The sequence below is a fragment of the Aquimarina sp. EL_43 genome, assembly GCF_943422735.1.
Classification (GTDB): domain Bacteria; phylum Bacteroidota; class Bacteroidia; order Flavobacteriales; family Flavobacteriaceae; genus Aquimarina; species Aquimarina megaterium.
Window position 1 is genome coordinate 5,997,832 of sequence record NZ_CALSBR010000001.1, and the last position, 57,671, is coordinate 6,055,502.

Below are 57,671 nucleotides of genomic sequence, written 5' to 3' on the forward strand. Positions count from 1 at the left end.
CTAATGGATCATTATACACTTCAATAAAACTATTAATGTAATCTATATTACCATCAATAGCTGCTGTCCATGCCACATTATAATCATCCCAGGTTTGTAAATTTCCTGTTTTATAATATTCGATCAATAATCCCAAAGCATCTCCCTGAGCTTCATTTTCTGCTACACTTTTTGCTTTCTCTAACCATTTGATAATTTCGTCGATTGCAGATCCATATAATCCTCCTGACTTATATACTCGTTCTTTTAACTTTCCATTTTCTTTTACCAACTGAGAGTTTAAACCAAAGGACAAAGGTTTCTCTTCATTTGGAGATTTCATTTTACCATAAAACGAAGTAACATCGTTATTGGTAACGCCAGGCCCATAAAAATTAACTGCAGATAGTGCTACATTATCAACTCCTTTTGCTTGATTTACTTTTTTAGCATCTTGATCATTAAAAATCACTTCATATACCTCCTTAGATACTTCTGTACCTGTAGCTGCAAGCAGAGAGCTAAAATAATCCTGGTTAAATTCTGGCTTGATCTTATCATTACTGTAATGGTGATGAATCCCATTAGAGAACCAAACTCGTTTTAGATACGTTTCAAAAGCTTTCCAATTTGCATCACTCTTATTACCTTCATAAGAAGTGTAGACTTTTTCTAATGCTTTTCGAATAGTAAGATTATGACGGTAATTCTGATCCCACATAATATCTCTTCCACTTAACCCAGCCTGAGTAAGATAATATACTAATTTTTGTTCTTTCAAAGTAAGATTATCCCAGCCTGGTATTTGGTATCTTAAAATTTTAAGATCTGCAAATTGCTCTACAACATAATCAAACTTTTCCTCTGTTACCTCCTGCTTTTGTTCCTGTTGGTCAATTTGATCCTTAACACTTGGATCCTTTTTACAAGCAATCATTAAACTAGTGATCGCTATAAAAAATAATATTCTGTCGAGTTTCATTTATTTTATTTTATTGTTTTGACAAATGTAACAAAATAAAAGGATGTTAAAATTGTTTATATTAGCTGACCAAACAATCTAAACTAACTAACATGAAAATAGTAAAATATTTATTTTTTCTATTATTATTAGTAATAATTGGCGGAGCTGTTTATGTTGCTACCATAGACGGTGAGTTTCAAGTAGAAGAAAGTAGAGTAATCGATGCTCCTGATGAATTGTTATTTACTACAATCAATGAGTATAGAACCTGGGATAAATGGGGGCCTTGGATGGATGAATCTGATGATTTCATCATGGAATATCCAGAAAAAACAAGTGGTGAAGGAGCTTCTTATAGCTGGAAAAGTGAAACAGAAGGAGATGGTAAAATGGAGACCATAAAAACTTCTCCGTTTACCAGCATAGATCAAAAAATTACCTTTATCACTCCTATGGGTGAAAGCATAAGCGATGTGTACTGGAAATTTGAAAAAATTGAAGATAAAAAGACTAAAGTAACCTGGGGTATGAAAGGTGAACAATCTTTTATGGAAAAAGCATTCTGGGCTACTCAAGATAGTAGTATATCGAAAATGCTAAAACCTATGTATGCTCGCGGACTCGAAAAACTCGATGCATTTACTGATGAAAAGATGAAAAAATATACGGTTCATGTAGATGGAATTACAGAACATGGGGGCGGTTTCTATATGTACAGTGCTACTGCTTCTTCAATAGCTGTAATTCCTGAAAAAATGAAGGAAATGATCCCTGCAGTAGATACGTATATGAAACAAAACAATCTTCCACGAACAGGAATGCCATTTACACTATATAACGAGTATAACGAAGAACAGGGAACTGCAATTTTCTCTACTGCAATACCAACCAGAGATAAAGTAGTTACTCCAAAAGAAAGCGCTATTCTTTGTGATTTTTTACCAAGACAGAAAGTGGTTAAAACCACACTTAAAGGAGATTACAACAATCTAAAAGAAGCATGGGAGGCTGGTTATAAGTATATTGCAGAAAATAACTTAGAGCCAAATACAGAATCTGCAGCTTTTGAGGTATATCGGGTAGAACCAACGTTACAACCAAATCCTGCTGAGTGGGTTACCGAAATTTATATTCCAATAAAATAACACCTTATAAACTGCATTTTATGATTTGATAGAATGCAGTTTAATACATTAAACACATAGAGCAATTTAGTTGATCCTATATCATTGGAAGCTTTATACAAACATACATCAATGCTACCCTGGGCTTAAAAAAACAATAGATAAAACAGATGAAACAAATACTCTTGGTATTTATCGGAGGTGGCACAGGTAGCATCGCACGTTATCTTATAAGTAAATACCTTAATAGTTCTTCTACAGGAATCCCATATGGCACCTTTACAGCTAATATTTTAGGTAGTCTCTTTATTGGGATTATTCTCGGGCTAGCTCTTAAAAACAATGTAATATCGCAAAACACAGTTACCCTTTTGGCAACCGGTTTTTGCGGGGGATTTACTACCTTTTCTACATTTGCTTATGAAAATCATGTATTACTAAAATCGGGAGATTTTATCAATTTCATGATCTATGCTATTGGATCATTTGTAGCTGGAGTTCTTTTCATATTTTTAGGGATGTTTATAGTAAAATAATACTATAAAAATATACCAGAGATTAATTCAAATAAAGGCTTATGAAAAAAATTGAAGCAATTATACGCAAATCAAAATTCGAAGCTGTAAAAGAAGCTCTACATAAAATTGAAGTAAATTTCTTTACTTATTGGGATGTAACTGGTGTCGGTAATGAAAAGAAAGGTCGTATATATAGGGGGACCTCCTATAATACATCTGATATTCCCCGCAGTTATTTATCTATAGTGGTCTGTGATGAATTTGAAGAAAAAACAATTCGCACACTAATTGATTCTGCCAAAACCGGAGAAGTCGGTGACGGAAAAATATTTGTATCAAATATCCAGGATGCTTACCGAATTAGAACCGAAGAAAAAGGCAATCAGGCATTACATTAAGTGTTTAGCATATTAATCACCTCCAATACCTTTCATCTAAATATATACATATCGTTTTTTTGATCACCTTCTACTTTCTAATCTATTTATTAAAGTTTTTTAGACCAAAACAAGCACATATTGTAAGAAAAGCTTAAAAATGCGCTTTCAAATTCTCAAAATACATCAAAATAAAAGTTATACCCTAATTTTAATAGGGTATAAATTATAAAATAAATAAAAATATACAATCATACCCTATTTTTTATATGGTCAAATTTGTTTTTATATAGTTTTATCGTTCCAATTAAAAACTAATTATAACGGTAATCAATGTTTATTATGAAAACAAAAACCACCACATTTTTAAAAAAAGTAGTTCTTTTTACTTTAATCTTGTTAAGTTCCAAAGTTATTAGCCAGGAAGAAAAACCAAAATCAACACTAGATAAGTTATTATCTAAAATAAACTTATCAGGATCTATCGACGGATACTACAGGTACAATTTTGGAGCGCCTAATGACAACTCGGCAGCTCCAAAAACATCATTTGCAAACGATAATGGCTTTGCACTAGGTATGGCTAATACCGTCTTGGAATATGAAGGCGAAAAAGTTGGGTTCGTAGCTGATCTTGTCTTTGGACCCAGAGGCGAAGATGCTGTATTTAATTCTGATGATTCTGCTCAAATCATTAACCAATTATTTGTCTACTGGAATGTAACCAAAAGCATTAAACTAACCTTCGGTAATTTCAATACTTTTATAGGGTATGAAGTGATTTCACCAACTGGAAATTTCAATTACTCTACTTCATATATGTTCTCATACGGCCCTTTCTCACATACTGGTTTGAAAGCAGATATTGCAATAAGTAAAAGATGGTCTGCTATGCTTGCTGTAATGAACCCTAGTGATTATACAGACAATAACCCTTTTGACACCTATATCGCTGGAGCACAAATAGGATATACCCTGGATAATGGTAGTGCTTTTCTAAATTTTAGATATGGTAATGAAGGAGAACCAGGAGAAGTAGGTCCTACTTTTCAGGTAGATCTTACTACAGGATGGGATCTTACACAAGATTTTTATCTTGGCGTAAACACAACCTACGTATCTACAGAACCACAAGAAAACGGAGATACTTCTGGGTTTTACGGACTAGCACTATATCCTCAATACAAAACATCTGAAAAATTCGCTATAGGAATAAGAGGAGAATATTTCTCGGTTTATAATGGCGGATTAACAGATGTAATTGGACTAGACACACAAGGTGACGGAGATGTTATTACAGCTACCCTTACAGGAAATTATACGATCGGAGAGTTAACGCTTAAACCAGAATTAAGAATCGATACTACTTCTGAAGATTTCTTTTTAGATAATGATAGAGAAGCTACAAAAAGTCTTTCTTCTTTTGTACTAGGAGCAGTATACAAGTTCTAATATATTCATTTTATAAAGTAAAAGCGTTCTGAGTGATCAGAACGCTTTTTTTATTCACGATCTGAACACTTTTGTTATTAAAGACACTTACAACTTTATCCTTTCGGGTTCAAATTCTTTTACATAGTTTTACACCCCTAATCAAAAACAATTACAACAATTATAATTAACTATGAAAGTAAAGATTATCACAGAATTTTTAAAAAAAGCAACTCTCCTTACTTTATTTCTTTTGAGCTTTAATGCCATTAGTCAAGAAGAAAAACCAAAATCAACACTAGATAAGTTATTATCTAAAATAAGCTTATCAGGATCTATTGACGGATACTACAGATACAATTTTGCAGCCCCTAATGACAACTCGGTAGCTCCAAAAACTTTTTTTGTAGATGAAAGCGGTTTTGCATTAGGTATGGCTAACGCTATTTTGGGATATGAAGGCGAAAAAGTTGGGTTTGTAGCTGATCTTGTCTTTGGTCCCAGGGGCGAAGATGCTGTATTTAATTCTGATGATTCTGCTCAAATGATTAACCAGTTATTTGTCTACTGGAATGTAACCGAAAGCGTTAAGCTTACCTTTGGTAATTTTAATACTTTTATAGGATATGAAATGATTTCACCAACAGAAAATTTTAATTATTCTACTTCATATATGTTTACCTATGGCCCTTTATCTCATACTGGTTTGAAAGCAGATATTGCGATAAGTAAAAAATGGTCTGCTATGCTTGCTGTAATGAATCCTAGTGATTATACCGAAAACAACCCTTTTGACACTTACATCGCTGGAGCACAAATAGGGTATACCCTGGATAATGGTAGTGCTTTTCTTAACTTTAGATATGGTAACGAAGGAGAACCAGGAGAAGTAGGTCCTACTTTTCAGGTAGATCTTACTACAGGATGGGATCTTACACAAGATTTTTATCTCGGCGTAAACACAACCTACGTATCTACAGAACCACAAGAAAACGGAGATGCCTCTGGGTTTTACGGAGTAGCATTATATCCTCAATACAAAACATCTGAAAAATTCGCTATAGGAATAAGAGGAGAATATTTCTCGGTTTATAATGGCGGATTAACAGATGTAATTGGACTAGACACACAAGGTGATGGAGATGTTATTACAGCTACCCTTACAGGAAATTATACGATTGGAGAGTTAACGCTTAAACCAGAATTAAGAATCGATACTACTTCTGAAGATTTCTTTTTAGATAATGATAGAGAAGCTACAAAAAGTCTTTCTTCCTTTGTACTAGGAGCAGTATACAAATTTTAATATATCTATTTTATAAAGTAAAAGCGTTCTGAGTGATCAGAACGCTTTTTTTATTTATTCTCTGGATATTTCTTATATGCCTTAACACCAACAGGAATTTTCACATCGAGATGATTTGCTTCTGGAGGTATTGGACAAGAATACCTATCGTTATACGCACAATATGGATTATACGAAGTATTAAAATCAATAATAATATAGTCTCCTTCAGGGATTTTTAGATCTATAAAACGTCCTCCTGCATAACTTGATTCTCCATTAGTTAAGTCTGTAAAAGGGAGAAATAAATAATTTTCAAATTCTGGCTGAGTTTTTAATCCTTGATTTTGATACACTTGTAATACATACGATTTTTTCTGTAGTTTAAAATGAACCTCTCCATATTTGACATATATAGGCTCTCTCCCTGTTGTGGTTTTCATCACAAAAGGTGTTTCATATGGTGTACGAACAAATTTTGCTCGGATACAAAAAGAAGTATCAATTTCAAAAAAATCAACCGTTTTAAAACGTTCTAAATCTTTTGGGGTTAATGGTGAAGTTTCTTCAGAAGCAAAATCTTTGTTAAGTTCTTCTTGAAAAGACAATATTCTTTCTATTGCTATAGAATCCTGAGCAACTAAATTTCCAATAAAAAACACAAATAAAATTGATATCCTAAACACTTCCCCTTTGTTTTTTTTGCAAAAGTACAATTTACAATTAGTTAACTAATTAATTTTAATAAAATTATGCTTAAATAATAGATAAAAAACTACTTTTATCTATTAATTGGAAGTCTAATACAAATCACAAATACATTGCTAAAACTTTTACTTCATTATTTCAACTCTTTTTCTGGGCTATCAAAAGAGGTGTGGTGGTTAGCTCTGATCACTCTAATCAATAGAGCTGGGGCAATGGTCATTCCCTTTTTATCACTATACTTAACCGATGACTTAAATTTTTCGTTACAGCAAGTAGGTTGGATTATGACCAGTTATGGATTAGGTTCTTTTTTAGGTGCCTGGTTAGGAGGCAAACTAAGTGATCAAATTGGTTACTATAAGGTTATACTTATTTCTTTGTTATTAACGGGTGTCTCATTTATAACTATTCAATATTTTACTAGTTTCTGGAGTATTTGCGTCGGTTTCTTTGTACTAATTGCAATTGCAGATATGGCTAGACCTGCTTTTTTTGTAGCATTAAGTGCCTATAGCAAACCAGAAAACAAAACCAGATCATTAACTTTTATTCGACTTGCAATTAACCTAGGCTTCTCTGCCGGCCCTGCAATTGGTGGACTAATCATAGCATCTATAGGATATTATGGTTTATTTTGGGTAGACGGGATTACTTGTATTATAGCCGGATTAGTGATGATACAAACGTTACATCCCAAAAAAGCAAAAATACAAGACAAAGAAGTTGTTGTCGAAAATCCGGTAAGCGCTCATAAGGATGGTGTTTATGTCTTGTTTTTAATCGCATTGGCTTTATTTGGATTTATATTTGTTCAGTATTTTTCTACAATTCCATTATATTATAAAGAAATACACCAACTATCAGAACAAAAAATCGGATTATTACTTGCTTTAAATGGTGCTTTGATATTTTTCTTTGAAATGCCATTAATAGCATATCTGGAAAAGACAAAATTATCTAAAATAGGGAATGTTATTGGCGGATTTGTCCTAACAGGCATAAGCTTTCTACTGTTATTAGTTACTCCGTGGGCAGGAGTTTTGGTTATCGGAATGATTATCGCCACACTTGGGGAGATGGTCGCATTTCCATTTGGAAATGCTTTTGCTCTAGACAGATCAAAAAAAGGAAGACAGGGAGCCTACATGGGTTTGTATAGCATGTCTTTTTCTTTAGCTCATATTTTTGGTCATAATTCTGGGATGCAATTCATAAATAATTTTGGATTTGAAAACACCTGGGTTTTTATGGCCCTGATTGCTACTTTAGGAACATTTTTATTATATATCGTAAAACGAAAACTTAATCAGGAAAAAGTACCTGGTTAACCTATTTTTTATAAAACCTATACCAATGAAAAATTTCTTTTTTACCTTTTGTATTATACTAATTTATAGTTGTACCCAAGTACAGCAAGAGAAACAACCTGATACTGTAAAAACAGAAGCAATAGAAGAGAAAAAGAGCTTTCCTAAATTAGAGCCTAATCGATATAATGTTGCTTTCCTTATTATGGATGGTACCTATAATACGGAATTTACGGCACCGTTTGATATTTTTCAACACACTCAATATCGTAAAAACATAAAACAAATGAATGTTTTTACTGTTGCAAATACGGACTACCCAATAACTACATTTGAAGGTGTAAAAATTATACCTGATTATAATTATGTAAAAGATTCTTTGCCTCAAATAGATATTTTGGTAGTTCCTAGTGCCGAGCATCATTTAGACACCGACTTAGATGATAAAGTGATGATTGATTTTGTAAAACAAGTTGATAAAACTGCCTTATTTATGACCTCGCATTGTGATGGAGCATTTGTTCTTGCTAAAGCCGGAGTTCTTGATAATGTAGTATCTACTACTTTTCCTAGTGATATTGATCAAATGCGAAGTACATTTCCTAATCTGGATATTAGAAAAGAAGTTTTATTTGTGCATGACAAAAAGTACATAACTTCTGCCGGAGGCGCCAAAAGTTTTGAAGCTGCGTTATATTTATGTGAACACTTATATGGTGAAGAAATTGCAAGGTCACTTGCAAAAGGATTAGTCATTGATTGGAACCTGAAAAAGGTACCTCATCTGGTAATCAATAAATAAAAATAATAAAAGCGACCTTATTCAGATCGCTTTCAGTATTTAGGGTAAATTACGTACTCTCTTTAGCTTCAAGATTCGGGGTCTTTAGACTAATGTCCTCACACTTAATTTATCCCTGATGTATTCCAAACTAATATTTTAAATCCGTATCGTCATACAGTTTAAAATGTTAATTCTGGACGACACATCAAGTATTTTTTACTATTGTAAATATAATGTAAAAAAATCATATACACCAAAAAAATGACGATAAAAAACATATAAATTCGATGAAATACACAAAATTTTATGATTTCAATTTATTTTGAAAAGAAGTATTTAGAATTTCCGAGGTATTTTTTTATTAATTTATTATACTTTTCAGACATTTTTAAGGCCAATGTCCCTTCTATGGTGTACAATGCGTTTAGATCTTTATATCCGTTTTTCAACATTTGCTCTAAATAAAACAAAGCTGTTTCATTATCTTGATCCTGGGCGCTTAATGAAATCACTTTTCGATACGATTCAAAATCTTTTTTATCGACTAGTGTACTTAATATATTAAGGAATAAATTTTCCTCCAGATTTTCTTCTTCTTTAAGAAGTTGGTTTTTATAACTATCAACCAGATACTTCACATACCCTTTCATTCTATAGGCCATATAACGAGCAAGTTTTTCTTTCCCCAAAATCAAGGTATCTAATTCTGACATTTGATACTTCCACCATCCTAGATTTTCAAATTCTTTTACTTCAATATCTTCTTCCATAGAAAGTAAATATACTTCTCTAAGAAAATTTTCCTTGTTCAGGTATTTTGTTTCCAGTCGTTTCTGTTGCTTATACTCTTTGGTTTTTCTAATTTCTTTCTGTTTTTCTTTTAGATCGTTAGTATTAAAAAAGGTTCCATATTTGAGTCGTATACCTTTTACTTCATCAAACGCATTTAAAAACTTACCTTGATCCAGATACAATTCTACTTCTTTCATTTCTTTCTGAAATAAGTTCTTAACCCAAATAGAATCTTTAGGCATCCTTCCTTTATTCATTGCTTGTAATGTAAAATCAGAAAGTGCTTTTTTAATCTGTTTATTGAGCAATAATCCAGAATCTTTTTCATAAACATAAACATCGGCAGGAACTGCTCTGCTTTTTAAGTACTTTTTAATATTGAAAAAATCCTGGTACTTATGATTATCAATACTTACAATACCCCGATAAGAAAAGCTCTTTTTGATCCTTATCCTCGAATCATAGAAATATGTATCCTCTATTGCAATTACTCCAAACACCTCATTAGGGTATAAAGCAGCTAGTAAACTCGCTAGTTTTGCATCTTCTTGTACTCCTGCGATATAAATTCTTCCTTTTTGAATCGGAAAAAGAGAAAAAACATGACTCATAAAATCTGATACATATTCTACTTTCTTTTGTGCTTCTTGCTCTTCTAGGAAATTACTAATCGCAACAATATACCCATGTTCTTCGGCTGCTTCTCTATATAAGTGTGCAGTTTTCCCTGTATTTCCCGAACTATCAAATCCCAGTAATAGGGGCCAACTTTTATTTAAATTAAAAGATTTGGGTAAATAAATACTAAAATGATTACCTGTCGAAGGAATAATCAAAGAATCTATAACAACTCCCTTTTTGAGTGTAAGTGTATTTTGCCCATAACTTATTAAACTTAGGCAAAGTATAACAAAAAAGAGGTACTTTTTGGTAAACAATATTGACACAACGCAATGATTTTATAACTAAATGACACAAAAAATATACCACTTAATAGCGTTTTTATCTACATATTTTACAATTTTCTTTCTCTTTGGTCTCTCCTACTAATTTTCCTTTGTCATCAAGTTTATAATCACAACAATCCATATACCCTTGTATGATCATTTTTCGGGCACGTTGTATTTGTGATTTAACGGTCGATAAGGGGATCCCTAATTGCTCTGCAATTTGTTTTTGCTTAAAACCTTTTACATCAGAAAGAAGTAATGGTTTTCGGTATTTTTCTGGCAGCCTGTTTATTAACTCTGGGAGACAATCTTTTTCAGAATGGTCAGTAGTCTCTTCATATATTTGTTCTTTTACAAAATCTGTAGTCTGTTTATTTTCTTTTAAATAATCATATACTGTATTTCTTGCAATTGTAAACAACCAGGATTTGATTTTAGAATGGTCTCTAAGTTTATTTTTATTACTGTGTACTTTTATAAAGGTCTCTTGTATCAAATCATCTACAATTTGATCATTTTTCACTTTACTTTTTATAAATAGTCTAATGTCTTCATGATAGGTTTTCCAAAGATTCGAAGTTTCCATAAATCAAAACAGAAATACCCCTATTTCTACTAAAAACAGAAATAGGGAAGTTATTGTTAACAGCTACATCCGGTACATTCGCATCCTATACAGGAGCAGTTAGAACATTGCCCCTCTACGCAACTTGAACATGTACAGGTACATTCTTTATTTTTCATAACGCTATTGTTTTACTATGATTATATACCTATAGGACTAAAACAGATACAAAAAGATGCATAATTATCTCATAAATTTAATGAAATCTGATTTAGCATCATAAAAAAACGTCTGAAAGCATTCAGACGTTTTTCATCTTTTCCCTGTACTCTCTTTAGTTCCCCAAACTAATGTCCTCACACAAGATAAAGATTGCTCTTTATATACATATAATCAAATCTCATGCCATAAATTAGGCATCTAGTTCTCCAAATTCGACATGACTGGTAATTGGATTATTTTCTATAAGATTAGACAGTATAATATGTGTTTTAACTTCTCCATAAGTGATCAACCTATCTATAAATTCTTGTAAATGTATTTGATCTCTTAACACTACTTCCATAACTATATTTTCGTTACCTGTGATTCGATAACAATTCATGACTTCCTTAAATTCTGATACCTTTATCAAAAACGGTTTTAATCTTCCCATAAATGCTCGTAGTGTAATTATTGCTTTTAATTGATACCCTGTTTTGGTATATGAGACATCGGCAATATACCCTTTTAAAATCCCATAATCTTCCATCTTTTTTATCCTTTCGGCAACTGCAGGAGAACTCAAACCTACTTTTCGTCCTATTTCTGTATTAGATAGTCGTGCATTTTGTTGTAAACACTTCAAAATATCCCAGTTTATAGCATCTATTTTCATTACAATATTTTTCAGTTTTTTAGTGATTATATAAAATATGTATAAGCTCTCTTTTTCTATCGATATCTAAACTTTTATACTATATATTATATACATCTACATCTACTAATTATTAATTCGGGTATAAAAATTTCACTTTTAAGCAAAAAGCAATAAAAGTCCTTAATTACTAATGTAAATTAATCATTTAACTTTAAATAATAAAGAAAAAATACTAAAAATAACATTATTTTTGATATAACAAATTGATATGAGATTACAGCCCCGAAATAAAAGGTTATACAAGAAGGCTCTCGAGATATTTACACTCTCTCGAAGTATTTCAAATTATCTTGTTCATGATTTAGCTCCATTACAAAATAATGGGAGTGAGCATCCTCATATTTATTTTACTGGTGACATCGTAAGACAATCAGATGCACTGGCTCCCAAAATAATTAAAGCCGAAAATCAAACCTTTCAGGATGAGCGTATAAAACACGCTACTTCTCTGATACATATTACCAATAGGCTTTACAAAAATTGTGAACGTCTTGAACAATCTGAAAGTAACGGAAAAGAATTCTTAATTCTATTGCGCAAAGAGCTTAGAAAATTTAAACATCTGCAACGTTCCTGGATGATGAGTTTATAAAGTTTCCTCTTTATAGATTTTACTTTTTTCATTTTACAATATTATCTAATCCTTCTGGCAATACTCTTTTTGTAGCGTTTTAATTCGTCTTTCACTTTAGGACTTAATAAAAATAGCCCGATCATGTTGGGTACCATCATTGCAAAAATCATGGCGTCACTAAAATCTGTGACTGCATTTAGTGTAGCTGCAGCACCTACTACTGTAAAACAGCAAAAAATAGATTTATACAAGTATTCTGTACGTTTGCTTCTTCCAAAAAGATAGCTCCAGGCCTGGTATCCATAATATGACCATGAAATCATAGAAGAGAAAGCAAAAAGTAATACTGCAATCGTAAGGAGATACGGAAACCATGAAACACCACTCTCTAATGCAGATGCAGTAAGAAGAACTCCTTGTTCAAAATCAATTTCGGTACTTGTATCTACCTGCCCAGTTATAATTAACACCAAAGCAGTCATTGTACACACAACTACAGTATCGATAAAAGGCTCGAGCAATGCCACTAGTCCTTCGCTTGCAGGGAAACGTGTTTTTACCGCACTATGTGCTATTGAAGCACTACCAACTCCTGCTTCATTACTAAAAGCTCCTCGTCTAAACCCCTGAACCAATACTCCTACAAAGCCTCCCATCACTCCTTCAGGATGAAAAGCACCATCCCAAATTGCACTAAATGCAGCTGGAATAGCCGAACTATACAACACTAAAACTGTTAAGACTGCTGCAATATAAATCAATACCATAAAGGGTACAATCTTATCGGTTACACTTGCTATTTTTTTGATTCCGCCAATGATAACAACACCTACCAATATCGCCATGATAACTCCAAACACCCAACCTTGTCCATGCAACATTGAGTTATCCGAAATTATCACATGGTCAAACAATTTAAAGGCCTGATTTACCTGAAACATGTTACCACCACCAAACGATCCTCCTATACACATAATAGCAAAAATTATAGATAGTACCTTACCAAATTTGGCGTAGCCTTTTTCTCCTAAGCCTTTAGTTAAATAATACATAGGACCTCCAAAAATTTTCCCTTCACTATCTACCTCCCGGTATTTAACTCCCAGGGTACATTCTACGAATTTTGAAGACATCCCTAACACCCCAATAATAATCATCCAGAGTGTTGCCCCGGCACCACCAATAGACAAGGCAATTGCAACACCAGCAATATTACCCAGCCCAACTGTAGCCGAAACAGCTGTAGTTAATGCCTGAAAATGGCTAACTTCTCCTTTTACATCATCATCCTTATTTTTTTCTTCCATCGAAATGCTTTCAGTAGATAATTCATCTGTCTCTTCCTGATTCAAATTCTCTAAAGCATCGTATTTTCCTCGAACTACTTGTATTGCGGTATAAAAACTTCTTACATTAATAAATTTAAAATATAATGTAAAATATCCAGCTCCTAATAGCAATACTACAACTACCCAAGGAATCCCTACAGTGTCTGTGATAGGGATTTCGGCTAGAATTGCATCGACAAACCAACTGGTAGCATCACCAAAAACACGATTGATATTTTCATCTAAATTTTGTTCTGAAATAATACAAGGAAATAACATGGTAAAATTTTTAAAGCAAATTGCTCTAAAAACTGAAACCATAAAAGGTTAAGTAGTATTCAAAATTTACGACCAGAATGGTTAAGCATACGGTTACGTATCATCTTTTAGTGAAGTATACTGAAGAAAACTATTAGCTTTAGCAAAAGCAATCAATTGTTCTTTACCTCCCGCCCCACTTATGCTAAGCATCTTTTTTATTTGATGAATATGAGTCTGGAACCCATCTGTACTAATGTGCATTTCCTGAGCAATCTCGGTATAAGATTTATAGTTTCCATAATAGGCCAGATACCCTAAAACTTCTTTTTGTCTATCAGAAAGTTCTATTTTTGAAGTTGCTTTTATCGTTTTCAGGTTAGTTTTTAATGTCTTGATCGTATCTAAATGGCTCTCATTTGCTATTTGTAATTGTTCATTTTCTTTTTCAAGTTTTGCTTTTTGAATTTTTAGTTTTTGAGCCAGACTTTGCTGTTGTTCTTTTTCTGAAAGAAATTTCCAACTATACAAAAGAATAGAAAACAGAAGAATAAAAAGAAATTTGAACGAAATAGCCGTAATACTCCCCAATACTCCCCAGAATTGCTGATCGATAAATTGCAATACTCTATCCTGAGGTATCATACGATGAGAAACAGCAATTACAATTAGTACAAATAATGCAAAAGTAGGCAAATACATAAACCTCATTTGCCTTCCTACAAAAGCTTTATTAAGCTCATACAGCAACGAAATAGCTACCAAAATAGAAATAGGAATATCGATCAACCAAATAAAATTATTACTAATCTCGGGATTGCCATAGGAAGACGCGATAAAAACAAAAGTGATCATTCCTAAAACACCACAAAAGAGCCCGATAAATTCTCGAACACTAAAGCGTTGTACCAATCGCACTACAATACCTGGTTTTTGAGGATGTTCTATTGATGGAAGGGATAATAAAATAAACAACGAGTTTGCTAAAGAAACCAGTACACCAAAATAAATCAGAATTTTATTAGTCGAAGGCCATTGCAACCCTTCAACCATAATTAAGTTAACCAATGCCCCTATGCCCCAAACAAATATTGCCAGTCCAAACCATTTAATCCCATGAATAGCTTTTTTATCGGCTCCACGAAGTTTTTCTTTGCTAAAAATACGCTGAATCACTATTGCCGAAATAAGGCACACAATTGCAGTTACTGTATATTCTATGGTACTAAACACGGATTAGATATTTACTCATGTCTAAAGATATTGAAATTTTGATCATTATTAATCTTTCTTAGATAAACCCTAAATAAATCTGGTTTTAAATTGATTTAATTATATGCTATAAACAAGTAAACCTCACAAGTCTTATAGACTTGTGAGGTTTCATTAAAAAATTCTATTCTATGCTTCGCTCTTACGAGATAAGCAACTTTACATATTTCGTCTATACTGCCCTCCTACTTCAAATAATGCTGATGTAATCTGGCCTAAAGAACATTTTTTACACACCTCCATCAAAGCTTCAAAAATATTCTGGTTACTGATTGCTTTTTGTTGTAGATTTTTTAGTAGTTCTGTTGTAGAATCAGCATTTCCTTTATGCAATTCGTTTAGCATTCTGATCTGATATTGCTTCTCTTCTTCTGTTGCACGAATTACCTCTCCTGGTGTTACCGTTGGCGACCCTTTAGAGCTTAAAAATGTATTCACTCCAATAATCGGAAACTTTCCATTATGTTTCAATGTTTCATAATACAGGCTTTCTTCTTGTATTTTACTACGTTGATACATGGTTTCCATCGCCCCGAGCACTCCTCCTCGTTCTGTAATTCTGTCAAACTCTTCTAATACCGCTTCTTCAACAAGATCTGTTAGTTCTTCTATAATAAAAGATCCTTGAATTGGGTTCTCGTTTTTAGCAAGCCCCAGTTCTTTATTGATAATCAATTGTATTGCCATTGCTCTACGCACAGATTCTTCTGTTGGTGTGGTAATGGCTTCATCATAAGCGTTGGTATGCAATGAATTACAATTATCATAGATCGCATATAACGCCTGAAGTGTTGTACGAATATCATTAAAGTCAATTTCCTGAGCATGTAATGACCGACCCGAAGTTTGAATATGATATTTCAACATCTGGGCTCTAGAATTCGCCCCGTATTTATCTTTTAAAGCTTTTGCCCATATTTTACGTGCGACACGGCCTATAACTGCATATTCTGGATCAATACCATTAGAGAAGAAAAAGGATAGGTTAGGTCCAAATTTATTAATATCCATTCCGCGACTTAGGTAATACTCTACATAAGTAAAACCATTTGCCAATGTTAATGCTAACTGCGTAATTGGATTTGCTCCTGCTTCTGCTATATGATATCCAGAAATAGATACCGAATAAAAGTTACGTACTTGTTGATCAATAAAATATTCTTGCACATCTCCCATTAAACGCAATGCAAATTCTGTAGAGAAAATACAGGTATTTTGTGCCTGGTCTTCTTTTAGTATATCTGCTTGTACTGTACCACGAACAGTGTTTAGAGTCGTAGTTTTAATTTCATTATATACATTTGCAGGTAGTACCTGATCTCCTGTAACACCAAGAAGCATTAATCCTAATCCATCATTACCTTCGGGAAGTTCGCCTTGATATTCTGGACGTTCTACACCTTTTTTGGCATATATCTTTTTGATTTTTGACGCTACTTCGTTCTCAAGATTATTTTCTTTAATATATTTCTCACAGTTCTGATCTATTGCTGCATTCATAAAGAAACCTAATAACATTGGAGCAGGACCATTAATGGTCATACTCACCGAGGTCATGGCATGTGTTAAATCAAATCCAGAGTATAATTTCTTTGCATCGTCGAGACAGCAAATCGACACTCCTGCATTACCAATTTTACCATAGATATCAGGTCTTTGATCTGGATCGTTTCCATAAAGTGTTACCGAATCAAAGGCTGTAGAAAGTCGTTTGGCGGGCATTCCTAAACTCACATAGTGAAAACGTCTATTGGTACGTTCGGGGCCACCTTCTCCAGCAAACATACGTGTTGGATCTTCTCCGGTACGCTTAAAAGGATATAAACCCGAAGCATAAGGAAACTCGCCCGGTACATTTTCTTGTAAGCACCACTTCAAGATATCTCCCCAGGCTTCATATTTTGGCAAGGCCACTTTAGGGATTTGACTATGCGACAAAGATTCTGTATGGGTTTCTATTTTAATTTCTTTATCTCTTACCTTAAAAGAATAAATAGGGTCTTTATATTTTTTAACTTTAGCAGCCCACCCGGTAATAATCTCCCAATTATAAGGATCAAGATTAAGTTTTATTCTATCAAACTCTGCCAAAAGTAATTTCAAAAATGATGCATTATCCTCACTTTTCACATTCTGAAGATTCTCTTCATCAATTCCATTCTTAGACAAAGCAATAGAATCGACATTAGCAACGCTACAGATCGTTTTATAAATACCATATAATTTTTGTGCAACTTCTACTTGAGTATTTGCAGTTTTATCATATGCTCTGTTATTTTCTGAGATTTCTGATAGATATCTGGTTCTACTTGGTGGAATAACAAATATCTTTTCTGACATTTCTTTAGAAATATGAAAATCAGATTTCAATTCTGCTCCTGTTTTCTCTACAATTTTATCCATAATTTCCTTGTAGAGTGTGTTCATTCCCGGGTCATTAAACTGCGAAGCAATAGTTCCGAATACTGGTAATTCATCTTGTGGAATATCCCACAATTGATGATTACGCATATATTGTTTTTTTACATCTCGCAATGCATCCAAAGAGCCTCTTTTATCAAACTTATTGATAGCTACCAGGTCTGCAAAATCCAGCATATCTATTTTCTCTAATTGTGTTGCAGCACCAAACTCTGGTGTCATTACATATAAAGAGGTATCGCTATGTTCTAAGATTTCGGTATCAGACTGACCGATTCCCGAAGTTTCGAGAATGATAAGATCAAATTCTGCTGCTTTAAGCACTTCTATAGCTTCTGCTACATACTTAGACAATGCCAGATTAGATTGTCGTGTAGCCAGAGACCGCATGTATACTCTTGGAGAATTAATAGCATTCATTCTAATTCTATCTCCAAGTAGTGCTCCTCCTGTTTTACGTTTAGAAGGGTCTACAGAAATTAATCCAATTGTTTTTTCAGGAAAATCAATCAAAAATCGGCGAACCAACTCATCTACTAATGATGATTTACCCGCACCACCCGTACCAGTAATACCAAGGACAGGTGTTTTAGATGTTTTATTTTTTATATGAATTTGATCTAAAGTATCCTTAGCGACTTCAGGAAAATTTTCTGCAGCAGAAATAACTCTAGCAATAGAACCGATTTCTTTTTCTGCCAGATGCTCTACTTCTCCATTAAGACGATCTCCTATAGGAAAATCTGCTCTCTCTACCAGGTCATTGATCATCCCTTGCAATCCTAATTCTCTTCCATCATCAGGAGAGTATATACGAGTAATCCCATAATCCATGAGTTCTTTGATCTCTTCGGGAAGGATTACTCCACCACCTCCGCCAAATATTTTAATATGAGTTGCTCCTTTTTCTTTTAGCAAATCATACATATATTTAAAATATTCGTTATGTCCTCCTTGATAAGAAGTCATCGCTATAGCATTAGCATCTTCTTGTATGGCACAATTCACAACCTCTTCTACACTGCGATCGTGGCCTAAGTGAATGACTTCTACTCCTGTAGACTGGATAATACGTCGCATAATATTAATAGCGGCATCGTGTCCATCAAATAATGAAGCTGCGGTAACTATTCTTACTTTATTCTTGGGTGTATACGGTGTTTTTTGTTCCATTGATAATAAAAAGTGGTTTTAATGCTGCCAATTTACGAAATATGCATCAAAAAGGATTATTTTTTTAGAATTATATAATTTATTTAACCTATCCAATGCTTTCATTATTTATAGTTCAAATTTAATATTAATTATTCTAGTTTTCTAAAAATCATACATTGATCAGAGCAATACAGTATAAATCCATAAGAAAATAAGGATAATTAATAAAACTTAAGAAAAAACAATTTCTAAAATCAGTTCAATAATAGTAAGTTTATGTCCTGAGAAAACACAAGTCATAATGAAAAAAACAACCCTATTAATTAATTGCCCCGACAGAAAAGGAATTATTGCTACCGTCACCAATTTCATTCTAGCCAAAAAAGGGAATACCATATATATAGAACAGCATGTAGATCGTGAACTAAAGGAGTTCTTTATGAGATTAGAATGTGAATTTGATGAAGACGAAGAAAAACTAGCACTATTTAAAGAGTCTTTTACTACACATGTTGCAGAAAATTATAATATGCACTGGGAAATGTATAATGCCGAAAAAAAGCCTCGAATGGCTCTTTTTGTTTCTAAATATAATCATTGCCTTTATGATATCCTGGGAAGATATGCTTCTGGAGAGTTAAAAGTACACATCCCTATTATTATAAGCAACCATGAAGACCTTAAGCCTATTGCTGATGCTTTTGATATCCCATTTAAATATATCCCGGTAACAAAAGATACCAAAAAACAGGCTGAAACACAGCAAATAGAGCTTCTAAAAGAATATAAAATTGATTTTATAGTTCTGGCGAGATATATGCAAATTATTTCTTCTGATTTTATAGATCAATTTCCTTATAAAATCATAAACATACACCGTTCTTTTTTACCAGCTTTTCCTGGAACAAAACCATATCATTCTGCTTACGAAAGAGGTGTAAAAATAATTGGTGCAACAAGTCATTATGTAACTCCAGATCCAGAAGGCGGGCCTATTATCGAGCAAGAGATTGCACGTGTATCCCACATTCATAATGCAGATGATTTTATGCTTAAAGGCCGAGATCTCGAAAAAATTGTATTATCGCGAGCCATTAAACATCATCTCGAAAGAAAATTGCTAGTTTATAATAATAAAACTGTTGTTTTTTCTTAAAGTAGAAACGTTATTAAAATATACTTCTGTTTCAAAGTACAGAACAGTACAAGAAGGAGGCTGGCTTTTATAAATATTTACGCTGCTTTAACCATTTCACCATTTTAGGATTGATCTTATGCCTTGGTAATTTTCTAAGCGGTTTGATCTTTGCTCTGTTCTCTATAAGAAGGATGACCATCTCTGTATGATTATGTAATACAGCGATACATAGTGGCGTTTCTGTATATAATCCAGTGTGGGTTCCATGTTCAATCGGCACCTTATGTTCTAGTAATACTTTTGCTGCTTCCAGAGTATTTTCTTGTGCCGCTATCATTAAAGGTGTTTTATGAAAGTAATTTGGAGTATTAGGGTTCGCCCCATGATCTAATAACAATTTTATAACAGTTGCATTATTTTCCTTAACCGCAGATATAAGTGGTGTTTCACCTAAACCAAACACCTCTGTGTTCTGAAGATTGATGTCTGCACCAGCATCAAGAAGTATATGTATTAACCTGGCATTATTTTTAATGACTGCCATATTTAGCGCAGAAAAACCTAACTCAGAAGTTGTATTTACATCTATCCCTATTTGTAGTAAATGCTTTACTAACGGAATATCTTCTTGAGCACAAGCCTCTACCAAAGATACTGTCTCCAGCTTCTCAATATCCTCTATCTTGAATTCTTTAGTACTTTCGGTTTTTTCCTGTCGTTTCTCTTCTAAAAAGTTTTCCTGAGAATCAATAGGTGTTTTATACACCTCTTGTGAGGTCTCAATTTCTTTTACAGAATTCGAAACAGAATCTGTTACACCATTCGCTTTAAGATACTTTATACTTTGCTTGAAATATTTCGCTATAGTCTTATTTAGAAATTGAATATAGTCTGTAGATTCTTCTCGTTTTATAGCTAAGTATGCCATTGCATACGCAATAATTTGCTCTGGCAAATATCCCTGTTTGCTCATTTTCCAGTTGCTTCCTATTCCTATTTGTTGTGAAGAAAAATTAAATTTTGAGTTTCCAATAAAAATTCCAAAACCACATACAATGGCCAAAAGATCTGTGAGATACTCATCATTATCCTTGATCCATTGTTCTCCTAAAAGCAGTTGATGCGATAATTCGTGAGCTATTGTAGCAATTAAAGCCTCTAAGTTGTTTAGTTGATCGGTGGCTATAAAAATCGTAGTAACATCATTTAAATTTTGATACATTCCTGCTGCGCCTTCCCATCTACCATTGATATCAGCTGGTGTAGTAAGAATTCTACCATCTTCCATTTTTACGGCTCCATCATTAAATAGTTTCAATTGAATGTTTATATCTTCTATACCCATTAGTTGCATGATCTGATTCAATAAAAACTTTGCATCAGGCAGAGTACCTTCAAACTTTCTATTAAAATAGGGATGAGTTGGCAATATGGTTTCTATTTTCAACCCTCGTTCTGCTAAATTTTCTTCAAGAAATGTAATACTTTCTTCTACCCATTTTTTATCCTCTAGAGTAATGGGTAATTTCAAGTTATTTTTCCAAAACATATATAGTTTTTCACTTTATAAATTATCTATAAAGATAAGACGATACTAAGTAACAGTATCCCCCATTTTCAGTGATTTTATGTTTCAAATTTAACATAAGCATTTACTGCCTCTATATTTAGAAAGAATCTCGATCAATGCAGTTCTAATAGAGTAAAAGCAATTCTTAACAATAACAATACTGTAGTTTTTTATAGCGGAAAAACATCTTTGGTATTTGCAAAATGATACCCTTGTTCTTCTAAAGCTGTTCTTCCTTCATAATTTTTTTGAAGTGCGGGATTCGAATGATTAAAATGAATAAATATTATTTTTGATTTCACTTCTCTTGATTCATTTTTAAATAAAGCAATGGTTTCTTCGATAAAAGGATGTGGCACCTCTGACATTGGCCTTGGAATCTCTCCGTTTTTAAAGAAAGTGGCATCAATAAAAGCATAATCCACTTGTTTAACCTGATCAACAATATTTTTCTCCCAAAGAGACCACTTATTAATATCTGGGATAAATAATGCTTTTTTATTATTTCCGATGATTTTATACCCTACCGTTTCAGAATATTCATCCCTATGAGGCACCAAAAAAGGAATAACTTGTATCGCGCTTGTTAAGGTTAGTGTAGAATCTGCTTGCATAGGTTTAATAGCTATATTCTGCAAAGAGACTAATTGTGACCAAGGGCCGTTAGTTTCTAAAAAAGATTGCATTCTTGGCATTGCATACACAGGTATTTTATTTGCTCCCATGGCTTCTCTGCCAAAATGCATCAATCCTGTATAGTGTCCTATATGGGCATGTGTTAAAAATACTCCATCAATAATAGCATCATTTTGTAGATGTTCATTATCTAGGACCGCTAATTGTTCTGGCATATCTGGTGTTGCCTCGAACATAAATTTTTTATGGTTTTTCTTATCAATCACCCCCAATGCAGTAACCAATTCTTTATCTGCCAGGCCTTTTTGAACAGCTATATATTCGTTTGTATTGTTAATATGAGGAAACCCTCCGTCCTGCGCAATTCCTAATACAGTTATGTATTGATCAAATTCATTTTGTAGAACAGATTGGCTTTTTATCGATACTTTTTCATTTTTACATGAAATAATTAGAGTAGATAGTATTAAAAAAATTAAATTTGGTTTCATCTGGCTACATTTATTAATTTTTAAAGATCAGGTAAAATTCGCAATACGTAATTATGATTCAATATCAATTTTATCTTACTGGCGTATTTAATATAGTTATAATCACAATCTCAAATCTAATAAGAAATCATGAAACAAATTTTTAGTATACTCGCTATCTTTTTATTATCAAGTTGTGCAGAGTTACAACAAGTTGTAAATAACCTTCCGCAGACTACCGGAGGTTTTGGGTTGAGCAATATTGACATCTCTAATGGGTTAAGAGAAGCTTTAGATAATGGCATAGATAAGCAAGTCACAAAACTTACCCAAAAAGATGGTTTTTACAGAAATCAACTTGTTAAGATTCTTCTTCCGCAAGAATTACAAAAAGTGGATAAAACATTAAGAGACATAGGATTAGGCAAACTCGCAGACGAAGGATTAAAAGCAATTAATCGTGCTGCAGAAGATGCTGTAAAAGAAGCAACACCTATATTTGTAGGTGCTGTAAAACAAATAACGTTTAATGATGCTAAACAAATACTGTTAGGTAATAACAGAGCAGCTACTCAATATCTTGAGAGTAAGACTCGTAGTCAACTATATCAAAAGTTTAATCCCGTAATCAATAAATCGTTTTCTAAAGTAGGTGCAGACAAAATTTGGTCTAATATCATCACAAAATACAATGCTATACCTCTTACAAACAATGTTAACCCAGATCTCACCGATTATGTAACTGGTGAAGCTCTTAAAGGAGTGTATGCAATGATTGCTGTAGAAGAGCAAGAAATCCGAACTAAGCTTAGTTCGAGAACAACAGACTTATTGCGACGGGTATTTGCCTTGCAAGATCGATAAAAGCCTAAGCAAGTCTCTTAATTATTGATTAAGAGACTTGCTTATATTTATCACAATTTTAGACTACCTTAACTGATTCTTAAGAAACCTCCCTTTTATTATCCAGTATCTTTGCATTATTAATGTAAGAGAAGAAAAATGTTTGCCTGGTTAAAGAACAAAACTGAATTGCAAAAACTGCAGCACACCTACTGTAAATTAATGAAAAGTGCTTATAAATTAGCACTTACAGATAAAAACAAAAGTGATCAGCTTCATCAAAAAGCTGATAAAATTTTAATTCAAATAAAAGAAATTGAAGGGCAATCTTCCTGATGAATATTTGACACTCCTAAGACCATTTAGTACTGTTTTTTAAACATAAAGTATGGGCTAATTTCATACCAATACACTTCATGCATGGTATAGAAATAGTTGTCATGTACAAAATTTTCTATACTTCATGAAGTGTTCTAAAATATGTAAAAGCTTCTGCAAGTCGAGACCCATACCATGAGAAATATTCTCCATCAACCAAAATAATCTTTGCAGTGGTTGTATTTTTCAATTCATCGATATGCTTTTTTGAAAAAGGATATGGTTCAGAGGATAACATGATCAAGTCTAAATCTTGTATTGTTCTAAGTTCCTCTTTTGAGATTTCTGGATAACGATCTTTATTGCCAAAAACATTTACAAAACCATTTACTTTTAGCAGATGATCTACAAATGTGTTTTTACCGGTTACCATCCAGGGGTCTTTCCATATAAAATAGGCTACTCGTTTTTGAGGCATCCCAGATACAAAATTATCAAAAGATTCTTTTTCTAACCTTATTTTAGATATCAGTGTATTTGCTTCCTCTTTTTTGTCAAAAATATCCCCATATTGCTTAATCATTTCCAAAGCTTCTGATATAGAAAAAATATCTGAGACATGTACAGGATATTCTTTTTCAAGATATTCTACTATTTCTCTTGTGTTTTCTTCCTTATTACAAAGAATGATATCAGGATTTAGCTTTTTAATTTTTTCGTAATTGACTTTCTTTGTACCTCCTACAATAGCTTTTTGACTTCTTATCGTTTTTGGGTGAACGCAAAATTTGGTAACCCCTACAATATGATCTGATACTCCTAACGAAACTAATAACTCGGTTTGTGAAGGTACTAAAGAAACAATACGCTTTGGAGATTTTAGAAATTCGATTTTCCTACCTAATTGATCTGTACATATCATATCCCTGGTCGTGTTACATTTTATGAATTCTTAAAAATTATAAAAAAATCATAAATACTTAATAATTAGATACTTAAAAATAGGATTTTAAAAATTATCTCCTTATATTAGAAGATATTAATATTAAAATTTTGGGGCTATGAGTTCAATATTACTAAATGTTATCATTTATGGTATAATGGCATTTTTCGTTATTTTTATTGCATACGGACTTTACGGGTATGCAAAACATGTTTTTAACGCCAATAGACGTTAATTCTATCCTTTTGGAAAGGAACAAGAGTATACGCTATTCTTGTTCCTTTTTTATTATTTCAGGATATTTTCCATTTGTTTTTGAAGTTCAAGTGCTTTTTCTGCTGCCGCTTTGGCATAATCAATTCCATCTGAAGCATATATAATGCCTCTAGAAGAGTTGATTAACAGTCCTACTTGATCATTCAATCCGTATGTACATACTTCTTGTAAATTTCCACCTTGTGCGCCTACACCGGGAACCAAAAGAAAACTATTTGGCATAATTTTTCTAATTTCCCCAATAAATTCGGCTTTGGTTGCACCAACCACATACATTAAGTTTTCAGAGTTTTTATATGATTTAGAAACTTCTAACACCTGCTTGTACAGCTCTTTTCCCTCTACATTTTTTGTCTGAAAATCAAAAGCGCCCTGGTTAGATGTCAATGCCAGTAAAATCGTATGTTTATTCTCGAAAGCTAAAAAAGGTTCTACAGAATCTTTACCCATATAAGGGGCAACGGTTACAGAGTCAAATCCTAAGTCTTCAAAAAAAGCTTTGGCATACATTGTACTTGTGTTACCAATATCTCCTCGTTTGGCATCTGCAATCGTAAAAACCTCGGGATAATTTGCATTTAGATAGATAATTGTCTTTTCGAGAGATTTCCACCCTTTGATACCGTATGCTTCATAAAAAGCAGTATTAGGCTTATAGGCAACGGCAAGATGGTGCGTGGCGTCTATAATAGCTTTATTAAACTCAAAAATAGGATCTTCCTCATTTAATAGGTGCTTAGGGATTTTATTTAAATCCACATCTAATCCTATACATAAAAATGATTGTTTTGCATGTATTTGAGCAACCAGTTCCTGAGTTGTCATATTAATTGTATTGATCTATTGATTAACATTATTCTTTACCTTCTACATAGTCCTGAAGATAACTATATCTTTCAGTCAGCTTTCCATCTTTGGTCATTCTTGCTCTTTCGAGAATACCATCTTTATCATCATTAAAAAATGCAGGGATTACATGTTCTAAAAACATGTCTCCAAATCCTGTACTGGCATCTTTGGGTAATTCGCATGGCAAATTATCAACAGCCATAACCCCGATTGCATTTGGATCTATAGCATCGGTTTCGGTTTCGGTTTGTGGATTATAGCCATATATCGGATCTGCAATTGTAGAAGATCTAATTGTAGAGGCAACCGGCCCATCGATATCACATGAAATATCTGCTACCAATTTGATATTAAAACCTTCGGATTTTGCATCTTCTCTGGTAAAAATATAAGGTGCTCCGTCTCCAAAGAAGTGACCTGCAATATACATATCACTCACTTCTGCAAATCGCATAAAATCTCCTTCATATTCTTGTGGGTTGCTATAAAAATCACCCTTGTCTATGATACGCCCATCTTTGCGCTTATTATAATCCAACACATCAATTTGAACATAAACAGGTTCATCAAACGTAGCATTCAGGTATTCGTCTACAGCAACTTCTCTGATATGCATAGCGTCGATAATCTCTTTGGCTCCACCTCCTACTTTTCCGTTTCCGGTAAGTACAATCTTTATATTGGGTAACTTAATTTTCGATAATTCAGACTCTAATGCTTTTTGATCGTTAAGTGTTTCGGCTTTAGGTAAAGTAAAAGTATCAAACTTAAGTCCCCAGGCTCTAAATCCATTATACGCACCAACAATCCCAGCGTATTTTCCAAATCCTATTAACCTAAAACCATTCTGACCCACAATGACTTCGTGATCATATAGCTCTATATTCTTTTCGAGAATTGCCTTTAGTAAATCCCTATTATACGATTGTTTTTTGATCGTATGCGAAAAGAAAAAATATTTTTTGTTGGGTAATAAAGCAGCAACAGGCACTTCTTTTACACCAAGCAGTACATCACAATCTGATAGATCATCAGAAACGGTAAAACCTGCTTTTTCATACTCAGAGTCATCAAAAACTCTAACATGAGAAGGTTCAACAATAAAAGAAGCTTGAGGAAATTTGGTCACTACTGATTTTAGGCCATCTGGCGAAAAAACGACACGACGATCTGGCGGGTTTTTTCGCTCTTTAATGACACCGAACTTAGTCATATGAATTGGTATAAATTTTGTACTAAAAAACGAGGGTAAAGATATGATAATTATGATTATATTTGCTGCCCGAAAGTATTTTTGGTCAAATTGAGAGCATATTTTGTTTTCTAAAGAAATATAATGATCAAATTTCGGAAAATACTACTGGGGTCGACTGGTTTTGACAGCGAGATTAATAAGGTAGTAAGCACGTCGAGCGCTGGGATATAGCTCGTAAATATCATATTTCACTTTTTTAAACGGCGAGAATAACTACGCCCTAGCTGCATAATCTGAATTTATAGTAGGATAGTGCCTCGGTTCACAAGGTGAACAAGCAGGATACCTCTCAAGAGCCTTGGTTTGCGGCGATTGATCATGAGGTATCGTAAAAGTAAACCTAGAAATTATAGGATCTTGATATAATTTCGAAATTTAATTAAGAATAAGCGATAGGTTGGCGGTTTTTGGTCTTTCTTATCGACGAAAATTAAACAAAAACTAAACGTGTAGAAAGCTATTGTATTACTTGTTTGGACGAGGGTTCGAATCCCTCCGACTCCACTACAAACCTGCCAAACGGCAGGTTTTTGTGTATCCGGGGGATTCGCCCAATGCGCCAGCTGGCTCTTTCGCTGCAAATGTCCTCAGGACATTTACTAATCGCTACAGCCTTCTCCGACTCCACTACAAACCTGCCAAACGGTAGGTTTTTGTGTATCCGGGGGATTCGCCCAATGCGCCAGCTGGCTCTTTCGCTGCAAATGTCCTCAGGACATTTACTAATCGCTACAGCCTTCTCCGACTCCACTACAAACCTGCCAAACGGCAGGTTTTTGTGTATCCGGGAGATTCGCCCAATGCGCCAGCTGGCTCTTTCGCTGCAAATGTCCTCAGGACATTTACTAATCGCTACAGCCCTCTCCGATTTCATAGAAACACGTAAAACCTCTTTTTTTAAAGAGGTTTCTTTTTTCACGGGAAAGTAAATAGGAAAGTAGTTATTGTTTCATTGTTATTTTTTTTAATTCGAACAGATATATTTTCTACTTATCCATTAATATAATGTCATTATCTAAACTAGACCAGTACTCTAAGGAATGAATAGATGAAGTTGAATTCAGGTTTTTAATTTTAAATACCTTTTTTAATCGATACTCTACTCCGTTTAGTATCATTTCCTTTTCATTACTTTTTTCATTTTCAAAATGAGTCATCTGCATTACAATGTATTTTTCTTTCTCTATATGTAAGAACGATAAATCACCTTCTCTATAAAATTTAGATACATTTACTTGCGTCTTTTGCTCTTGGCTATAACCACATAAGGATATTAGAAGAATTAATACTTTAATTAGGTTTCTCATTTGTTTATTGAACTTTAATTTTTTAATTTTTTTCTATGAATTTCTACTCAATCATGAAAATATAAAAAATCCCATAATTTCGATTCATTTATTATAGTTTTATTCTATCCCTTCTCATTTTTTTGTAATACCTGCGTTTCTTCCTCATAAAGTGCAATCTCAAAACCTCTCTTAATTAAATCATTAATCACTTATGGTTTTACTTCTTGCAGATACAGTATAGATCCATCAATTCTAACTTGTGAATCTTTATCAAAATCTCGAATTACTTTTATTATTTTTTCATTTTTTTCTTTCATTTTTAGTTTTAGATATTAGTCTTTTTACTCATCTATTCTCTATTCGTAACTTGTATCAAATGGAGTGTCTAAAGAACATCTGGAAGGCATTATTTTTAAAGACTCATCGAAACTCTAGAAATATATCTATATGAAATAAAGTACTCTGGGAGTTTATCTGCTAATTTTAAAAGTAAAAATTCAACGGTTTTAGCGTATCCTAATTACAACATATGTTAGTAACTTTAATTGTCATAAAAACGAAAAGAAAAATTAAAATATTATGGGGTTAATAGACTTGTATCCAGATAATAAGAATAGGGCTAGAAGATTGGATCAATTGTCTAGCGATATAGGAGTGTTTTTAGTAGATTTAACTTTGATAGCAGATAGTATACAAGATTCTTTAGATGAGTTTCATGGGAAGGCTAGAGATATGCTTTTAGATTTGAATATTGATCCATCTGACCCTAGACTAAAACCTAAAATAATAAAATTAGGTGATGGCGTTGTCCTTGAAGTAATAGAATATTTAGCCGAATTTTTCGCTTTTTTGGCTGTCCAAAACTTTGTAAGTACTGCACTTTTAGTAAGAATGGCAAAAAATCTAGATAGAATTCCTATAAAAGGAGGTGGAGAAATAATAGGAGGAACAATTATAAAAAGAGTTGGGAAAGATATCGAATACCAGGGAGCTCAAAACTTGGAAAGAGTAGCTATCAAAAAACTAAGGTTTCCAAAATGGATTAGATTCAAAGCTTTTGCTGGAGGAGCGGCTGCAGCTCTTGTAATTACTGTTGCAATCGAGTTAATCGTTGATTCTATTCAAGGCGCAATAGTAAGAGATAAATTACAAAAAGGTATTCGAGGTCTTTATGGTCCAAGAGCAAGGGTTAAAATGGCATTATTGGCAAATCAAAAACTGAAAGAACTCATTGATAAAGGGATAGGAGATCTAGATATGATGAGAAAGCTTGGTTATTCAGAAGAACAACTAGATAAGTTTTTGGATCTGAAATCAAAGGAAATTTCGGATATTGTTGAAAAAACAGGAGTACAAGAATTAGCCAAGGAAGCTGTCCGTATTTTAGAGCAATTGGATGGAAACCGAAATTCATTTAGGGATGACGATAAAATGGATAAAAAAAATTGCTCAAACGTCGTCTGTTGGTAAAAAAAACAATTCTATGTCTATATTTAATAGCATTTGGAAAGGTATTGAAACTTCATTTGATGTAATTACTGGTAATGAAGACATTCTTTACCCAGATAACAAAAACCGAAAAAAGCGAGCATCCGAATTATTTAATGATGTAAAACACTTCCAACAAGAAATCGTTTTATTAAAAAAAAATATTGAGCAAAAACTAAACTCTATCGGATTAAAGTATAAAGATAGTTTCAATTTAGAAAGATTTAATTTTAAATTATGGGAAGTAGAAAGTGTTGACAAATTGAGGAGGGTTTTAGAATTGTCTAATATTCAAGATGCTTTGATGATTTCAGGCTTATTATCATTATCGGATGAGAATGAACAAAAAAGAGTAATTGATACAATTGATTTGCCCTTTGATATGAAAATGATTACTATTAAAGGCATTCCCATTCTATTCTATGGAGGTGTTATTGGAGGATCAATAGCAGGAGCAACAGCTAGAAGTAAACTCAGAGAATATATAAAGCATATTCAACCTGTTAGAAATATCATGTTTTATTATAAAATACTTTTAGAAGAGTTAAGTAAAAATTTATCTAAATTAGGATCCAAAGAATTTCTTATTTCTATATACAACAAAGATCTAGTAGAAGAAAAATTCGAACAAAAAATAGGAGAAATAAAGGAAGGTTTATTGAAAATAACAAAAAATGATGCCTTAGTAAAACTAAAGAATCGTGACAAATTGAGAGGAAGCTGGTTAAACGAAGATTGAAATTAATCTATTTATTTTTTTCTCGCTTGTTCAATTTCTCATAATTTCCAAATTAGTTTACTTTTCGTTTTACGGTAGTCTATCCTAATTTATTTAATAACAAATTTAACTTTTCAATATCGATCCTCCGTATATTTTTTTCAGTTTTATCGGTTACTCCCCAGAACTTATATAAGCAGGATTGAGTATCTTTTTTGCTAATAAAAGCATCCGTATCACATTTAATTTATACAAAAATGATGTATAAATACACACAAGTGTGTAAAATCTCTACACCTAATAAATTAGAGTGATCGCCTAAACACTTGTTATTCAAATCATATTCAAAATGGCATCAATGTTGTTTTTTCTCACGAGTAATTTAAGGAAACATTCATGAAGCAATCAACATCTTGCGAATCTTTGGAAACATCAATATCTATAAATAAATCCCCTAATTCTCTAGAAAAATTTATTTCAAAAGTATCATCACCCCTCATTCTAATAGCAACATTTCTACTAATATTTGGCGGTGCATCTTTATTTTATTTCTTACAACCTTATTTTGAAAAAGTGTATTTAGAAAGAATGAACACCATCTGGGGGACACCCTTAATGATCACTGGTATCACGCTACTTACTCTTAAAATTAGCTTTTTAATTTATATACTGTTTTTATATCTACGCTATAAGATCATTAAACCAGTATCACATGAAGAATTACCTTCTTGCACGGTCATCGTACCTGCTTACAATGAAGGAGAATTGGTTTATAAAACCTTACTTAGTCTTGCCGAAAGTGATTACCCGAAAGAAAAATTACAGTTGATTTCTATTGACGACGGAAGCCAGGATAATACCTGGCAATGGATGCAAAAAGCTAAAGAAGTATTAGGCGATCGTGTTTCGATTTACCAACAACCTAAAAACAAAGGAAAAAGACACGCATTATACCGTGGATTTAATTTAGCCACAGGAGAAGTATTTATAACTGTTGATAGTGATTCTATAGTTAAAAAAGATACGTTGCGCCTTATGGTCAGTCCTTTTGTTGTAAATAAAGAATGTGGGGCTGTGGCAGGAAATGTACGTGTATTAAACAGAGAAAAAGCTGTAATTCCACGTATGCTAAATGTTAGTTTTGCCTTTAGTTTCGAATTTATCCGTTCTGCACAAAGTAGATTAGGTTCTGTATTATGTACACCAGGTGCTTTATCTGCTTATCGTAGAGAAGCAGTCTTCAATTGTCTTCAAGACTGGATTAATCAAACATTTATGGGGGAAGTTTCAAAAATTGGTGAAGATCGTGCAATGACTAATATGATTTTGAAACAAGGTTATAAAGTATTTTTTCAGCGTGAGGCATACGTTTATACCAACACTCCAGAGCGCTACAAAAACCTATCAAAAATGTTTATTCGTTGGGAGAGAAGTAACATTCGTGAAAATATTGCAATGAGTAAATTTGCCTTTACAAATTTTAGAAAAGGATCTAAAATTGGTACCCGAGTACTACTCTTAAACCAATGGTTAAAAATGATAGCTGCCTATCCAGCTACGTTGTTAATGTTATTTTTTATATGTACATATCCACTATTATTCCTTAGTTCTACATTGGTGAGTATACTGGTTTTTTCGAGTATACAAGCTTTATTTTATGCCAAAAAGCATACTATCTCAGAATCTTTTTGGGCTTATCCATATAGTGTTTTTTATGCCTTTACGTTATTTTGGATTACTCCTTATGCAATAGCCACTGCTGGCAGAAGTGGTTGGTTGACCCGAGATTTAAACGATGAGGAATTAAAGAAACAACAGGTCGTTGCTGTATCATCTTAATCTATTATAGGATAGGATATCGAATTCTTAATAAAACCAAACTTCTAAAAAAAGTGAAATAACACTCTATAATGATCCTTCTAAGTTGAATTGAAGTGAATCTTTAAAAGGGTTTTTATATGCTGAAATAAAATTGAGCTAAGAGATAAAGTATTATTTTCTCCGATTTTTCAATAAAATAACCTCAAAAAAGATAATATAGTATCATGTTTAGTTAACTTATAGTGCAAAATCTATACGATATCACTATATCTTTGAGAAATCACCAAATTGAACATTTCTTTAAAATTAAACTTCTGATTAATGATACATTGTAATACGATCAAAAAGATCTGCTGCATATTCTTTGTTATACTAAATGTAAGCATCTTATCTGCACAACAATCAAAACTTTCACTAGAACAAATCTTTAGTAGCAGAGACTTTTCTTCAGAACGATCAAAAGCTTTAAAATGGTTCGAAGGAGGAGATTCATATACTACCTTGGTAGCTTCTTCAGAAAACAAAGGGTATTATGATATTATTAAAACAGATACTAAAACAGGAGAACAAAGTATCTTAATTCCTGCAAAGTGGATGATTCCCGAAGGAAAAGACACTCCGCTTCGTATAGAAAATTATACCTGGTCTACCGATAAAAGTAAAGTCTTATTCTTTACCAACTCTTCTAGAGTATGGAGGTATAACACCAAAGGGGATTATTGGGTATTACACTTAAAAACAAAAAAACTAACCAAACTGGGAGGAGCAAAAGCAAAATCATCTTCACTTATGTTTGCCAAGTTCTCTCCAGATGGAAATAAGGTAGGATATGTAAGAGAACATAATATTTATGTCGAATCACTTACCGATGGAAATATCACTGCATTAACAACAGACGGAACAGATAAAATCATTAACGGAACCTTTGATTGGGCATATGAAGAAGAATTCTCTTGTAGAGATGGTTTTAGATGGAGTCCCGATGGCCGCAAAATTGCATACTGGAGGATCGATGCCAGTAAGATAAAGAATTTCCTGATGATCAATACTACAGATTCTATCTATTCGTATACAATACCAGTACAGTATCCTAAAGCAGGAGAAAAGCCGTCTGAAGCAAAAGTTGGAGTCGTTAATACATCGGGAGGAGCTACAACCTGGATGAAATTACCAGGAGATGCCAGTAATCAATATGTCCCTCGGATGATTTGGAAACCAGATTCTAAATCATTACTTCTGCAACACCTCAACAGGGCACAAAATCATAATAAAGTAACACTTTGCAATGCTCTGGATGGGAATACTCAGGTAATTTATGAAGATAAAGAAACTGCTTGGTTAGAAGCGGTAGATGATTTTAAATATCTAGAGGATGCCAGTACATTTACCTGGGTAAGTGAAAAAAGTGGCTGGAAAGCGCTTTACCTTATTAAAGATGGTAATGAAACTCAGGTATCACCTACCGATTCAGATATGATTAATATTGAATTAATCGACGAAAAAAATGGATGGTTGTACTATATGGCAAGTCCAGAAAATGCTACACAAAGGTACTTGTATAGAACCAAACTTAATAAAAAGGGAAAAGCAGAAAGACTATCACCCAAAGATCAACCAGGAACGCATCGATATCGTATTGCTCCAAACGGAAAATTTGCTCAACATACTTATTCTAAATCTGGCCTTCCCCCTACTACCGATATTATTTCTTTACCCGATCACAAAGTGATTAAAACTTTGGTCTCTAACCAAAAGTTAAAAAAACAAATAGCGGCTATAGATCGCAATCCGCAAGAATTTTTTAAAATTTCTTTAGACGATGGCACATCACTAGATGCATATATGATCAAGCCTCTAGGATTTGATCCATCAAAAAAGTATCCTGTGTTATTTCATGTATATGGTGAACCCTGGTCCCAAACCGTATTAGATTCCTGGGGCGGAAGTAACTATTTATGGCATACCATGCTATCCCAGCAAGGGTATATTATAATGAGTATCGATAATCGCGGGACTCCCGGACCTAAAGGAAGAGAATGGCGAAAATGTGTGTATGGTCAAATTGGTGTTCTTTCTTCTTCAGACCAGGCGCAAGGAACAAAAAAGAGTATCGAAATGTTTAATTTTATAGACCCGGATCGCATTGGTATCTGGGGATGGAGCGGTGGTGGTTCTATGACCCTTAATGCTTTATTTAGGTATCCCGAAATCTATAAAATGGGAATGGCAGTAGCCCCAGTATCTGATCAAAGATTATATGATAACATCTACCAGGAACGATACTCGGGAATACCGCAAATCATGCCCGAAAGTTATGAAAAAGGCTCTCCTGTTAATTTTGCCAAAAACCTTAAAGGAGATTTATTACTGATTCACGGAACAGGAGATGATAATGTTCATTATCAAAGTATAGAAGTATTGGCTAATGCGCTTATTCGTTATAATAAAATATTCTCTATGGTATCATATCCTAACCGATCTCATGGTATATACGAAGGAGAAAACACCTCTAGACACTTACGTGAAACATTAACCCATTATCTTAAAACAAATTTACCAAGCGGAGGAAAATAAAGGTTAATATTCGATTTACATACTAAAGCTTATCATAGCGATACTAACAATGCATAAGGAGTCTTTCAAAAATAGATGTACTGTAAGTTATACGTCACTTGTATATATTTGCAATAATTAAAGTAGTACTAACTATTTTTTACTCATAAAAATGACCGAGTTCGAACAGTTATTTAAAGGCTTGAATATTGTAGAAGAAAAACTGCAAGAACATATTCTTAAAGAAGGAGTAGTACAAACAGTACCAAAGGACACCTTTATTGTAGAGCAGGATAAATATATCAAGTGGTTAGCTATTGTAATTTCGGGAAAAGTAAGAGTATGGCAGGAAAATGAAGATCGCCAAATTTTACTGTATTATGTAAACCCGATCCAGACCTGTGTATTGTCGTTGTCTGCTACGTTTAGGGATTGTAAAAGCCTTGTGCATGCCAAAACAGAAATAGAAACTACACTTATTAAAATTCCGGTGCGATTTGTATCCGAATGGAGTTTTATGTTTAAATCTTGGAACACCTTTACCACTAATTCTTTCATTATAAGTTATGAAGATTTACTGCTTTCTTACAAAGACCTGGCCTTTAAAAAAATAAATGAAAGATTAATAGATTACTTAAGATCCGAAGCTAATAGAAATAATTCCTCAATCATAGAGATTTCACACCAACAATTAGCCAAAGAAGTAGGTACTACTAGAGAAGTAGTTTCAAAAATCTTAAAGCAATATGAATTGGATCATATTGTACAACTACACTTCAAGAAAATAGAACTTCTTTCCTAGCATCTTCAGAAAAAAATAAAATGTATTAGGCCACTTGTATCAAAAGGTACAAGTTTAAGGCTGTTTCCACATATACATTTGTGCCATAAGTAATACGCTAAAAATTTATGAAACGAAAATTAAAATTAGTTGCTGTTTTCCTAATCGGAATAGTAACATTTAGCAATGGTGCAAACAACAATGTAAACACAAAAAAAGGTAACATTATGGAAACAAAAAAAGAAACGTATGTATTAGTACACTCTGCCTGGCTAGGTGCCTGGCAATGGGAAAATGTAGCTTCAAAATTAAGAAATGAAGGACATATTGTAATTACCCCAGATCTTCCCGGGCACGGAAGTGATAAAACACCTCCTGCCACAATTACAATGACAGATTATGTAAAAGCAATTACAGATATTCTCGACAAGCAAGAGCAACCCGTACTATTAGTTGGACATAGTTTTAATGGTATTACAGTGAGCAGGGTTGCAGAAATACGACCCAATAAAGTAAAAAGTATTGTCTATCTTACCGCATTTTTATTACCTAAAGGAGGTTCTTTTTTTAGTGCAGCTCAGGGAGTAGAAGGCTCGGTAGCGGTAGATAATTTCTACCTGTCTGAAGATAAAACTTATGCTTTGGTAGATGAGAACGAAATTCAAAATGCCTTTGCTCATGATATCCCTAAAAAAGCTTTTGATGGAGCCAAACCCTATATTGTTCCAGAACCATCTGCCCCTCTAATGTATGAGTTAGAAGTTACAGACAGTAACTTTGGGCGAATCCCAAAGTACTATATAGAATGTACAGAAGATAGGGCTATACCTATCGAAGTACAAAGAGCAATGTATAAAGGAAAGGTAAAAAAAGTATTCACTTTACATTCTAGCCATACTCCAAATTTCTCTCAACCAGAACACCTGGCCAATATCCTTTTAAAAATTAAAGACGAAGAATAAAAGTAGAAAGCGCAAATCGTAAAGGTTTGCGCTTTTTGTACATCCAGTATGAATCCTATAATTTGATAAGAATTAAAAATGATTACTGTTTTTTTATTCTGTGTGCCAAAAGTCACAAGCATCACTTCTTAATTCGATGTTATTTTACAGATCTAAAAAACATAAAAAATAAATAATGAGCACTATTGTAAAATTTGAATTAACGGGTAAAAGTAATTCTGAAGAAAAAATAAAAGAATTCTTTCAACAAATATTACCCGATACAAGAAAATATGAAGGTTGCTTAGGAGCACAATTATACCAGTTTTTCGAAGATAAAAACAGTATCTTATTAATTGAAAACTGGGAATCGCAAAGCCATTTTCAAAACTATCTAAATTGGAGAAAAGAAACAGGTGATTTTGATACTTTAACAACCATGCTGGCAGAAGCTCCATCTATCAAGATTTTTGAATCTCTAAATGCCTAACTAATGAAATTATCCAGCTTACTATTAAGTATTAAAAATGAAGAGGAAACCCTCGCCTATTATATATCTCATCTCGGAATGAAACTAGAGAACAGTATTCATACCGAACATGAGTCCCGATATATACTTAGATTTCCAAACCATAAAAACCCTGCCTCTTTAGAATTACGGAAATATAAAGAAAAAGTAAATCTTGATGAAGTTTATGAACATTCTCCTGAAGATAATTATTGGAAATACAGCTTATTTGTAGATGATATTCAATCTGTTTATACAGTTATCGAGGACAAATATTTATCGGGTAAACCATATCAATTTGGAGATATAGGGTATTTACTTCATACAAAAGATCCTAATATGTATCAAATTGAATACATACAAAAACATTTCAAGCAAAATACGGTGCCAACACTTAAGATAGATACTTTTCCTTTAAAAGAAATCCCAGTTTTTGGACTCATAACACTTAGAACAAAAGACCCCATCAAAAGCATTAAGTTCTATGAAACTTTTTCCGATTTGAAATTTAAAATACGAATGTACGTAGACAGAGGAAATGGAACAGGGTTTACATTATATTTTTTGGGCCCCGATCATTTAGATCCACCAAATATTAGTGATCCCGATGCTATTGAGAACAGAGAATGGATGTATCAACAAAAAGAAACCTTCATAGAACTACAATATTATTGGAATACCGAGTACCCATCTAATTTTAGTTTTAATGATCAAACAAATAACAAACTGGGATTTAAAGGAATTGTTTTCGAAACAAAAGATCTTGATAAAAAACAAGCCCAATTACATCAATCCGGTTTTTCTGTTAAAAAATCCTTTGATGACATTGATCAAAGGGCAGTATTAAAAATCGAAAGCCCTGATAAACATCCCATTTTTATTAAATCTGTTTTATAAGAAATAGGAAATTAATTTTTATAATATCATTGTCAAAATTAGAAAACCGTCAAAAGTAAATTTTGATGGTTTTCTTTATTCACTATTTGCCTGTATTTTTTTGTTACTTTTATTGTAATGTCGCCATTATTTTAATTGAATTTTGAAAGAGTAACATTGAAATTATCAATACTATAAACTTTGAAAAGCTACTCTTAAAAACGAAAACACCCTTGGATTATGTTAGATCATGTATTTCAAAAATTACATATATCAGAAGAAGAACTCAAAAAAGAACTTCGGGAAAAAACTTCTATTTCGAAGCATCAAAAAGGTGAGTTTCTAATAAAGGAAAATAAATATATCAAAGTTCTGAAAATTGTAATCAGCGGAAAAGTTAGAGTGTATCAGGAAAACGAAGAGCGGGAAATCCTTATTTACTATTTGGGAGATATGGAAACGTGTACCCTCTCTTTGTCTGCTTGTTTTGAAGATTGTAAAAGTACCGTTAATGCTATTGTTGAAGAAGAATCAATAGTATTAAATATCCCTGTAAGATTTGTAAAAGATTGGTGTTTTACTTATAAATCCTGGAATCGATTTACTATAAATACATTTCGAGATAGCTACAATGTACTAATTAATAATTACTCAAAACTTGCTTTTAAACCTCTTAGAGAACGTTTACTCGAATATTTAATGATAGAATCTGACAATGCTGTTTTACAAAGATCTCATCAACAACTAGCCAGAGAGTTAGCTACTACAAGAGAAGTAATTTCAAGACTTCTAAAAAAATTAGAAACAGAGGGAATCGTTACATTAGGAAAACAAGAAATTAGAATTCTAAAAAAAGATACCTAGTGTGATAAAAGTCACAAGTATGACATGTCTTCTACCGCTTTCTTTGTACTTAGAATTTAAAAAAACATACAAATGAAAGTAGTAAACACAATAGTATTATGTTTGATCCTAATAGTTTCTATTGCCTGGGTCCAACATAAGCCAGAAGAGAAAAAAGAAACCATAAAACAATCTTATGCAGAACATTCTCCTACCGCACATCACGAAATAGCATTAGAAGTACTTAATGCCAGTAAAGAATGGATAACAGCATTTAATGAAGGAAAAAGTGACATCTGTATTGAAGGCTATGATGCAAAAGCTGTGATGAGTGCCCAACCTTTTGGTATAAAAAAAGGCGTTCGGGAAATAAAAGATTTTTGGCAACCTTTTATGCAATCAGGAGCTACAAATTTAATCTATACAAATCTAAGTATAGAAGTCGTTAATACCTCAACTGCATTATTATCTGCAAATTGGAGTATGAATGTCGGAAGAGGCATTATTTTTCAAGAAAAGTGGGAGAAAAAAAATGGTAAGTGGGTACTCACTTATGATGATTTTGAAGTATTAGAACAATTTAAAATACCTACAGAAAATAAAACAAATCCTATTGCAAGTCATCAAATGCTAGAAGCTGTGATCAAAACATCTATAAAAATCATTAAAGGGTTTAACACACAAAATACAGAAGCATTTACAAATGTGTATCTTAAGAATGCCACAATGAATGCCATTCCTATGGCCAAATTATTACATGGTAAACCTAAGATTACTCAGTTTTGGCAAAAATTAATTACCTCTGGTGCAAAAAACATAACCTATCACAACCCCACATTTGGTGTAGTTTCTCCAAATGGAGTTAATATCTCTTCAGATTGGTCTATGAATATCGGGGAAGGAAAAATTTACCAGGAGAAATGGGTAAAAAAAGATGATGCATGGATGCTAAGCTATGACGAATTTCAAGTTTTAAAAATGTATTAATTCACCATCTGTTTTTTAAGCCTGTAGTATCAGCTACAGGCTTAAAAATAATAGCAAAAACATAGCTCAATCATCTTTTACAACCATACTTGTAATTTATCATAGATTTTTCTCTGATCGTCTTGTGAGAAGTTTTTAATCCTCGTGCTATGACTTCCTTTGGGCAATACCATTTTTAAGGCATTTACATGAGGTTTTGGAGTAGGTGAACACGCTCCCCAAGGGTCATATTCTCCATAAATGTAAATGATATGATCTCCTTCATTCTCTACATAATCCCTAACCTTTTTAATATAATCCTGATCATATACCATAAGAACATTTTTTGGAGCAAATCTCATATTAGTTGGTTGTTTTACCACTTTAATTAAATCCTGTACGGGAGTACTATCAAATCCGTAATATCCGAGTTCTACCATATGTTGATAATAAGAAGGTAACAGGTTGTGATATGTTTTATCACTATAGAAGCTAATTCCTACTACTTTATTAAGGTAGGCAAACAAAGTGGCAGCATCGGCATGTCCATTAGGTATTTCATCACACTTCCCTCCCCACTGCCAGAAAGAAAAAGGAAATTCTAGTACTGCATACTCTAGAGCTTCTTCTGGTGATACTTTTGTAAAACTCATTTTCTTTTTTCTCGAATGCTGATCAATTTGATTCAAAAGAGCCTCTCTTTGAGTTAACAATAACCGTTGAAAATTAGTAATCTTAGTTCTGCACTCTTTGGTGCCAACAGTAGCGATATGCTCTTGTGTTCTTGGGTCTTCTCGAGTATTAATCAAAGGAGCTACATAAGAAACTGCAGCATCCATATCTTTTGGATACTTTGATTTATAAATCAATACAGTCTCCCCTCCTTTACTTATTCCTGTAGAAATCCATTTGTTGGTATATATATTTTTAAGTTTGGTAACCAGAAGATGATAATCCTGAATAGCCTGATCATTGGTCAGGTACTTCCATGGAATTGGATTTGGTCTTGATTTCCCATAAAATCTGTATTCTACCATAACCTGATTTGCCTTCAACAGGGTACTCAACTCATATGTTCGATGTTTTGCAGAATACCCTTCGGTAACTAATACTGTTGGCTGCGAATAATCAGAATGAGATACATATACATAATGATCAAAAGTTCCTGCATCTGGATTATTGTGATCTAGTGGCTGCTTCAATATCAATCGGTACGATTCTGTAAAATGATCATTTACCTGTATTGCACTTATATCTGCTGTAGGGAACAAATTTCTTAATTTTTGCTCAAAAGATATCTCGGCAGTAGGTGGTAACGTGCTTTTACAAGAAAAAAGGGAAAGATTAATAAGAAGTAGTAATAATATATACTTAGTTCGATTCATAAAATAAATAGTTTTTAATATTTTAAAGATAGCTTAAAAGGGTGTCGATTTAATGATACTATATTACCTAAGAATGGTATCATTTTAATAAGATTTGAGTTAGTATGCCATTACGAATTGGGATTTGTTTACATTTATAACCTATGGATACAATTGTTCAGATCAATACCGATTTTATTGAAAACAATACGAATTTTAATGAGCTAATTGCTGAATTAAGAAACAAATTTGCATCAAATTCTATACTGGTACCTATGCGTCATCATCATGATTTTCCAAACCCTGTGGTTCAGGAAGATTCTACGCTATTATTAATGCCCGCCTGGAATCCTGGTAAAGAAGCAGGAGTAAAAATCGTAACGGTAAGTCCCAAAAACGGGCAGTTTGATTTACCTTCGATCCAGGGTACATATTTGTATATGGATGCCATCAAAGGTACTATCAAAGCAATAATGGAAGCAAAAAGTTTGACTGTAAAACGAACAGCTTCGGCCTCTGCCCTGGCATCATCGTATTTATCTAAACCTGATGCTTCTTCCTTATTAATGATCGGTACAGGAGCACTCTCTACTAATCTAATTAAAGCGCATGCCAGTGTAAGACCTATTAAAACCGTTTATATCTGGGGAAGGAATTATGAAAAAGCGAAAAAAATCTCAGAAGAATTAGAAGGAGAAAGTTTTGATATCCATGCTATACCTACAATCAAAGAAAAAATTTCTAAAGTAGATATTATATCCTGTGCAACATTATCCAAAACTCCTTTGGTGTTGGGTAACTATTTAAAAGCCGGGCAGCATGTAGATTTGGTAGGAGCCTATAAAAAAGATATGCGTGAAGCTGATAATGAAAGCATAAAAAAAGCTACCATCTTTGTAGACACTTATCAAGGAGGGCTTAAAGAAAGTGGAGATATTGTTATTCCTCTTAAAGAAGGTATTCTAAAAGAAGAAGACATCAAAGCTGATTTATTCGAACTCTGCTCTGAGGCTAAACAAGGAAGAACCAGTGATCATGAAATAACTGTTTTTAAATCTGTAGGGCATGCCCTCGAAGATTTAGCAGCAGCTACTTATTATTATAATCAATATACACATGAGTAAAACATATCAAAACATTTTAAAAAATACCGATTTCGACCCCAAAAAAGATTGGTTACAAATCAAAACCATCGATATGCATACAGGAGGAGAACCCCTTCGGGTGATTGTCGATGGTTTTCCCGAACTAAAAGGAAATTCGGTATTAGAATACAGGAGATATTGTAAGGAGCATTATGATCATTTACGTACTTCACTTATGTTTGAACCTCGTGGTCATGCCGATATGTATGGATGTATCTTACTCCCTCCTAATGATGATGATGGAGATTTTGGCATTTTGTTTATACACAACGAAGGATATAGCACCATGTGCGGTCATGCTATTATTGCCATTTCTACATTGGCTGTAGAAATGAACTGGATCGATTACCAGGAAGGAGACAATATCATAAAAATTGATGCTCCCTGTGGTCGAATCATTTCTTATGCACAAGTAAAAAACGGAAAAGTAACAGGAGTTCGTTTTCATTGTGTCCCCAGTTTTGTAGTTGGATTGGATAGAAAGGTAAAAGTAGATGGTATAGGCGAGGTTATCTATGATTTAGCCTACGGAGGTGCTTTTTATGCGTATGTAGATATGGCTAAAAACAATTTTGATTTTGATTTAACTTCAAATTCATATAGAAAATTGATTGCTAAAGGAATGGATATAAAACATGCTGTAATAGAGCAAGATTCTAATATTTTACATCCTTATGAAGAAGATCTTAGTTTTTTATATGGTACCATTTTTATTGGAAATTCTTCTAAGGAAAATATTGACAGTAGAAACGTATGTATTTTTGCTGAAGGAGAAGTAGATAGGTGTCCTACCGGATCGGGAGTTTCTGGTAGAATGGCAATACACAAAATGAGAAACGAAATACAGTATGGTGATACGATGTCTATAGAAAGTATTACCGATTCTGTATTTAAAGGTTCTGTTATTTCTGAAGAAGAATATGGTCCTTATAAAGCAGTAATACCACAAGTTGAAGGAACGGCACACATTACAGGAATGCACACTTTTATGATCGATCCTGATGATCCAATGAAAAATGGGTTTATTTTTAGATAGAACACAATTCCTATAGACTTTTTTTCATTTGTCTACATAGTATATTGTGATCTTCTTTACTTGATCGGAATAAGCATTGCTGCTAAACCTCCTCCTTTAGCCAATTGTATTTTTTTATTGTAATTAGAATCAACTATAATTTCAGTTTGCATAAAATCTATCCCAACTCTATCAGCATTTATTCCGTCACTATATAGTGTCATTAGGTATTTTTTGTCCTTGGGCAAAAATGAAAGGTCAAGTTGTAACTTAGTTGAGCTCCAATTCGTCATTCCCCCTATATACCATTCATTCTTATTCCTACGAGCAACAAGTAATCTGTTTCCTATTTTGGCATCGAGAACAATTGTTTCATCCCATACAGTTGGTACTTTTGATAAGAATTTCATAGATTTTTGTTCTCTATAATAATTGGAGGGAGAATCGCAAAGCATTTGCAAAGGGCTCTCGTAACAAACATACATTGCTAATTGGTGGCAACGAGTTCCCAAACTCATGGGGCGATTCCAGGAAATCGTAAAATTTTCCTTTTGCCTATTTAACATTGCACCCGGAGTATAGTCCATAGGACCTGCAACCATTCTTATAAATGGAATGGTAAGATTATGATCAGGAGTTATATAAGCCGCCCATTTATTATTTTCAGCTCCTTTAACTCCTTCTCGTGTAAGAACATTAGGATATGTTCTTCGTAGACCTGCTGGTTTATATGACCCATGAAAATCAACCAATAATTTTCGTTTAGCGCAAGCTTCAGCAATTCGTTGATAATAGTTTACCATCCATTGGTCATCCCTTTGCATAAAATCAACTTTCACACCTTTGATTTCCATTTCTTGAAACGCGTCTAATGCTTCGTCGAGTTTTTGATCTAATGAACTCCATGTAGTCCATAAAATAATGCCCACATTTTTATTTTTTCCATACCGAACCAACTCCTTAAGATCTACCTCGGGTACAACTGCCATCACATCTCCTAACTCATACCATCCTTCATCAAATATTACATATTCAATACCATACTTTGCAGCAAAATCTATATAGTATTTATAAGTCTCAGTATTAATTCCGGCTTTAAAATCTACGTCATAAATATTATTATAATTCCACCAGTCCCATATCACTTTACCGGGTTTAATCCAAGAAAAATCAATCGATTCAGATGGCTTTGCTAGTTGATAAGTTAATTGATTCGTGATTAAATCAGCATCTTTTTTTGAAATTCCTATAATACGCCACGGAAAAGTTCTTTCCCCTTTTGTTTTTGCTATATAATCTGCTGTTTTTGTTACTCTGATACTTCTATCATCCTTCCATCTTTTGGAATCTATTTTTTCTTCTAGAGCTACTTGTGGAAATACTGCGGTTAATGCATTACCCTCTACTCCTGTAAGCCACATTCCTGGATAATCCAGTAGTCCCGTTTCGGTTATAAAAAGTTTGAATTTATTTTTTGTCGCTATCAAAACGGGCAAGCTGCAAAGGTCTTTTTTCTCTAAACTATCTAAATTAGTTAGTTCATAAAGCCTCTCGTTATGAGAATGAAACTCTTTTTCGCGAGGAAAATAAACAGTATCATTACTACTAAAATTAAATTTAGCCAATTCGGAATACACCTTTAATTCTTTCTTAAATTGCGTTTCGAATCGGTATGCTATTCCAGTATCATATGCTCTAAAAGTAATCTTATAATTATCCTTAAAAAAAACAGTCAATTCATTGAAATGATCTCTTATCCGTTCACTTTTTACTTTCAGTACTGGAAAAAGAAAAGCGTCTTCTGATCGAAATTCTTCTTTAATAACAAATGGATTATGCCCTAAAACCATATTATCATCTATTGTTAACGCCAGTGAAGAGTTTTCCAGAATTTGTTTATCATTAACATAAAGAGAATAGGTTATATTTTCTTCAATTGATATATGTATGAGAATCGATCCATCTGGTGAACGAAGATCATACTCCTTTGCTTCAACAGAATTGGCAAATAATAGTATTACCAAGTAAAAAACAACCTTCTGATATGAAATTTGCATAAACTAATATTTATAGTTTAGTATTATTTTCTATACAATTTTAACCCTATTTTTTCATTAGGATTCATTGAAGATATCCATACCTCTGGTAAGATTTCTATATTTTCTTTATCATATCCTAAGACAAAAACTTCAATTTTTTTATTTACATAAGACTCCTTTAAAGGAATATAATATGTATAATCATGATCTCTTCGTGCATTAACATATTCCCAGGTATTAGATGGATAAGAAACAGCCCTATCGGGAGCTCCGATATATTGATCCCCAATTTTGGCTGCAACATAAGCTCCTTCAATACCATGTTTTCCGTTGAGTGCCACACTTAAATAACTGTTGTTTGCCAATTCTGTTAAGGTAAAGGATGTTTTCCATGCTTTAACAGGTTTCATATCTTCTACATAGGCAAACAGGTTTGAAGCTTTCCATTTGCTACGATCTAAAGGTTTTTGTTGATAATATCCTTCTATTTCAACAATTCGCTGTGGTTGTTTTTTGAATCTCAAATATCGGATATCATCATAAATTGGAATATGAGATTCTGTTGTTGCTAAATACATGATTTGCTTCCAGCTCTTTAAATCTTTAGAAACTTCTACATAATTCCCTTCATCAGTTAACAAAGGTTGTAATGAAAAATCATCAGGAATTTTAAGAATGAGTTCATCTACAGAAGTGATTTCTCCCAGGTCTAAACGAAGAGTTCCACCTTTAACACTTTGATCAATACTATATTTTTTAGACTTCCAAAAGCCAGTTTTAAGATCCGAATCAAATAAATTTTTATCCCATATTCCTCGTTCTTTAAAAACTTTTTGATTAAAAAAAGCATCACGAGCATTTTGTACTTGAGGAATATTAGTTTCTCCCGAACGAAATAAAGAACGTACTTCTAGTGCATTATTGTCTGCAGAATAAACAGTTGCTTCATATAAAACATTAGCATCTTCGGGAATAACGCTTTCAGGTATTTCTGCTATTTTGCGATGAGTATCTTGCGTTAATATTTTTCCAGGAAAATGTACTTTTTGTTTTTTCCCTAACAGTAATTCATTAGCTATCGCCCCATTCAATTCTATTTTTTCATAGTTTTCTGGATTAGAAATAGCTAGAATCGCTTCGGTTCCCGGCTTGCCAATTAAGTCTATTAAAACCGGCTTTTCTTCTACATTTCTTATTACCTGAAAAGGAGATCCATAAATAATAGGATCTTCATAGTCTTCTGTTGTAGCAATAAGCAATGTTGATCTAAACGAGGGTACTGTAATATTAACACTATCATTAAAAGAATATGTTCCTATATACTGTTCATTAGGATGTAATTGAATGATTTTTATTGGTTTATTTCCTCTTAACCCCAATTCTTCTCCTACTGTTATCTTATATTTTTTTGGTAACCATGATAAATTTCTCAATGTTATAATTCTAGTATGTTGATTTCCTCTTGAAACAGTATTTACTCCATATGTGTTTTTAGGTAAAGCGATTCCATCAACCAGGATATTTTTATATTTTTTATGGATATTAAAAATTCTTGCCAGCTTAGGAAACTCATTATCTCTTAATAACCAGGGATTACCATAAATCTGAGGAGAAAGAATGAGACTTCTATTAAATGCCTGCAGTACTAAATCATCTTCCCAATAGTCCAAACAAGAAGATATACATACTCCATGATCCTCTGTGAGCCTTTGTAAATTCGGCACCAATCCCCTTGATAATGCTGCAGCTCTATGATGAGGGGCGGTAGTATTGTTATTCATAAAAACATCGACATAAGTTTCTGCTCCTTCCCATAAAAAAGTTGTAGCATAAGATTGCGCTTTTTCAAAGCCTAATCGATGGTTTAATAAAATCAAATCTGGGCTATGTTTTCTACATTGCTCCATCATATGGATAAATGCGTTTTCTTTTTCGGGTCTTAAAGGTCCACATACGGCATCAAACTTAAACAATGCAAAATTATAATCCTTACATAGTTTAACCATTTGTTCTGTACGTTGTTTTTCTTCTTCCGGAGTGTTCCCAAAACCATCGGGTCCTCCCCAAACTCCTAGTCTAACTCCTAACTCGGTTGCTTTTTCATGAATTGGATCAAAGCCATTTGGAAACTGTTTTTTAAACCTATCTGAGTAAATACTTCCATAAAACCTTTTTCCATCGATTGCACCTGCATCAAATGCATAAATATCCAATTGCATATTATATTCATCTTTTAACCATTTGAAAAAATCCAGGTTAATCAATGAATGTTCTTCTGTAGTTCCCTCATTGGTATTATTTATCCAGCTAAAATACTGAGCCTTAGAAGGTGTGTTTTCATCTGCTCCTGGAAATATTTCTTTCTGTGCAGATGCACTGTTCGTGAGAAATATTATATAGCAGAAAACAATATAAAAAAGTAAATGTTTCATTATACGTTGTTATTAAGATAATCCAAAAGGATCATCAATAGAGTGCGCTGGTTGTGTAAACCATTTTGGCCCTTTTTCGGTCATATAGATATGATCTTCTAATCTAATTCCAAACTCATTGGGCACACATATCATAGGTTCATTACTAAAACACATTCCTGATGCAAGAATTGCATCTTCATGTCTTGCTATATACGGCCATTCGTGGATATCTAGTCCGATTCCGTGACCGGTACGGTGCGGTAACCCCGGTAATTTATAATCAGGCCCCAGTCCTTTGGCCTCTAGCATTTTTCTTGAAGCATTATCTATTACAGAACATGGTTTTCCTAATTGAGCAGCTGCAAATGCAGAAAGCTGAGTTTCTTTCTCAAGATTCCATATTTTACGTTGTAGCTCACTAATCTCACCATATACATATGTTCGGGTAATATCTGAAATATAATCATGCAGGACACATCCAGTATCAACCAATACTATTTCGTTTTCTTCTAAATCTTTTGGTGTTTTTACGCCATGAGGGAAAGAAGAATCTACACCAAACAATACGATACAAAAATATGATCCCGAAGGAACACCGTATCGTTTATGAGCTTCATTAATAAAATCGGTGACTTCTTTGGCACTAATTCCTGGTTTCAATATTCTTGCTGCGGCTTTTTGTACTTCCATCGTAATATCCATTGCAGTTTGCATGATGGCAATTTCTGCTTCAGATTTTATCATTCGACATCCCGCAGTGATTGGTTTGGCATTAATTAGATGATAAGTAGATTTTTCTTTTAGAATTCCATCAATAATAAAAAAAGGAGTTGCTTCATCCATAGCTACATCCTTACCTCTTATATTTTTCTTGTTTAGAATATCCACAAATAAGGTATATGGACTTTCATGTTCTTCCCAGCAATGAACAGGTCCTTTTATTAACATGAAATCCAAAATAGTACCTTCTTCAAACCGAGGGCCTATATAATGTACTTCGCCATTAGGAAATAGCAATGCTCCCACCATTCGTTCACTTGGGTTCCATCGCATTCCTGTAAAGTAAAATAAATTTGTTCCTGCATGCAGATATATTGCGGGAATCTCTTGCTTTTTCATGAGATCGCAAGCTTTATCTATTCTGGCTTGAAATTCTTCTTTTTGAATGGGTTTAGCAAGGTGAGCTTTTGGCTGTATTGCATTTAATTCTTTTTCGATGGTAGAACCGCCTATTCCTAATGCATTCATAATTTATATTTTTGTAATTAACACTACGCTGTCATCAACTTTTCAATTTCTTCAATTTCGATAGGCATAGCTTGTGTGAGATTTGTATTTCCAGTTTCTGTAATGAGATAATCATTCTCCAGGCGACAACCTATTCCTTCTTCGGGGATATAGATACCCGGCTCGCAAGTAAGTACCATTCCTGGTTCTAAAGCCCTAGAATACAAACCTACATCGTGAACATCTAACCCAAGATGATGCGCTGTACCATGCATGAAATACTTTTTATACAAAGGTTGATCCGGGTTTTGAGCCGCAACTTCAGAAGCATCGAGAACTCCAATTTTGATCAGTTGTTCTTCGACTAAACCGGCCATTTGTTTTTCATAATCTGCAGGGATCACTCCCGGCTTAAGTAGTTTACTACCTTCCTTTAAACAATGTAATACTGCTGTATACACTTCTTTTTGTCGGTCTGAAAATTTACCATTTACAGGAATACAACGTGTGGTATCACTATTATAATTACCATAGCAAACCCCAAAATCCAAAAGTATCATATCGCCATCCTGGCAAGTATTATCATTGGTATTATAGTGTAATGCACAAGCATTTTTCCCTGAAGCTACAATAGGCTTAAAAGCATGTCTTGTCCCTCCTTTTTTAAGGAGTGCATACGTTAATTCTGCTTCTAATTCGTACTCTTTACAGTCTGGTTTTACTGTTTTGAGTACCCTATAAAAACCTTCGATACTAATATCTGCAGCTTTTTGTATCTGTGCAATTTCTTCATTTGATTTAACAGGACGTAAAGCTCTTGTAATTTTGGCGGCTCGATGATACTGGTGCAAAGGGTATTTTTCTTTACACCAGTTAATCATTCGATCCTGTTGTGTTTGTTTGTTATATGTAATTCGCTTTATGTGTTCGTTATGTCCTAAATAAAAACCATCTGCTTCGAAGGCCATTACTTGCAATATTTTTTCAAAATCATGTACCCATTCTATTCGTTGGATTCCTGAAATCTGACCAGCTTCTTCTTTGGTTAATTTCTCACCATCCCAGATTTTGATATGCTCACTCGTTTCTTTTATGAACAAAATCTCCCTGTTTTCGGGTTTATAAGCATCTGGATATAACACCAGTAATGTTTCTTCCTGATCTATTCCTGATAAATAAAATAAATCATTGTTTTGGGCAAACCCCATAACATCATCTGCATTGGTATGCTTGATATCATTAGAAGTGAGAATAGTAATCGTATTCTCCAAAGTTCTGGAAGTAAAATTATTTCGGTTCTGTATAAAAACGGTATTTGGTAAACTCTTGTAGCGCATATTAGAAATTCTATCAGAATAAAATGATTAATAGTTGTTTTCCTGTTGCACCTCTTCTTGTTTTGTTAGTAAAGGTACAGCCGTTAATTTATAAGTTGTTTTATTTATTTCATTCTTTTTTCTGTTTTTTTTGTAAACAAAATTCATTTCTATACTCTATTCTTTTATACGTTTAGACCAAAAGGATATGGTAAAAAAAACCACACCCTTTTGATTATAAACTTAACAATACCAACATTTAAACAGATTGTTATTAGAATATTATTCTAGAATCAAAACTTACATTTTCTCATTAGAATGAGTTCCATCTACGGTTCTGATGATTTCATCAGGATTTTCATTTTTAAGTGCATTTGGGAGCAATTCGTTTGGCCAATCCTGATAGCTAAACGGTCTTACCCATCGCTTTATCGCATTTGTTCCTACGGCAGAGAATCTAGAATCAGACGATGCTGGATATGGTCCTCCATGTGTCATAGATGGACAAACTTCTACTCCTGTGGGTACCCCATTAAAAATGATACGTCCAACTCTATCCTGAAGCGCATTAACGATATCACCTAAGTTTTGATACTCTGATTTTTCTGCCAGGATCGTTCCTGTTAATTGTCCTTCAAGATTATTAATAATTTCAACAAGTTCTGCTTCGTCTTTGCATCTAACTACTAATGAAAAAGGGCCAAAGACTTCCTGATGCATTTTTGGATTGGTTAAAAAATCAGCTCCAGAAACAGCAGAAATTTGGGTAGGAGCAAAATTAGGTTCTACTTCTTCGGTTAAAGAAGCTACTACTTCTACGCCTGATTGAGAAGATATGGTCGTTCTATTTTCTACATAATCTCTTTTTATATTAGGATGTAACATACACTGGGGAGCTATCGCAGTACTTTTTTCTGCCAGGTCCTTGATAAAGTTTCTGGTATTATCACCATCTATTGTTAGGATTAGCCCAGGATTTGTACAGAACTGACCTGTACCAACTGTAATAGAATTAGCATATGTAGTTGCAATTTCGTCTGCTCTTTTGGCAATTGCTTCGGGTGTAATAATTACAGGGTTAATACTTCCCATTTCTGCAAAAACAGGAATTGGTTCTTCTCTGTTAGCTGCCAGATTAAATAAGGCTCTTCCTCCCGAGATACTTCCTGTAAAACCAACAGCTTTTACCTTTGAATGTTTTACCAGGACAGCTCCTACTACTCTCCCACTTCCGGTAATATTTGAAAAAACGCCATTTGGCATTCCTGTTTTTTCGGCTGCTTTGATGATAGCAGATGATACCAGTTCTCCTGTTCCGGAGTGCATAGCATGAGATTTAACGATTACCGGGCATCCTGAAGCTAGTGCGCTAGCTGTATCTCCTCCTGCAGTAGAAAATGCCAAAGGAAAATTACTCGCTGCAAATACTACTACAGGTCCTAACGGAATATTAGTTTTTCTAATATCTGGTTTAGGTGCAGGTGTTCTGTTGGTATCTGCCAAATCGATTGTATTTTCTCGCCACTCTTCATTAGAAACTAATTCTGCAAAAGAACGCAATTGGAAAACTGTTCGACCTCTTTCTCCTATTGCTCTTCCTTCTGGCAGTCCGGTTTCTGAAGTATATGCCTGAATCAACTCATCATCTAAAGCCAAAATCTCATCTGCAATAGCATGTAAGAATTCTGCTCTTTTAGCTCCTGTAACATTTCTATATTCTTTAAAAGCCTGATGTGCTAATTCTGTAGCTTCATCTACTTCTTCTAAAGTAGCCTCATAAAATTCGTATTCGTTCTCAATATTTAGTTTTGGATTGAATGTTTTACGAGAAACGGATCCTGTTGCCGATAATCTATTTCCTATATAATTTTTTCCGGTTATCATATATATTGGTTAATGGTTTTAGTGTAAAATGAATTAATAATAAAATTGATTAAAGTAAAAACAAGATATTTGGGGCAAAAAATCTAACTCACTACAGCATTTAGTTCTTTATACTCTGGTAAAGCAGGTCTTGTTTTTAATCCATTTTCAATAATGCTAAGAACGTTTTTTCGTTCTTCACCAATAAGTGGTAATCTTGGCGCACGTACATTTTCGGTACCGATTCCGGTAGCTACTTCTGCTAGCTTAATATTTTGTACTAGTTTTGCATTGATATCTAATTCTAACAAAGGCAAAAACCATCTATATATCTCAAGTGCTTCTTTAATTCGTCCTGCTTTTTGTAATTCGTAAATAGCAACGGTTTCTGCAGGAAAAGCATCTACAAGTCCGGCAACCCAACCATCTGCTCCCATTAAAAGACTCTCTAAGGCCAAAGTATCAACACCAGAAAGAATTTTTAGGCGATTACCAAATCTATTTTTGATTCTTGTAATATTAGATATATCTCTTGTAGATTCTTTTACAGCTTGTATATTATCCATTTCTAATAACTCTTCAAACATATCCAGAGTTACTTCAATTTTATAATCTACAGGATTATTATACACCATAATTGGTAGCTCTGTACTTTTAGCTACTTCTTTAAAATATACTACTGTTTCGCGATCTCCAGCTTTGTAACGCATTGGGGGTAGCATCATTAATCCCTGAGCTCCGTCTTCTTTAGCTTTTGCAGCTGCATCAATTGCATTTTTGGTCGTTTGCTCTGCAATGTTCATGATTACAGGAACTCTGCCATTAACAATGTCAACCGTCTTTTTTACCAAAATTCTTTTTTCCGTATCACTTAAGGTACTAGCCTCTCCCAGAGTTCCTCCCAGAATAATTCCGTGAACTCCAGCTTCTAGTTGGGCATTGATATTGACTTCAAACATATCAAGGTCTAAAGTATCCTCATTAGTGAATTTAGTTGTTACTGCTGGCATTACGCCTTTCCAATTTATAGCCATAATTGTGGTTTAATATTTCGGGTCAAATATACCATGAATTTAAGGTGTAAAGTACCTAGAAATTATCCATGTATAATACTAAATTAACTTATACAATGTTAAATATTGATTTTTTTGATTAATATCCATTCAGGTAGTAGAAAAAGGAAACGGTACTTTACTATTGTTTTATAAACAAAATTCCCTCTTAATTGATCAGATTAGACTGTCTATTAAGAGGGAAAGGACTATCACAAATTAAAAATGAGTTCTATATCTCTTAATTCACATCCCAGAATATTTTGGTACTTAATTCATCTCCTCCAATATTTGAAGCAGCGTTTGTCACATTTGTACCATTAGTGTTATATTCTCTAATAGGGTATTTTATTCTTCTCGGGACAGGATTACCTTCTGAGCTATCATTTAAATTAGGAAAACCTAATCTTCTATAACTCGACCATCCTTCGAAACCTCTATTATAAAAAGCGATCCACTGTTGAGTTCCTATTTTTTGTCTATAGTTTCCAGTTGCAGTTGTATAAGCTACATCTGCTTGCCCTAGATAGGTTGTTGCATCACCAGATGAACCTCCCCAATATGTAATAGATGCTGTAATAGCATTATTATAATGATTTTCTGCATCTGCCGGAGATCCAACCAAAGAACGTTCTGCAGCTTCTGCCAATAAAAATTCTACTTCTGCATAATCAAGTAACAACCCTTCTAAATCAGGTTGATGAAAAGCAGTACCAATGTGGGTAAAATCATCAAATGTATTAAGGTTTCCTAGTATTCCTCCTACATAAGGAGTTAGGTTGTTATCAAAATAAGCAGATTGTCTTGGATCATTAATCGGTTGCATAATATCTACTATTGCTTCTGCAACAACATAATCTTCTCTACCACTATTTACAAGAGTTTCCCATATTGGATTTGTATTAGGTGTTGTCGATTCGTAGCTCAATGAAGCATTATCGTTATTAGATGTAAATACTCCAGAGTTAACTGCCTCTGTTGCTAGTGTTCCTGCTTGATTAGAATCTACATCGGCAATCCTAAGTGCTAAACGTAACTTTAAAGAATTTGCAAATTTCGCCCATTTAGAGACATCTCCTTGATACATCAAATCTGAATCACCAAATGATTGTCCGGAAGCATTAAGGTTGCTAATAGCAGTATTTAGCTGATTTATAATATTAGTATAAATATTCTGATCATTATCATAAACTGGGTTTAAGATATTTTCATCTAAAGACAGGGCTTCAGAGTAAGGAACATCTCCAAAAAGATCTACCAAGACATGAAAGGTATATGCTTTCAAAATTTCGATAATTGCTAATCTATTTTGCTTATCTATTTCGGTAAAACCGAATATTTCTTCTTCGGGAATTAATCGAGCCGCTTCGTTAAGGTCACTTAGAACATCTCTATAAAGTGTATTCCAATAATTTTGTGGAAAACTCTTAAGATCTTGAAAATTAGTTTCTGGACCTATAAAACCTGTACCCGCCCAATATTGCGCATAAAATTTCAAATGATTATCAAAAATACTTTGAGTCACCATTTGGTCAACCAAATTTCGTTGTCCATTAGTAAATAATGTTGACGAAGGAACGTCAGAAATCTGTTTATCGCTCACATTAAGATCATCTACCTTACAGGAAAAGATCATAAACAAGCAGAATAGTATGGTTAAAATTTTACTATTTTTCATTTTTTTAGAATTTTACTTTTAGGTTAAAACCATATTCTTTAGATGTGGGATATGCAGAAGATTGAAACCCTTGTAAGTTACCTGCACTTAATCCTGCTTCTGGATCAGAATATGGGATGTTTTTGTCAATAATCCATAAGTTTCTACCAATTAGAGAAACCACTACATCATTAACAGGTAGGTTATCTAATAATTTTGATGGTAGTGAATAAGAGAATATCACTTCTCTTAATTTTACAAAAGAAGCATCATAAACATCTTGTTCATCTGTTGATCTGTAATAAATAAATGGGCTATCAAAACTATTTACCGGAGTTCTCACTGTATTAGGAGTCCCATCTTCTCTAACACCAGGAGCAATTATCCCTCCTCCATCGGCAACAGCATCTCTTATAGGGTTACCTAAATCATTAAGTCCTGCAGTTTCAGGAAATATTCCGGTAGCATATCCATATGTATGATCAAGAGAATAGATATCCCCTCCTTTTTGCATATCAATTAAGAAACTAAGCGAAGCGTTTTTATATCTGAACATATTATTGATTCCTCCATTCCAATCTGGAATTATGTTACCAATCACTCCATTTTCTTCGTTAGTCACGTAGTATCCGTTTTCATCAACAACTCGCTGGCCATTAAGATATTTAAAACTAGATCCTCTAATCGTACCATAAGGTTCTCCTACAGTGGCATTAATAGAAACATCTTCTTGTAATGTTCCTGATAAACTTAAATTATCAATTCCATCCAATAATGAAACTACTTCACTTTTATAGGTACTCCAGTTTACATTGATATTCCATTCAAAGTTTTCGGTTTTAATTGGAGTTCCAAAAAGACTAACTTCATATCCTTTATTCTCTATTTCACCAGCATTTACAATTTTTGAATTAAATCCTGTAGAAGTAGATATATCTAATGGAAGAATTTGATCTTTACTATTTGTTTGATATGCTGTTATATCAAATCCAAATCTATTTTTAAAAAACTTCATTTCTAATCCTGCTTCATAACTTATAACGGTTTCATGCTTAAGTGTAGGATTGTTTTTATTATTTGGTAATGAGAAAAGCGATTGTCCTGCAAAACCATTAACAAAAGTATATACATCGTCTACAAGAAGTACTCCAGCACTATTACCCACTTCGGCATAGTTCAACCTCAATTTTCCGAAATTTAACCAATCACTTGTAAAGAGGTTAGAAAAAAGAAAACTAGTAGAAATTGATGGGTAATTAAATTGTCTTTTACCATCTGGTAATGTTGATGATCGATCTATCCTGTAGGTTGCATCTAAGAATAATATATCATCATAACCAAATGATGCACTAGCATAATACCCGTTAACCCCCATACTAGATTTTCTTTCTATAGGTGGTGCAATTGGGTTTACCGAATTGGATAAAGAGTAAAATCCAAAAGTATTAAGTCCTCCATTGGTTTCTGCAAAAATAGAACTTCTATTCGTTCTAGTAAGGTTCATTCCTAGTAGTCCTTTAAAATTAAGTTTTTCAGTAATATCAAAATTAAAGTTCCCTATCATGTCGTAGTTCATTTCTCTAAAAAACCCATTAAATCTGTTATACTCAGATGGATTAAAACTAGAAACGTTTACTCTTTCTTCTCTTATTTCATCAAACCTATCCATAGTCACTCTTGCCAAAACATCAAACCAATCATTCACTTTATATGTTAAAGCTACATTTCCAAAGACACGATCTCTGCCATCAGTTTGATAATTTTCGTATAATGTCCAATATGGATTATCCCAATATTGTGGTCTTGGCGCATAAGGATCGTCACCTGTACGTGCCGATGATCGTATATTCCAAGTAGCATTTCTTCTTAATCTAAAATACGCATCTCTCTGCTCTCTTAAGTCAACATTTGTTTGGTACCATTGTCGCAATCCAGGCAAAACACTATTTTCGTCATATCCTGTTGCAAATCTACCTCGCCCACTATTTTTGGTATACGTAACCTTTGCTCTGGCTGTGACTTTATCTGTCAACTTATAACTTCCGCCAAAATCTACTGTTTGCCTTTTAATTAAACTGTTGGGTAAAATCCCTGTTTGTTCTACATTGGTAAATCCTAACCTAAAATCTCCTTTGTCTGAAGCACCATCAACACTAATATTGGTTGATTGTAATAAACCTGTCTGAAAAATAGAAGTAGGGTCATTTTTTGCTGCTACCCAAGGTGTAGGAGTACGATAATTAGGATTTTCTGGAAAAAAAGCTCCCCATTGATATACTGAGAGATTAGGATCAAATCTTGGTCCCCAAGAAGCATCGCCTCCTGTATCTACAACATTATCTAAAATACCATCTCCATCTACATCTTCCTGTACAAAAGAAGCTCCATAACCTCCTCCGTATTCTTTTTGGTATCTCGCAAATGTCTTAGGATCAAATTTACTAAATGTAGTATTTGAATTAATTGTTATCCCTAACCCTTTGTTTTTAGTTCCTTTTTTTGTCGTGATTATAATTACTCCGTTTCCTGCTCTAGATCCATATAAGGCAGAAGCAGCAGCTCCTTTTAAAACGTTTATAGTTTCTATATCATCTGGATTTATATCTGACGCAGCATTACCATAATCATATCCTCCTCTACCAGCTGTCGAGTTTCTAGAATTGTTAATTCTATTACTAATAGGAGTACCATCAATTACAAATAAAGGTTGATTATTACCGGTTAAAGAAGAATATCCCCTGATAATTACATTTGTTGAACCCCCGAAGTTATTATTTCTGGAAACA

Annotated in this window: 46 protein-coding genes and 1 other RNA gene (2 of these 47 only partly in view); 24 read left to right on the forward strand and 23 right to left on the reverse strand. The window is 33.5% G+C overall.

Features of this window, described 5'->3' with window-relative positions:
* On the reverse strand, positions 1-961 hold the beginning of the coding sequence (locus tag NNL09_RS25610) for a dihydrofolate reductase (protein ID WP_196911267.1). It extends 1,091 nt beyond the left edge of the window; only the first 961 of its 2,052 coding nucleotides appear in the window; the start codon lies at positions 959-961; its stop codon lies off the left edge, out of view.
* 92 nt (positions 962-1,053) lie between these two features.
* On the opposite strand from NNL09_RS25610, the gene NNL09_RS25615 reads away from it, so the two are divergent.
* The 5 genes from NNL09_RS25615 (at position 1,054) to NNL09_RS25635 (ending at position 5,699) form a co-directional block, all read left to right on the forward strand.
* Complete coding sequence (locus NNL09_RS25615) at positions 1,054-2,088, forward strand: GyrI-like domain-containing protein (protein ID WP_196911268.1); 1,035 nt, start codon at positions 1,054-1,056, stop codon at positions 2,086-2,088.
* A 149-nt stretch (positions 2,089-2,237) separates the two neighbouring features.
* Positions 2,238-2,603: a fluoride efflux transporter CrcB gene (gene crcB / locus NNL09_RS25620; RefSeq protein WP_196911269.1), complete on the forward strand. Its 366-nt coding sequence runs from the start codon at positions 2,238-2,240 to the stop codon at positions 2,601-2,603.
* A gap of 41 nt (positions 2,604-2,644) precedes the next feature.
* The gene (locus NNL09_RS25625) at positions 2,645-2,983 is read left to right on the forward strand and encodes a P-II family nitrogen regulator (RefSeq protein ID WP_196911270.1); all 339 of its coding nucleotides are present in this window, start codon (positions 2,645-2,647) and stop codon (positions 2,981-2,983) included.
* A gap of 321 nt (positions 2,984-3,304) precedes the next feature.
* Complete coding sequence (locus tag NNL09_RS25630) at positions 3,305-4,414, forward strand: porin (RefSeq protein ID WP_196911271.1); 1,110 nt, start codon at positions 3,305-3,307, stop codon at positions 4,412-4,414.
* A gap of 172 nt (positions 4,415-4,586) precedes the next feature.
* Positions 4,587-5,699, forward strand: coding sequence for a porin (locus tag NNL09_RS25635; protein ID WP_196911272.1), 1,113 nt, complete (start codon positions 4,587-4,589; stop codon positions 5,697-5,699).
* Between the two features lie 50 nt (positions 5,700-5,749).
* On the opposite strand, the gene NNL09_RS25640 is transcribed toward NNL09_RS25635, so the two are convergent.
* Positions 5,750-6,364 carry a DUF1684 domain-containing protein gene (locus NNL09_RS25640; protein ID WP_196911273.1) on the reverse strand — a complete coding sequence of 205 codons (615 nt, stop codon included), beginning with the start codon at positions 6,362-6,364 and terminating at the stop codon, positions 5,750-5,752.
* Between the two features lie 135 nt (positions 6,365-6,499).
* Between NNL09_RS25640 and NNL09_RS25645 the strand changes: the two genes are divergently transcribed.
* Positions 6,500-7,714 (forward strand): MFS transporter, encoded by a 1,215-nt coding sequence (locus NNL09_RS25645; RefSeq protein WP_196911274.1) that lies wholly within the window; start codon positions 6,500-6,502, stop codon positions 7,712-7,714.
* Between the two features lie 25 nt (positions 7,715-7,739).
* Positions 7,740-8,495 (forward strand): DJ-1/PfpI family protein, encoded by a 756-nt coding sequence (locus tag NNL09_RS25650; protein ID WP_196911275.1) that lies wholly within the window; start codon positions 7,740-7,742, stop codon positions 8,493-8,495.
* Between the two features lie 299 nt (positions 8,496-8,794).
* Here NNL09_RS25650 and NNL09_RS25655 read toward each other — a convergent pair whose 3' ends face one another.
* From NNL09_RS25655 to NNL09_RS25665, 3 genes are all read right to left on the reverse strand, one after another.
* A complete protein-coding gene (locus tag NNL09_RS25655; RefSeq protein ID WP_196911276.1) occupies positions 8,795-10,216 on the reverse strand; it encodes a hypothetical protein in 1,422 nt (473 codons plus the stop codon).
* A gap of 55 nt (positions 10,217-10,271) precedes the next feature.
* The gene (sigZ, locus tag NNL09_RS25660) at positions 10,272-10,805 is read right to left on the reverse strand and encodes an RNA polymerase sigma factor SigZ (protein WP_196911277.1); all 534 of its coding nucleotides are present in this window, start codon (positions 10,803-10,805) and stop codon (positions 10,272-10,274) included.
* Positions 10,806-11,196: 391 nt separating this feature from the next.
* Entirely contained in the window at positions 11,197-11,661 is a 465-nt protein-coding gene (locus NNL09_RS25665) for an Lrp/AsnC family transcriptional regulator (RefSeq protein ID WP_025667862.1), read from the reverse strand.
* A gap of 250 nt (positions 11,662-11,911) precedes the next feature.
* Here NNL09_RS25665 and NNL09_RS25670 point away from each other — a divergent pair, with 250 nt between their 5' ends.
* On the forward strand, positions 11,912-12,295 hold the full coding sequence (locus NNL09_RS25670; RefSeq protein ID WP_196911278.1) for a hypothetical protein: 384 nt from the start codon (positions 11,912-11,914) through the stop codon (positions 12,293-12,295).
* 41 nt (positions 12,296-12,336) lie between these two features.
* Here NNL09_RS25670 and NNL09_RS25675 read toward each other — a convergent pair whose 3' ends face one another.
* The 3 genes from NNL09_RS25675 to NNL09_RS25685 form a co-directional block, all read right to left on the reverse strand.
* On the reverse strand, positions 12,337-13,884 hold the full coding sequence (locus NNL09_RS25675) for a sodium:alanine symporter family protein (protein ID WP_035096897.1): 1,548 nt from the start codon (positions 13,882-13,884) through the stop codon (positions 12,337-12,339).
* 93 nt (positions 13,885-13,977) lie between these two features.
* The gene (locus tag NNL09_RS25680) at positions 13,978-15,096 is read right to left on the reverse strand and encodes a hypothetical protein (RefSeq protein ID WP_025667859.1); all 1,119 of its coding nucleotides are present in this window, start codon (positions 15,094-15,096) and stop codon (positions 13,978-13,980) included.
* A gap of 198 nt (positions 15,097-15,294) precedes the next feature.
* On the reverse strand, positions 15,295-18,729 hold the full coding sequence (locus NNL09_RS25685) for a methylmalonyl-CoA mutase family protein (protein ID WP_196911279.1): 3,435 nt from the start codon (positions 18,727-18,729) through the stop codon (positions 15,295-15,297).
* Positions 18,730-19,012: 283 nt separating this feature from the next.
* On the opposite strand from NNL09_RS25685, the gene purU reads away from it, so the two are divergent.
* Positions 19,013-19,867 (forward strand): formyltetrahydrofolate deformylase, encoded by an 855-nt coding sequence (gene purU, locus NNL09_RS25690; RefSeq protein WP_025667857.1) that lies wholly within the window; start codon positions 19,013-19,015, stop codon positions 19,865-19,867.
* A 67-nt stretch (positions 19,868-19,934) separates the two neighbouring features.
* Here the strand turns inward: purU and NNL09_RS25695 are convergent, their stop codons facing one another.
* Positions 19,935-21,398 (reverse strand): ankyrin repeat domain-containing protein, encoded by a 1,464-nt coding sequence (locus NNL09_RS25695; RefSeq protein WP_196911280.1) that lies wholly within the window; start codon positions 21,396-21,398, stop codon positions 19,935-19,937.
* Between the two features lie 191 nt (positions 21,399-21,589).
* Entirely contained in the window at positions 21,590-22,546 is a 957-nt protein-coding gene (locus tag NNL09_RS25700; RefSeq protein ID WP_196911281.1) for an MBL fold metallo-hydrolase, read from the reverse strand.
* Between the two features lie 129 nt (positions 22,547-22,675).
* On the opposite strand from NNL09_RS25700, the gene NNL09_RS25705 reads away from it, so the two are divergent.
* Positions 22,676-23,389, forward strand: coding sequence for a DUF4197 domain-containing protein (locus NNL09_RS25705; protein ID WP_196911282.1), 714 nt, complete (start codon positions 22,676-22,678; stop codon positions 23,387-23,389).
* Between the two features lie 138 nt (positions 23,390-23,527).
* On the forward strand, positions 23,528-23,704 hold the full coding sequence (locus NNL09_RS25710) for a Lacal_2735 family protein (RefSeq protein WP_152538399.1): 177 nt from the start codon (positions 23,528-23,530) through the stop codon (positions 23,702-23,704).
* 118 nt (positions 23,705-23,822) lie between these two features.
* Here the strand turns inward: NNL09_RS25710 and NNL09_RS25715 are convergent, their stop codons facing one another.
* The 3 genes from NNL09_RS25715 to NNL09_RS25725 all read right to left on the reverse strand — a co-directional run bounded on the left by NNL09_RS25715 (position 23,823) and on the right by NNL09_RS25725 (position 26,967).
* Entirely contained in the window at positions 23,823-24,608 is a 786-nt protein-coding gene (locus tag NNL09_RS25715) for an ABC transporter substrate-binding protein (protein ID WP_196911283.1), read from the reverse strand.
* A gap of 309 nt (positions 24,609-24,917) precedes the next feature.
* Positions 24,918-25,730, reverse strand: coding sequence for an orotidine-5'-phosphate decarboxylase (pyrF, locus tag NNL09_RS25720; protein WP_196911284.1), 813 nt, complete (start codon positions 25,728-25,730; stop codon positions 24,918-24,920).
* Between the two features lie 28 nt (positions 25,731-25,758).
* Positions 25,759-26,967, reverse strand: coding sequence for an NAD(P)-dependent oxidoreductase (locus tag NNL09_RS25725; protein WP_196911285.1), 1,209 nt, complete (start codon positions 26,965-26,967; stop codon positions 25,759-25,761).
* A gap of 149 nt (positions 26,968-27,116) precedes the next feature.
* On the opposite strand from NNL09_RS25725, the gene ssrA reads away from it, so the two are divergent.
* Positions 27,117-27,516, forward strand: a transfer-messenger RNA (tmRNA) gene (ssrA, locus tag NNL09_RS25730).
* 479 nt (positions 27,517-27,995) lie between these two features.
* On the opposite strand, the gene NNL09_RS25735 is transcribed toward ssrA, so the two are convergent.
* Entirely contained in the window at positions 27,996-28,316 is a 321-nt protein-coding gene (locus NNL09_RS25735) for a hypothetical protein (RefSeq protein ID WP_196911956.1), read from the reverse strand.
* A gap of 561 nt (positions 28,317-28,877) precedes the next feature.
* Here NNL09_RS25735 and NNL09_RS25740 point away from each other — a divergent pair.
* The 10 genes from NNL09_RS25740 to NNL09_RS25785 all read left to right on the forward strand — a co-directional run bounded on the left by NNL09_RS25740 (position 28,878) and on the right by NNL09_RS25785 (position 39,814).
* The gene (locus NNL09_RS25740; RefSeq protein WP_025667848.1) at positions 28,878-29,768 is read left to right on the forward strand and encodes a hypothetical protein; all 891 of its coding nucleotides are present in this window, start codon (positions 28,878-28,880) and stop codon (positions 29,766-29,768) included.
* A complete protein-coding gene (locus NNL09_RS25745) occupies positions 29,695-30,525 on the forward strand; it encodes a hypothetical protein (RefSeq protein WP_196911957.1) in 831 nt (276 codons plus the stop codon). The genes NNL09_RS25740 and NNL09_RS25745 overlap by 74 nt, the downstream gene beginning before the upstream one ends.
* 375 nt (positions 30,526-30,900) lie before the next feature.
* Positions 30,901-32,343: a glycosyltransferase family 2 protein gene (locus NNL09_RS25750; RefSeq protein WP_025667846.1), complete on the forward strand. Its 1,443-nt coding sequence runs from the start codon at positions 30,901-30,903 to the stop codon at positions 32,341-32,343.
* A gap of 303 nt (positions 32,344-32,646) precedes the next feature.
* A complete protein-coding gene (locus NNL09_RS25755; RefSeq protein ID WP_196911958.1) occupies positions 32,647-34,899 on the forward strand; it encodes a S9 family peptidase in 2,253 nt (750 codons plus the stop codon).
* Positions 34,900-35,050: 151 nt separating this feature from the next.
* A complete protein-coding gene (locus NNL09_RS25760) occupies positions 35,051-35,680 on the forward strand; it encodes a Crp/Fnr family transcriptional regulator (protein ID WP_196911959.1) in 630 nt (209 codons plus the stop codon).
* Between the two features lie 107 nt (positions 35,681-35,787).
* On the forward strand, positions 35,788-36,621 hold the full coding sequence (locus NNL09_RS25765; RefSeq protein ID WP_196911960.1) for an alpha/beta fold hydrolase: 834 nt from the start codon (positions 35,788-35,790) through the stop codon (positions 36,619-36,621).
* A gap of 175 nt (positions 36,622-36,796) precedes the next feature.
* A complete protein-coding gene (locus NNL09_RS25770) occupies positions 36,797-37,090 on the forward strand; it encodes a putative quinol monooxygenase (RefSeq protein WP_196911961.1) in 294 nt (97 codons plus the stop codon).
* Between the two features lie 3 nt (positions 37,091-37,093).
* Complete coding sequence (locus NNL09_RS25775; protein WP_196911962.1) at positions 37,094-38,005, forward strand: hypothetical protein; 912 nt, start codon at positions 37,094-37,096, stop codon at positions 38,003-38,005.
* A gap of 219 nt (positions 38,006-38,224) precedes the next feature.
* The gene (locus tag NNL09_RS25780) at positions 38,225-38,848 is read left to right on the forward strand and encodes a Crp/Fnr family transcriptional regulator (protein ID WP_196911963.1); all 624 of its coding nucleotides are present in this window, start codon (positions 38,225-38,227) and stop codon (positions 38,846-38,848) included.
* 72 nt (positions 38,849-38,920) lie between these two features.
* Positions 38,921-39,814 (forward strand): hypothetical protein, encoded by an 894-nt coding sequence (locus NNL09_RS25785; protein ID WP_196911964.1) that lies wholly within the window; start codon positions 38,921-38,923, stop codon positions 39,812-39,814.
* A 77-nt stretch (positions 39,815-39,891) separates the two neighbouring features.
* On the opposite strand, the gene NNL09_RS25790 is transcribed toward NNL09_RS25785, so the two are convergent.
* Positions 39,892-41,178, reverse strand: a complete 1,287-nt coding sequence (locus tag NNL09_RS25790) for a S28 family serine protease (RefSeq protein WP_196911965.1) — start codon at positions 41,176-41,178, stop codon at positions 39,892-39,894.
* 143 nt (positions 41,179-41,321) lie between these two features.
* Between NNL09_RS25790 and NNL09_RS25795 the strand changes: the two genes are divergently transcribed.
* Both NNL09_RS25795 and NNL09_RS25800 read left to right on the forward strand, forming a co-directional pair.
* Positions 41,322-42,281 carry an ornithine cyclodeaminase family protein gene (locus NNL09_RS25795; protein WP_196911966.1) on the forward strand — a complete coding sequence of 320 codons (960 nt, stop codon included), beginning with the start codon at positions 41,322-41,324 and terminating at the stop codon, positions 42,279-42,281.
* Positions 42,274-43,338, forward strand: a complete 1,065-nt coding sequence (locus tag NNL09_RS25800) for a proline racemase family protein (RefSeq protein WP_196911967.1) — start codon at positions 42,274-42,276, stop codon at positions 43,336-43,338. The genes NNL09_RS25795 and NNL09_RS25800 overlap by 8 nt, the downstream gene beginning before the upstream one ends.
* A 56-nt stretch (positions 43,339-43,394) precedes the next feature.
* On the opposite strand, the gene NNL09_RS25805 is transcribed toward NNL09_RS25800, so the two are convergent.
* From NNL09_RS25805 to NNL09_RS25840, 8 genes are all read right to left on the reverse strand, one after another.
* A complete protein-coding gene (locus NNL09_RS25805; protein WP_196911968.1) occupies positions 43,395-45,374 on the reverse strand; it encodes a glycoside hydrolase family 97 protein in 1,980 nt (659 codons plus the stop codon).
* A 23-nt stretch (positions 45,375-45,397) separates the two neighbouring features.
* Positions 45,398-47,788, reverse strand: coding sequence for a hypothetical protein (locus NNL09_RS25810; protein ID WP_196911969.1), 2,391 nt, complete (start codon positions 47,786-47,788; stop codon positions 45,398-45,400).
* Between the two features lie 12 nt (positions 47,789-47,800).
* On the reverse strand, positions 47,801-49,018 hold the full coding sequence (locus tag NNL09_RS25815; protein ID WP_196911970.1) for a Xaa-Pro peptidase family protein: 1,218 nt from the start codon (positions 49,016-49,018) through the stop codon (positions 47,801-47,803).
* A gap of 23 nt (positions 49,019-49,041) precedes the next feature.
* Complete coding sequence (locus tag NNL09_RS25820) at positions 49,042-50,334, reverse strand: aminopeptidase P family protein (protein WP_025667833.1); 1,293 nt, start codon at positions 50,332-50,334, stop codon at positions 49,042-49,044.
* Positions 50,335-50,613: 279 nt separating this feature from the next.
* Entirely contained in the window at positions 50,614-52,197 is a 1,584-nt protein-coding gene (locus NNL09_RS25825) for an aldehyde dehydrogenase (NADP(+)) (RefSeq protein WP_196911971.1), read from the reverse strand.
* Between the two features lie 83 nt (positions 52,198-52,280).
* Complete coding sequence (locus NNL09_RS25830; RefSeq protein WP_025667831.1) at positions 52,281-53,210, reverse strand: dihydrodipicolinate synthase family protein; 930 nt, start codon at positions 53,208-53,210, stop codon at positions 52,281-52,283.
* Positions 53,211-53,469: 259 nt separating this feature from the next.
* Positions 53,470-54,906 carry a SusD/RagB family nutrient-binding outer membrane lipoprotein gene (locus NNL09_RS25835; RefSeq protein ID WP_196911972.1) on the reverse strand — a complete coding sequence of 479 codons (1,437 nt, stop codon included), beginning with the start codon at positions 54,904-54,906 and terminating at the stop codon, positions 53,470-53,472.
* 4 nt (positions 54,907-54,910) lie between these two features.
* A protein-coding gene (locus tag NNL09_RS25840) for a SusC/RagA family TonB-linked outer membrane protein (RefSeq protein ID WP_196911973.1) crosses the window boundary here: on the reverse strand, positions 54,911-57,671 show its 3' portion. Its footprint extends 449 nt past the window's final position; 2,761 of the gene's 3,210 nt are visible here — the last part of the coding sequence; the start codon falls outside the window, past its right edge; its stop codon occupies positions 54,911-54,913.

Coding starts and splice junctions, on each gene's coding strand:
- NNL09_RS25820 (WP_025667833.1), bottom strand. CDS start 50,334: ATGCGCTACAAGAGTTTACCAAATACCGTTTTTATACAGAACCGAAAT.
- NNL09_RS25705 (WP_196911282.1), top strand. CDS start 22,676: ATGAAACAAATTTTTAGTATACTCGCTATCTTTTTATTATCAAGTTGT.
- sigZ (WP_196911277.1), bottom strand. CDS start 10,805: ATGGAAACTTCGAATCTTTGGAAAACCTATCATGAAGACATTAGACTA.
- NNL09_RS25625 (WP_196911270.1), top strand. CDS start 2,645: ATGAAAAAAATTGAAGCAATTATACGCAAATCAAAATTCGAAGCTGTA.
- NNL09_RS25830 (WP_025667831.1), bottom strand. CDS start 53,210: ATGGCTATAAATTGGAAAGGCGTAATGCCAGCAGTAACAACTAAATTC.
- NNL09_RS25685 (WP_196911279.1), bottom strand. CDS start 18,729: ATGGAACAAAAAACACCGTATACACCCAAGAATAAAGTAAGAATAGTT.
- NNL09_RS25750 (WP_025667846.1), top strand. CDS start 30,901: ATGAAGCAATCAACATCTTGCGAATCTTTGGAAACATCAATATCTATA.
- NNL09_RS25695 (WP_196911280.1), bottom strand. CDS start 21,398: ATGTTTTGGAAAAATAACTTGAAATTACCCATTACTCTAGAGGATAAA.
- purU (WP_025667857.1), top strand. CDS start 19,013: ATGAAAAAAACAACCCTATTAATTAATTGCCCCGACAGAAAAGGAATT.
- NNL09_RS25805 (WP_196911968.1), bottom strand. CDS start 45,374: ATGCAAATTTCATATCAGAAGGTTGTTTTTTACTTGGTAATACTATTA.
- NNL09_RS25825 (WP_196911971.1), bottom strand. CDS start 52,197: ATGATAACCGGAAAAAATTATATAGGAAATAGATTATCGGCAACAGGA.
- NNL09_RS25765 (WP_196911960.1), top strand. CDS start 35,788: ATGAAACGAAAATTAAAATTAGTTGCTGTTTTCCTAATCGGAATAGTA.
- NNL09_RS25650 (WP_196911275.1), top strand. CDS start 7,740: ATGAAAAATTTCTTTTTTACCTTTTGTATTATACTAATTTATAGTTGT.
- NNL09_RS25635 (WP_196911272.1), top strand. CDS start 4,587: ATGAAAGTAAAGATTATCACAGAATTTTTAAAAAAAGCAACTCTCCTT.
- NNL09_RS25785 (WP_196911964.1), top strand. CDS start 38,921: ATGAAAGTAGTAAACACAATAGTATTATGTTTGATCCTAATAGTTTCT.
- NNL09_RS25770 (WP_196911961.1), top strand. CDS start 36,797: ATGAGCACTATTGTAAAATTTGAATTAACGGGTAAAAGTAATTCTGAA.
- NNL09_RS25675 (WP_035096897.1), bottom strand. CDS start 13,884: ATGTTATTTCCTTGTATTATTTCAGAACAAAATTTAGATGAAAATATC.
- NNL09_RS25775 (WP_196911962.1), top strand. CDS start 37,094: ATGAAATTATCCAGCTTACTATTAAGTATTAAAAATGAAGAGGAAACC.
- NNL09_RS25755 (WP_196911958.1), top strand. CDS start 32,647: ATGATACATTGTAATACGATCAAAAAGATCTGCTGCATATTCTTTGTT.
- NNL09_RS25665 (WP_025667862.1), bottom strand. CDS start 11,661: ATGAAAATAGATGCTATAAACTGGGATATTTTGAAGTGTTTACAACAA.
- NNL09_RS25710 (WP_152538399.1), top strand. CDS start 23,528: ATGTTTGCCTGGTTAAAGAACAAAACTGAATTGCAAAAACTGCAGCAC.
- NNL09_RS25735 (WP_196911956.1), bottom strand. CDS start 28,316: ATGAGAAACCTAATTAAAGTATTAATTCTTCTAATATCCTTATGTGGT.
- NNL09_RS25745 (WP_196911957.1), top strand. CDS start 29,695: ATGGAAACCGAAATTCATTTAGGGATGACGATAAAATGGATAAAAAAA.
- NNL09_RS25790 (WP_196911965.1), bottom strand. CDS start 41,178: ATGAATCGAACTAAGTATATATTATTACTACTTCTTATTAATCTTTCC.
- NNL09_RS25760 (WP_196911959.1), top strand. CDS start 35,051: ATGACCGAGTTCGAACAGTTATTTAAAGGCTTGAATATTGTAGAAGAA.
- NNL09_RS25780 (WP_196911963.1), top strand. CDS start 38,225: ATGTTAGATCATGTATTTCAAAAATTACATATATCAGAAGAAGAACTC.
- NNL09_RS25795 (WP_196911966.1), top strand. CDS start 41,322: ATGGATACAATTGTTCAGATCAATACCGATTTTATTGAAAACAATACG.
- NNL09_RS25725 (WP_196911285.1), bottom strand. CDS start 26,967: ATGACTAAGTTCGGTGTCATTAAAGAGCGAAAAAACCCGCCAGATCGT.
- pyrF (WP_196911284.1), bottom strand. CDS start 25,730: ATGACAACTCAGGAACTGGTTGCTCAAATACATGCAAAACAATCATTT.
- NNL09_RS25835 (WP_196911972.1), bottom strand. CDS start 54,906: ATGAAAAATAGTAAAATTTTAACCATACTATTCTGCTTGTTTATGATC.
- NNL09_RS25615 (WP_196911268.1), top strand. CDS start 1,054: ATGAAAATAGTAAAATATTTATTTTTTCTATTATTATTAGTAATAATT.
- crcB (WP_196911269.1), top strand. CDS start 2,238: ATGAAACAAATACTCTTGGTATTTATCGGAGGTGGCACAGGTAGCATC.
- NNL09_RS25630 (WP_196911271.1), top strand. CDS start 3,305: ATGAAAACAAAAACCACCACATTTTTAAAAAAAGTAGTTCTTTTTACT.
- NNL09_RS25740 (WP_025667848.1), top strand. CDS start 28,878: ATGGGGTTAATAGACTTGTATCCAGATAATAAGAATAGGGCTAGAAGA.
- NNL09_RS25815 (WP_196911970.1), bottom strand. CDS start 49,018: ATGAATGCATTAGGAATAGGCGGTTCTACCATCGAAAAAGAATTAAAT.
- NNL09_RS25715 (WP_196911283.1), bottom strand. CDS start 24,608: ATGATATGTACAGATCAATTAGGTAGGAAAATCGAATTTCTAAAATCT.
- NNL09_RS25810 (WP_196911969.1), bottom strand. CDS start 47,788: ATGAAACATTTACTTTTTTATATTGTTTTCTGCTATATAATATTTCTC.
- NNL09_RS25700 (WP_196911281.1), bottom strand. CDS start 22,546: ATGAAACCAAATTTAATTTTTTTAATACTATCTACTCTAATTATTTCA.
- NNL09_RS25670 (WP_196911278.1), top strand. CDS start 11,912: ATGAGATTACAGCCCCGAAATAAAAGGTTATACAAGAAGGCTCTCGAG.
- NNL09_RS25800 (WP_196911967.1), top strand. CDS start 42,274: ATGAGTAAAACATATCAAAACATTTTAAAAAATACCGATTTCGACCCC.